This is a genomic window from Amycolatopsis sp. A1MSW2902 (assembly GCF_017312175.1).
Lineage (GTDB): Bacteria > Actinomycetota > Actinomycetes > Mycobacteriales > Pseudonocardiaceae > Amycolatopsis > Amycolatopsis nivea.
The window spans coordinates 9,041,443-9,096,266 of the sequence record NZ_QJPO01000001.1 but is presented as its reverse complement, the minus strand read 5'-3'; the positions used below and the strand labels follow the sequence as shown (position 1 = coordinate 9,096,266).

The window sequence follows — 54,824 nt, the reverse complement described above, 5'->3', positions numbered from 1 at the left end:
GAGCGCGAAACCCAGCACCGCGACGGCGGTGGAGAGCGCGGTGGTGGCTCCGGCCGCGCCGGGCAGCGGGGCCGCCGCCGCGCCGATCAGGAACTGCGCGCCGCCGATCAGGCCGGAGGCCGCGCCGGGGGCGTCTCCGCCGATCGCGAGGATGATCGTCGTCGAAGCGGGCAGCACGATGCCGAATCCGAAGGTCGCGCCGAAAAGGCAGATCCAGGTCGTGGGCACCGTGCTGACGCCGGCGAGAAGCAGCAGCACGAGCGTGCCCGTCGCGAACGCCATCACGAGCACGCCGATCGTGAGCAGGGTGTTCAGCCGCACGCGTCCGGCGAGCCGGGCGAACAGCGCGCCGGCCACGACGGTGCCGGCCGCGTTCGTCGCGAAAACGAGGCTGTAGACGGCGGGCGACAAACCGTAGCCGTCCTGGAAGACGAACGGCGAGCCGCTGATGTAAGCGAACAACGCGCCGATCCCGCAGCCGGCGACGAGGAGATGCCCGACCAGCGCGCGCCGCCGGAGCAGCCGGCCCATCGCGGCGGCTGCCCGCCGGGAGCCGCCGGGCAGCCGCCGGTGCGCCGGCAGCGATTCCGGCACCCAGTAGCCGACCCCGGCCAGGAGCAGCATCCCGGTCACGGCGAGCACCGCGAACACCAGCCGCCAGGAACCCAGCCCGACGACCGCCCCGCCGAGCACCGGGGCCAGCACCGGCGCGGTCGACCCGATCACGCTCAGCGCGGTCAGCCTGCGCGCCGCGCCCGCGCCGGTGAACAGATCGCTGATCACCGCCCGTCCGAGCACGATCCCCGCGCCGCCCGCCACCCCCTGGCACAGCCGGGCGAGGTCGAACACCGCGAGGTTCGGAGCGAGCGCGCACACCACGGAAAAGATCGCGAACAACGCGGCGCCGGCGAGCAGCAGCCGACGGCGGCCGAGCGTGTCGCTGACCGGGCCGAGCACGAGCTGTCCCGCCGCGAATCCGACGAGACACGAGGTGAGCGAAAACTGCACCGCCGCAGTGGTGGTCCCGAACGAGGAGACGATCTGCGGGAATCCCGGTGCGTACATGTCGACCGCGAACGGCGACACCGCGGAAAGACCGCCGAGGACGAGGACAAGCCGTCCGGTTCCGGTACGCGGGGTCGCGGTGTCGATGCCGCCGTTCATGAGCCTCCACTCCGTCCGAGCCACGACGCGGCCAGCGAGCGACCGCTGCCGCTATCGTCGGCGGCTCGGCGCGGTTGTGGTGTGGAGCGCGAGGCTCAGTGCTGTGGAGATCGTTGCGGCGTCAGGTTCGGTCACGCCGGAACCGGGCGGGCGAACTACCGCGGTCCCGGCGGAAGGCGTACCCGAAATTGCTCGCCGACGCGTACCCGACCTCGGACGCGATCCGCGCGACCGGCCAGTCCGTCTCGACCAGCAGGGCCGCCGCCCGGTCGAGACAGCGGCGCCGGTGGTGCTCCATCACCGGAATCCCGTACAGGGACCGGAATCCGGTGGTGAGCCGGCGCACCGACATCGCGGACGCCCTGGCCAGCTGAGCCAGCGTCGGCGGGTCGTGGCGCTGCTGCCACAGCAGGTCGGGGACGCGGCGCAACGCGGCCGCCTCGTGGTCTTCCAGCTCGGGTTCGCCGGTTTCGGCAGCAGGCGTGGCTCCCAGCCCGTCGGCCAATGCGGCGAGCGCGGCCATCAGCCGGGATTCCAGGAACAGCAGGCGGCCCGCCGAACCCCGGCGATGCGCGAAGATCTCCCGCAGCGGATCGGCGGCGGGCAGCAACGCCGTCGAGCGGCCCAGATACCGCTCGCGGGCGAGGTGTTCCGGCCCGATCGCGGGCAGCGAGTACGCGCCGAGGTCCTGGAGGTAGGACTCCAGCCCGGTCCAGGTCCCGGTCACCGAGACCGCGCGATAACGCTCCCCCGCCTCGTATTCGATCACTCCTTCGAGAGCGCTGCGGGAACTCAGCGACACCGCGCTGGCGCGCATCTCGCCGGTGCCGGTTCCGGACTCGCGGATGCGCATTCGCCCGCCGAGGCAGTGCTCCAGCTCGAAATGGTCGCCGGGGAACCGGTATTCGACCCGGTGCGTCCCGGAGAACTCGACGTCGTACCGGACGAGCGACAGCCCGCGGCGCAGCGTCGTGACCTCGATCGCGCCGTCGCCGAACTCCGGCCGCAGCCGGTGCCGGACCGTCCCGTCGGGCCCTGGTTCGGCGCACGCGATCGACGACAGGTAGGCCGCGTGGCTGTCCTCGGCCGCGGCGGAGCCGGTCGGACCGCAGATCTGGTGAGACTGGATCACGACAAGCAAGGGTAGCCTTACTCGCTGGCTCGTGTCGCTTTCCCGTTCACCATCGCCGGTTCGGCCGCCGCCGCGCCCGGGCCTCCCAGCAGGGCCGATGCCAATGCCTGCGATCCGCGACGCCGCCGGTCTCGTCGGCGGGCCACACGACCAGGTGCGGGACGCCCGGGCGGATCTCGTGGTCGCAACCGGGACACCGGTAGGTCTTCGCGGCCTGCGAGCCGGGGACCGTGCGCACCAGCCAGTCGCCGTCGGGGGCGGATTCGCTTCGGGCCCAGCCGCTGACCGCGCCGGCGTCCGGCCGCTCGACGGGACCGGGACGGCCTCGGCCGGGTCGATTGCGTCTGGGCACGCAGCCACGGTAACCGGACGTCGGGACGGTTCGGCCACACACCCCGAACCGCACCCGCCGACGCCGCGGAACGTGCGTGAACTCCGGCAGGGGGTCAGCCTCGAGCGATCGCCAGTGGGACGAGTTGCTCTGCCGACGTCAGCGAGCCGTGCTGGCCGACCAGGTTCGACTCCACGGCCTCGGCGAGTTCGCGAACCATGCCGAAGGTTCCCGTCGCCGCGGCGACGACGTCGCCGATCCGCGGGCGCACCCGATCGCTCACCGCGGCGCCGAACCAGCCTGCCGCGATCGCCTCCTCGCGCGGCAAAACCCAGGCCCGTTGACCGAGGACCTCACGCCACGCGGCCACCACATCCGCCGTCGCGCCAGGTTCGGTGTAGACGTGCCGCGCGCGGACCTCGCCGCCGAACGCGCGGACGCCTGCCAGCAGTTCCGGAGTGTCTTCCAGGTTCAGTTTCTCCTCGACGGTCACCATTCCGTGGTCCGCCACCACCGCCAGCACGGCACCGGCGGGCAGTCCGTCCACAATGGACTCCACCAGCCGGTCGACGTGCCGGAGCTGCATCCGCCACGCGGTCGAGCCGGGGCCGTAAAGGTGGCCTAGCAGGTCCAATTCGCTGTGGTAGGCATAGCAAAACGCGCGCGACGAGAGGATGTCCAGGGTTCGCGCGGCCAGATCGCCCAGCGCGTGTACGCCTGCGTATCGGGCACCGCTTTGCGTTGCTTGCGTCAGGGCCGTATTGGCGAAATGTGCCGAGGACACCACCGCGGCCTCGATCCCCGCGGCGGCGGCGCGTTCGAAGGTCGTCGGGAGGGGTTGGACTTCGCGGGGCGGCAGGGCGCCTCGGAGGTCGCTGCCGTCGTCGTGGGAGCGCCAGCGCAGGGCGTTCAGGACGCCGGTTCCGGGGATCTCGAAGGTGTAACCGACCATGCCGTGCTCGCCCGACGCCAGACCGGTGCCGATCGCGGCGACGCCGGCGGCGGTGGTCGACGGGAAGCCGACTCGCAGGGGGCTGCTGGCGAGTTCGGTGAGGACGGGGGCGTCGGCGGCGTGCTGGGCGAGCAGTTCCCAGCCGAGGCCGTCGATGAGGAGCACGCACGCGCTGCGGGCTTCGGGCAGCGCCAGGCCGCCGTCCTCGCCGGGCACGCCCAGCGCGCCGAGCAGGGCGGGAACGACCTGGCCGAGGTGCGGAACATCCGCGTACTGGGGCACATCCACCCGGACAGCTTCCCACCAACGCGGCCCGCCAGCGATAATCAACGCATGCCCACCTACGCCTACCGTTGCCGCGACTGCACCGAGACGTTCGAACTCCAGCGCCCGATGGCCGAGTCCAGCGCGCCCGCCCCGTGCCCGGAGGGGCATACGGACACGGTCAAGCTCCTCACGACGGTCGCGCTCACCGGTTCGGCCTCCGCGCCCGCACCGGCTGGCGGAGGGTGTTGCGGAGGAGGTTGCTGCAGCTGACCGGCTCACAGCGCGGCTGGGACGCCCGGCTGGCGAAGGGCTCGGCGCCGAAACTGGTCGGCAAAGCTTCCCGCCTAGCTCGGCACGGTTACCGCAGCCGATCAGCGCACCTCCCGACCGGGCCAACCGGTTGCCGAGGGGCTCGGTGCCGAAGCTGGTCGGCGGAACTTCCAACCCAGCCCCGTGCTCACCGGTCCGGCGAACTCTTAGGCCCCGGCATCCACCGCCAACCCCGGCGGTGGATGCCGCGAGCACGTCCGATCAGCAGGACTTCAGCGCCTGATCCAAGTCAAGCCACAAGTCCTCGACATCCTCCAGCCCCGCCGAAAGCCGCAGCAGGCCGTGGGTGATGCCTGAACCGGTGCGGTCGTCCTCGGCGACGATGCGGTGCGTCAGCGAGGCCGGGTGCTGGATCAGCGTGTCGACGCTGCCCAGGCTCACCGCGGGCGTGATCAGCCGGACCGCGCCGATGACCGCGTGGGGGTCGCCGGTTACCTCGAAGGCCACCAGCGGGCCGCCCAGTTTGGGGTAGTGCACGGCGCTCACCGACGGGTGCGAAGCCAGGCGCGAAGCCAACACGGCGGCGGTTTCCGAAGCAGCCTTCACTCGCAGCGGGAGTGTCGAGAGGCCGCGCAGCAGCAGGTATCCGGCGAGGGGGTGCAGCACGCCGCCGGTCGCGAAGCGCAGGGAACGCAGGCGCGCGGCTTCCTCGGCGTCGCAGGCCACGATGCCGCCCATGACGTCGCCGTGGCCGCCCAGGAACTTGGTCGCGCTGTGCAGCACCATTCGGGCGCCCAGCCGGCCGGGGCGCTGCAGGACTGGCGTCGCGAAGGTGTTGTCGACCAGGACCGGGACGTCGCCGCAGGCCTCGGTCAGGGTGGCGATGTCCAGTTCGCTCAAGGTCGGGTTCGCGGGCGTCTCCACGAAGACCAGGCCGGTGTCGGGGCGCAGAGCCTCCGCGACATCCTCGGGCGCGGTCCAGGTGACCTCGGTGCCCAGGAGGCCGGTGGTCAGCAGGTGGTCCGTGCAGCCGTACAGCGGCCGGACGCCGACGATGTGCCGTTTTCCTTGCGATACCGCGGAAAGCAGGCACGCGGAGACCGCCGCCATGCCGCTCGCGAAGGCCACGGCGTGGTCGAAGCCTTCGAGTTCCGCCAGCGCCTGCTCGAACCGTTCGACGGTCGGGTTGCCGATCCGGCCGTAGATGCCGGTGACGTTCCCGCCCGCGGCGAACTCGTCGATCCGGCGGGCCTCCTCGGCACTGTCGCGCGCGGGGTAGGTCGTGGAGAAGTCGAGCGGGGCGGCGTGCAGGCCGAGGTCGGCGAGATCGTCGCGACCGGCGTGGACGGCTCGGGTGCGCAAGGCGGAAGTCATGGCAGTCACGTTCGGACACGACACGGCTGCAACGCAACGATCTCGGATAAGATTCAGCGATGAGCGAGACCGTCGAACTGAGTCCGGTTGATCTTGAGATTCTGCGGGTGTTGCAGAACGATGCCCGGACGTCGAACAAGGAGCTCGCGGCCGCGGTCGGGCTCGCGCCGTCGACCTGTCTGGACCGGGTGGCGCGGCTGCGCGAGACCGGCGTGATCACCGGACAGCACGCCAAGGTCGACGCGGCGAAGGTCGGGCGTCCGCTGGAAGCGTTCCTGTTCGTGCAGGTCCGGCCGCATCGACGGCCGCTGGTCGAGCAGTTCGTGGAACATCTCCTGGCGCTGCCGGAGATCCGCGCGGTCTACCACCTGACCGGGCCGGACGACTTCCTCGCGCACGTCGCCACCACTTCGGCCGCCGAGTTGCAGCGGCTGGTGCTGGACGAGCTCACCTCCCGCGACGAGGTCGCCCGCGTGCACACCAACCTCGTGTTCCAGCAGTGGCAAGGCGGCCCGCTGCTGCCGCCGGACGGCGAACCCGCGCAGGGCGCGCGCATCCGGCGGCGCGACCGGTGATCGGACCGTTCTCTACCCATAGAAGCGTCAGTAGTCCTTGAAACCCTTGCCGGTCTTGCGGCCCAATCGTCCGGCCGTCACGAGGTGCTCCAGCAACGGTGCCGGCGCGAAGCCTTCTTCGCGGAACTCGTTGAACAGCGTCCGCTCGATCGCCAGCGACACGTCCAGCCCGACCACGTCCAGCAATTCGAACGGTCCCATCGGCAGACTGCAGCCGACCTTCATCGCGGTGTCGATGTCATCCGCCGACGCGTAATGCGCTTCCAGCATTTTCACCGCGTCGTTGAGATACGGGAACAGCAACGCGTTCACGATGAATCCGGCCCGGTCGCCGCAATGCACCGGATGTTTGCCGACCGCCGCGCACACTGCCGTCGCGGTCGCGGTGACGTCGGGAGCGGTGGCGATCGTCGACACCACTTCCACCAGTTTCATCACCGGTGCGGGATTGAAGAAGTGCAGGCCGATCACGTCACCGGGGCGCGAAGTCGCCGCCGCACATTCGATGACCGGCAGTGAGGACGTCGTGGTGGCGAGCACCGCGCCCGACTTGACCACCTCGTCCAACGCCGAAAATACCGCCTGCTTAACGGAAAGCTCCTCAGCCACCGCTTCGACCACCAGGTCGACGTCGGCCAGTTCTTCGAATTCCGTCACCGGACGGATCCGGCCGAGCGCGGCCGCAGCGTCCTCTTCGGACAGTTTTCCCTTCACCACGGCCTTGTCGAGCGACTTCTTCACCTTCGCCACCGACGCTTCGGCCTTCTCCATGCTCCGCGCCCGGAGCACGACGGCAAACCCGCGCTTGGCAAACACTTCCGCGATTCCGGTCGCCATTGTCCCGGTGCCGATCACGCCGACAGACCGCACTTCGCGAGCCACCGAAGAGTCCACTTCGGACGAAGTGACCGAATCCACCACCACCGGCGAATCGGGTGCGTCGTAGGTGTAGAAACCGCGTCCGCTCTTGCGGCCCAGCTGTCCCGCGGTGATCATCTGCTTCAGCAAGGGCGCGGGCGCGTGCAGCCGGTTCCGCGATTGGTGGTACATCGTGTCGAGGATTTCGTACGCGGTGTCCAGCCCGATCAGGTCGAGCAGCGCGAGCGGGCCCATCGGGTAGCCGCAGCCGAAACGCATTGCCGCGTCAAGATCTTCGCGGGTGGCGTAGCGCTGCTCGTACATCCGGACCGCGTGATTGAGATAGCCGAACAGCAGCGCGTTCGCGATGAACCCGGCCCGGTCGCCCATCACCACCGGCGATTTGCCCAGCCGCTGCGCGAATTCCACGACGTCGGACACCACGTCCGGCTCGGTGACCACCGTGCGCACGACCTCGACCAGCTTCAGCACCGGAGCCGGGTTGAAAAAGTGCATCCCGACGACCTTGCCCGGCCGCGCGGTGTGCACGCCGATCTCGGTGATCGACAGCGAGGACGTATTGGACGCGAACACCACGTCCGGCCGGGTCACCTGGTCCAACTGGGTGAACACCTCGGCCTTCGCCGCGAGGTTCTCCGGGATCGCCTCGATCACCAAGTCCACTTCGGACAGTTCGGTCAGCGAGGTCGTGGTGCGGATCCGGCCGAGCAGCGCCTCGCGGCCCGCCTCGTCGAGCTTGCCGCCCGCGAGCGCCCGTTCGGTCGAATGCCGCAGGTGGCCGAGGCCGCGTTCGACCCCGGCCTCGTCGAGTTCCACCGCGACCACGTCGAGCCCGCTGCGGGCGAGCACCTCGGCGATGCCCGCGCCCATCGTGCCAAGACCGACCACACCGACCGTCGAGATTTCCCGTGCCACAGGGCCTCCAGAGGTTACCCGCTGGTAATTGCCGCTCACTGTGCCACGCGAGACCCTCGAAAGCACATCGGAATCGAGTCAGTCCGGGCGAAGTCACCCGGTCGGAAACCGGCGTTACTCCCCGAAGTTCGACTCCACCAGCTCGGCCACCTTCGCGACCGCCTCCGCCGCCTGCAGCCCGCGAGCCCGCACCACGATCCGGTCGCCCTGGCGCGCACCGAGCGACATCAGCGCCAGCACGCTGTGCGCGTCCGCCTCCTGCTCGCCCAGCCGGATCGACACCTCGGCCTCGAATTCCGCCAGGCTGCGCACCACGACCGCGGCCGGGCGCGCGTGCAGGCCGACGTCGTTGGTCAGCGTGAATTCCCTCTCCACCACGCCTTCCTCACCGGCCGCCGACAGCTCCACCGCGGCCAGATCCGGCGCGACACCGGCGCTCGCCGCGGCCTCGCCCACCGCCTTGGCGTTCGCGCCGCCCTGCGCCGCGACGGCCGCCGCCACCGCGCCTTCCACCAGCGGCGCGTCGACCACGACCGCGGCGGACGAGTCAGCGAGCGATTCGACCGCCAGCTCAGCGGTCATCTGCGCGCTGCCGAGGTCGTACAGCAGCACCACGCCGTCGCCGGAATCCGCCCGCTGAGTGGCCGCGACGACCTCGTCGTAGTCGGTGCCGATGCCACCGCCGTCGGGCAGCCCGCCCGCCGGGACGATCCGGACGTCCGGGGCCATCTGGGCCGCCAGGTCGGCAAGGCCCTCGGCCAGTTTCGCGCTGTGCGACACAAGAACGATTCCAACGGTCACCGGGCCGCCTCCGCGAACGCACGCAGCAGCAGCGCCGTCGAACGAGCGCCCGGATCCATGTGCCCGACCGCGCGTTCCCCGAGGTACGAGGCACGCCCCTTGCGCGGGATCAAGTCCACAGTGGACTCCGCACCGCGATCCGCTCCGTCCGCCGCCGCGGTGAGCACGTCCGCGATCGTTCCGTCCGCGGCACCTTCAGCCGCGGAGAGCGCCGGGATCAGCGCATCGACCATCGTCGCGTCGCCGCCCACTGCCTTGCCACGAGCCTGCACGCCTTCCAACGCCGCCCGCAACGCGTCCAGCAGCAACGGCACATCGATCTCCGCCGCGTCGCCGAGCTTCGCCGACGCACGCAGGAAAGCCGTGCCGTAAAGCGGTCCGGCCGCGCCGCCGACCTTGGAAATCAACGTGGTGGCAGCGAGTTTCACGACTCCGGCCGGGGTTTCCGGCACCGCGGTCTCCAGCGCGGAGACGATGGCGGTGAACCCCCGGCTGAGGTTCTCGCCGTGGTCGGCGTCGCCGATCGCGCGGTCCAGGTCCACCAGTTCGGTGCGGTGTTCGGCGATCACTTCGGCGGCGGCGCGCAACGCGGCCGCGACCCCTTCGGCAGTGCAGGCCATCAGATCCCCCACCGCAGCGCGGGCGTGCGCACCGGCGCGTCCCACAACTGCGTAAGCTCGTCGTCCAGTTTCAGCAGGGTCAGGCTGATGCCCTGCATTTCCAGGCTGGTGATGTACGGGCCGACCAGCCTGCGCTCGACCAGGATCCCGCGCTCGGCCAGCAGCCGCTCGGCGATGCCGTGCGCGAGGTACAGCTCCAGCTGCGGCGTGCCGCCCATCGAGTTCGTGAACAGCAGCACCTTGTCGCCGGATTCGAACGGCAGGTCGGACACCACCGCCTCGACCATCCGGGCGACCAGCGCGTCCGCCGGTTCGGCCGGGATTCGCTCGCGGCCGGGTTCGCCGTGGATGCCGATGCCGAACTCGATCTCGTCCGGTCCGAGGTCGAAACTCGGCTCGCCCGCGTGCGGAACGGTCGGCGCGGACAGTGCCACCCCGATGGACCGGACCTGCCCGATCACCTTGCGCGCCAACGCTTCCACGTCATCCAGCGCATCACCGCGCTCGGCCGCCGCGCCGGCGATCTTCTCCAGCAGCACGGTCCCGCCGACGCCGCGCCGCCCGGCGGTGAACGTGGAGTCCTTGACCGCCACGTCGTCGTCGATGACCACGCTGCGCACGTCCAGGTCCTCGGCCGCGGCCAGTTCGGCGGCGGTCTCGAAGTTCAGCACGTCGCCGGTGTAGTTCTTCACGATCAGCAGCGCCCCGGCCGGTCCGGTGGTCGCCGCGATCGCGCCCTGCACCGCGTCCGGGGTCGGCGAGGTGAACACCGGCCCGGGCACCGCGGCGTCGAGCATCCCGGGGCCGACGAACCCGCCGTGCAGCGGTTCGTGCCCCGACCCGCCGCCGGACACCACCGCGACCTTGCCCGCCACCGGCGCGTCCGCGCGCACGACCAGCGCCGGATCGTCGCGCACGCGCAGCAGGTCCGCGTGCGCGACCGCGAGCCCTCTCAGCGATTCGGCGACGACGGCCGCCGGATCGTTGATGATCTTTTTCATGGCGGACCTCCGGCACCTCGGCGTCGTGGACGACCCCAACCTATGAGGTCGCCGGGCGCGCCGCAAAGCGCCCCCTGGTCACGCCGCGGGCAGTTTCCCGGCCAGCTGCTTGGCGAGCCCGACGGTCTTGCCGCACGGGTCGTCCTTGTCCGGCTGCGCGTCGGAGTTCGTGTACTCCAGCTGGACCACCTCGACGCGCTCTTCCTTCCACTGCCGGTGCTGCCATTTGACCTGGCAGCTCGACCCGGAGGTGCCTTGCTTCGAGTACGCCTGGCTGGGCGTGCCGACGTCGGCCTTCAGCCAGCCGTCGCCCTCGCTCGGCGCGACGCCGGGGAACATCGTCACCCGGACGCTCGGGATGAGGCCCCATTCGCACGAGTGCAGTCCGGACGGGCGCGGCTTCCCGCCCTTCACGACCCCGTCCACCGCGGCCGGGTCGAGCACCGTGCACGGGTCGACGGCGAGCAGCGTGCCCGGACCGGGCGTGTACTTCTGCGGGTTGTTGTGCAGCTTCTCGACCGCCGTCGCGACGAGCTTGCGGCCCGCGGCGCAGGCGTCGCCGCCGGTGTAGTCGATCCGGAAGGAGACGCCGATGGCCGGGTTCCGCGCGGTGAGCGCGCTGACCACGCAGCCGGATTCGCCGCCGAGGTCGGGCACCTCGACCTGCGGCAGCCCGCCGACCGCGCCGGTGGTCTTGTCGGAGGCGAACGTCACGAGGCCGCCGACGTCGACGCTCGCCCGGATTTCCTTGCCGCCCGGGTCGGTCGCCTTCGCGACGCAGGAGTCGAACTGCGTGCTCGACGCGGTCGCCTCGCCCTGCATCGTGCCGAGCGGGCTCATCGCGGTCTTGTCGACGAACTGGCACGGCAGCACGTCGCGCAGCACGGCGGGAGCGACCGCGGGATCGGTGATCGGGCCGGACGTCGCGGCGCTGTCCCCGCCGGCGGGGACAGTCGTGCGCGCGAAGTTCTCCTTGCCCAGGTTCGGACCGCCGCACGCGGACATCGCGATCACGCCCGTCGCGACCAAGGCGGACAACTTGAGGAACCGGCCGAACCGGCGATCGTGCACCACGTCCGGCAACCTAGCGGGCGAGGCTGCCGGACGTGGGCGCAACCCGGTTATTCGGCGGGTGAGGTTTCCGTCGTTTCGGTGCTCGGCGGCACGACGAGCGGCCGCAGCACCGCCCACAGCACGAACATCGCGGTCACCACCAGCAGGCCGATGCCCGACCAGAGGTTGATGTTCACGTCGGCGGCCTTCTTGAGGTCGTCGTCGCTGGTGAACCCGGCGCCCATGATCGTGAGGATCACGCCGTAGACGCCGAGCAGCAGCGCGATGATCAGCCGGATGTCGAAGGCGCCCGCCTTGTGCGGCCGCGAGGTTTTCTCGGTCATGCGGGCCTCCTCAGAAGATGATGTTGAGAGCGATCGTGAGCACGAGGACGATGCCGGCCAGCAGGCCCGGCTTGCGGTACCAGCCCGCGTTCTCGCCCGTGTTGTCGTGCTTGAGCGCGTCGCGCGGGGTCAGCGAGTAGACCAGGCCGACCAGCTGCGCGTCCGGCTTCGGCTGAGTGGCCAGGGAAACCCCGACGCTCACCACGATGTCGACGACGAACGCGGTGCCCGCGGCCACGAAGCTGGTGCCCTGCCCGGCGAGCGACAGCACGTCCAGCTGCGACAGCGCCCAGATCGTGATCGCCGACGCGGTACCGGCCACCAGGCCGATCCATCCGGCCGCCGCGGTCATCCGCTTCCAGAACATGCCGAGGATGAAGGTGGCGAACAGTGGCGCGTTGAAGAAGGAGAACAGGTCCTGCAGGTAGGTCAGGATGTTCGCCGACTGCGACGCGACGAACGCGGTGCCGATCGCCAGCACGGTCGCGACGACCGTGGTCTTGCGGCCGAGGCTCAGGTAGTAGCCGTCCGGCTTGTCCTTCTTCACGTACGTCTGCCAGATGTCGTACGTGAAGACGGTGTTGAACGAGCTGAGGTTCGCCGCCATGCCCGCCATGAACGACGCGAGCAGACCGGCGATCGCGATGCCGAGGATGCCGTTGGGCAGCAGGTCGCGCATCAGCAGCAGGAGCGCGTTGTTCGCGGTGACCCCGCTCGGCGCGGTCTTGTCCTGCAGCAGAAGTCCCTTGTCCTGCATGTACTCCGGCACCACGACGCCGGCGATCATGCCGGGGATGATCACGATGAAGGGCACCAGCATCTTCGGGAACGCGCCGATGATCGGCGTCCGCCGCGCGGCCGACATGCTCTTCGACGCCATCGCGCGCTGGACCTCGACGAAGTTCGTCGTCCAGTACCCGAAGGACAGCACGAAGCCGAGACCGAACACGATGCCGAGGACGGACAGGAAGTTGTTGCCGAAGCCGGTCAGGTTGTCGCCCGGCCAGGAGTGCAGCTGCGCGGTGCCGCCGGGGCCGTCGGTGATCTTCTGCACCAGGCCCTGCCAGCCGCCGACCTTGACCAGGCCGACGATGGTGAGCGGCAGCAGCGCCACGACGATCACGAAGAACTGCAGCACCTCGTTGTAGATCGCGGCGGACAGCCCGCCCAGCGCGGTGTACGTGAGCACGATGGCGGCCGCGACGACGATCGACACCCACAGCGGCCAGCCCAGCAGCAGCTTCACGACGCTGGCCAGCAGGAACAGGTTCGCGCCCGCGATGAGGATCTGCGCCGCGGCGAAGCTGATGCCGTTGACGAGGTGTGCCGTCGGACCGAACCGCCGCCGCATGAACTCGGGGACGCTGCGGACCTTGGAGCCGTAGTAGAACGGCATCATCACCAGGCCGAGGAACAGCATCGCCGGGATGGCGCCGATCCAGAAGTAATGGACGGTCGGCAGGCCGTAGAGGACGCCGTTCGCGGACATGCCCATGACCTCGACCGCGCCGAGGTTCGCGGAAATGAACGCCAGACCGGTGACCCACGCCGGCAGCGACCGGCCCGACAGCAGGAAGTCGAGACTGCTCGACACCTGCCTTCGCGCGAGATAGCCGATGCCGAGCACCAGGACGAAATAGAACGCCAACTCGATGTAGTCGATCGGACTCGCGTCGAGCCGCAAGTTCGCGTCGGCGAGGAACGGCACCCTGCCACCTCCGAATCAAACATTCTCACACAGAAAACACCATCGTTCCTGTCAGACCGGCACAGTACTGCATGGATTCCGAAGAGGCACCCCGACACCGCGGTTTTTCACCAACCTGCCGCTGACCTGTGCATTCCGCGTGCCCGGAAGCACCCGTGTTGAGTCCTGTCGCTTCGCTCGCCAACCCCTCACCAACGGGACAGATTCACTCGTTCCGGGGTGCTGCTCGGCGTCGGGCCCATAAGATCCCGGCGATGACCGGCCCCGCGCTGCCCCTCCCCGGACGGCTTCGCGCCGCTTTCGGGCTCGTGGTCCTGCAAGCGCTGCTGAACGGCGCGTTCGGCGTCTTCGCCCATCGGCAAATCGACAAGCAGCGCGCTGGCGGCGAGGAACCGTTTTCGATTCTGTACTCGCTGGAGTACCTGTCGTACGCCTTCACCGCCGGACTGCTGACGGCCGGGATCGTGGTTCTGCTCGGCTACGGCTGGGGCCGATGGGTCCTGCTCGCGGTCGAGGTACCGTCCGCGCTCGGCGGACTGCTCAACCTGGCGGGCGGTGGCGCAGCAGCGGCGGCGGGCCTGGTGCTGGCTGGAGTGGTGGTGACGACGTTATTCCACGCGGAAGTGAAGGCGTGGTTCGCTGCGAAGGCGACTCAGCGCCGAGCCGGGTCGGCGCTCTGACGCATTCCCTCCGGCGTCATCGGCTGGCTTCGTTGAGCCGGGCGAGCCATTCGCGCAGCAGACCGGCTTCGAAGACGCTGAAGCCCGCTTCGGTGACCGGGTCGGCGTCCTTGGTGGGGGTGACGATTCCGAGCAGGGCCTGCGCACGGTCGGCGATCGGGGAACTTTCGGGGGCCGGTTGGTCGATCAGCGCGTCGAGCACCAGGTCGCCCAACGGCCGGATCACCTCGATGTCCCGCGCTTCTTCCGGCTGGGCCAGCAGGAGCAGAACCGCGCCGGTCGTGGACGCCTCGATCGCCACCGCGGCCGCCTCGACCGGCACGCGGAGCCGGCCCTGCGCGTTGGCGCGTTCGAGCATGCCGCACAGGATGGCCCGGTTTTCCGCCGCCGCCACGGGCTGTTTGCCCGGCCGGACGGTTCCGTACATCAGCGCGTAGATCGCGGGATTGGCCAGCCCGAACGCGACGTGCATCTCCCAGCCGTGACGCAGGTCCTCGACCGGATCCTCGCTGGGCTCGAGCGCGTGCTTCTCCGCGAGGTAGCTCTCGAAACCGAAGGTGACCACGGCGTCGAGCAGCCCGTCCTTGTCCGCGAAAAGCCGGTACAGCGTCGGCGTTTGCACTCCGGCCGCCGCCGCGACCGCCCGGGTGGACAGCCCTGACGGGCCGGCCGTCGCCAGCAGTTTCACCGCTTCGCTCAGGATGCGCTCGCGCTGGTCGTCCGATGCCATGTGCCGACGATAACAGATTCCTGTTGACGTTGACACTGACAATGTCATCGGAATAGCGTTATCAACGTCAACAGCGAAAGGAACCTCTGATGTCCTCTGTTCACGTCGCCATCGCTTACTTCTCCGGCTACGGGCACACCCTCGAGATCGCGAAGGCCGTCGCGGCGGGCGCCGAGTCAGTGCCCGGCACCCGCGCCGACCTGGTCGACGTAGCCGAAATGACCGACGCGAAATGGGAAACCCTCGACGCCGGCGACGCGATCATCTTCGGCACGCCGACCTACATGGGTTCGGCGTCCGGCGCGTTCCACGTGTTCGCCGAAGCGACCTCGAAGCGCTGGATGTCCCAGCGCTGGCTGGACAAACTCGCGTCCGGGTTCACCAACTCCGGCTCGATGAGCGGCGACAAACTGCACACGCTGCAGTACCTGGCGCTGCTCGCCGCGCAGCACGGCATGCACTGGGTCAGCCTCGGCCTCATGCCCGGCTGGAACACCACCACCAGCAGCGAACACGACGACAACCGGCTCGGGTTCTACCTCGGCGCGGGCGCGCAGACCTGGAACGACCAGGGTCCGGAAGCCGTCCACGCCGCCGACCTCGCCACGGCACGCCACCTCGGCGCCCGGGTCGCGACGCAGGCCCGGCGCTACCGGCAGCCGCTCGCTGCCTGACCCCGGGCGGTGCTCAGAACAGCCGGAACTCGTCCGAATCCGTGCCGCGCAACGCGTCGTAGTCCAAGACGACGCAGCGGATCCCGCGGTCCTCGGCGAGGACGCGCGCCTGCGGCTTGATCACCTGCGCCGCGAACACGCCCTGCACCGGGGCGAGCAGCGGGTCGCGGTTGAGGAGTTCGAGGTACCGGGTCAACTGCTCGACGCCGTCGATCTCGCCGCGGCGCTTGATCTCCACCGCGACCGAACCGCCGTTGGCGTCGCGGGCCATGATGTCGACCGGGCCGATCGCGGTCGGGTACTCGCGGCGGACCAGTGTGTAGCCGTCGCCGAGGGTTTTGATGTGCTCGGCGAGCAGTTCCTGCAAATGCGCTTCGACGCCGTCCTTCTGCAGGCCCGGGTCGACGCCGAGGTCGTGCTTCAGGTCGTGCATGACCTCGTCGATGGTGATGACGAGTTTCTCGCCCGCCTTGTTCTGGACCGTCCAGACGTCCGGGTCCTCGATCAGCCAGCACGGCGGCGACATCCAGTTCAGCGGCTTGTAGGAGCCGCCGTCGGAGTGCACGAGCACCGAGCCGTCGGCCTTCACCATCAGGACGCGGTTGGCCATCGGGAGATGCGCGGTCAGCCTGCCGACGTAGTCGACCTGGCACCGGGCGACGACGAGCCTCATCGGACCCGCCCCGCACGGAGCGGGCTGGCTTGCTGAGAGGGGAGCACGAGACGCACCCGCCGAGGGTAGGACAGGCTCGGCGATACTGGCGAGGTGGACCCCATTCAGCGTGTCGCGACCCGCGAGGTGTATCGGAACAACTGGATGACGGTGCGCGAGGACGCCATCCGCCGCGCCGACGGCAGCGACGGCATCTACGGCGTCGTCGACAAACCGACCTACGCGCTGGTCATCCCCCTCGACGGCGACCGGCTGCACCTGGTCGAGCAATTCCGGTACCCGCTCGGAATGCGGCGCTGGGAATTCCCGCAGGGCACCGCGCCGGACCTCGCCGAGACCCCGCCCGCCGAACTGGCGCGACGGGAATTGCGGGAGGAGACCGGATTGCGGGCTTCGGCGTTCACCGAGCTGGGGATGCTGGACGTCGCGCCGGGGCTGACCAGCCAGCGCGGGCACGTGTACCTCGCGACCGGTCTCACCGAGGGCGAGCCGGAGCGGGAACCGGAAGAACAGGACATGCGGACGGCGTGGTTCAGCCGGGCCGAGGTCGAGAAGATGATCTCCACCGGGGAGATCTCGGACGCGCAGACGGTGGCGGCTTATACGTTGCTGCTGCTGCACGAACGTCGCTGACTCACGGCAGCCCGCCCCTCCCGCTCACCGCACGACCGAGCGGTCCGTGAAGGGCTCCTTGAGGGAATCTGGTTCCCTCAAGGAGCCCTTCACGGACTTCTCCGGAGCAGAAGAGCCGGGCGTCAGTCCGTCCAGTCGGGTTTGCGCTTCTCCAGGAACGCCGCCATTCCCTCCCGCGCCCCCGGCAGCTGCGAAGCCGAAGCCATCACTTCGACGGCGATCGCGTAGGCGTCCGCTTCCGGGCGGTCCAGCTGCGCGTACAGGGTCTGCTTCCCCATCGCCTTGCTCGCCCGGCTGCCGCGGGTCGCGCGTCCGAGCAGGTCGGCGACCGCCTCGTCGAGGGAATCGTCCGGGACCACGCGGTTGACCAGGCCCCAGTCCAGCGCCGTCGCCGCGTCGATCACGTCGCCGGTCAAGGCCAGTTCCATCAGGCGTTTCCGGCCGATCGCGCGCGCCACCGGCACCGCGGGCGTGTGGCAGAACCAGCCGCCCTTGCCGCCGGGCAGCGCGAATCCCGAGGACTCCGCCGCGACCGCCAGGTCGCACGACGCCACCAGCTGGCATCCGGCGGCCGTCGCCAGGCCGTGCACCCGGGCGATCACCACCTGCGGCACCGATTCCATCGTCCGCATCAGCGTCGTGCACAGGGTGAGCAGCTCACGCACCCCCATGAGGTCGCGGGCGGCGACGTCGCCGAAGTCGTGCCCGGCGGAGAACACCGGCCCCGCGCCGGCCAGCACGATGCCGGTCGCGTCGGACTCGCCCGCCTCGCGGAACGCGGCGAGCAATTCGCCGAGATGGTCGGCGGACAGCGAATTGCGCCGTGCCGCGCGGTTCATCGTGATGGTGACCGTGTCCCCGTCCCGCTTCACGAGGAGGTGCTCGTACTCGCCCATGCCCCGACCGTAACCCCGACCGGCGGGATGCGGAAAGTGCGCCGATACGAATCCGGCCCGACCCCGACCTCCGCCCGCAGCCGTCGGCGCAGGTTCGCGGCGCTGCCGAGCCCCGCCCGCTCGGCCACCCGGGCGACCGGCAGATCCGTGGTCTCCAGCAGCCGCTGCGCGTGCTGCACCCGCTGGACGAGCAGCCACCGGCCGGGCGTGCTCCCCGTCGCGGCAGCGAACTCGCGATGAAAAGTCCGGGGGCTCATCCCGGCGTGCTCGACCAGATCCGGTACCCCGATCTCGTCCGCGAGCCGGGTCAGCGCCCAGTCCATTGTGGACGCAATACCCGGCCGGGAGGCGTTGGCGGGCAACGGAGCTTCCGCGTACTGGCGCTGGCCGCCTTCCCGCACCGGCGGCATCACCAGCCGCCGGGCAAGCCGCGCGGCGACCTCGGCTCCATGATCACGGCGAACCAGATGCAGGCAAAGATCAAGACCGCCGACGACGCCCGCTGAGGTAAGCACGCCGTCCTGTTCGGTGTAGAGCACGTCGCGGCGGAGTTCGGCAGCGGGCGCGGCCGTCGCGAGTGCGTCCAGGTCCCGCCAATGCGTGGTCGCGGGGCGGCCGTCGAGCAATCCGGCAGCAGCGAGGGTGAAAGCTCCGGAGCAAAGCCCAGCCACCGTCGAACCGGCGCGATGGGCCCGGCGAAGCGCGGCGCGAGCGGCGGCGGGTACTTCGGCCAGCGGATCGTCCCGTCCGGGGGCGAGCACCAGATCGCAGTCGGCCAAGCCGGAAAGCCCGTGCGTCGCGACGACTTCGCCGAACGGCGACACCCGCGTCCGCCCTCGCCCCGGCGCGCACACGCGCACCGCGAACGGGCCGATCCCGCTGTCGGTGCGGTCCTGCGCCCACACCTCCGCGATCACCGCGAGGTCGAACATCCGGCTGCCCGGCAGGAGCAGCACCCCGATCGTGCGCATGGCAGAAAAGTATCGCATCGCGCGTCTTGTGCCACTCCCCGCCGCGTGCTCCCCCGGACAGAATCGAGGCCATGACCACCGCATTGCTGCTGATCGACGTCCAGCGAGGATTCGACGACGCCGAGTTCTGGGGACCGCGCAACAACCCCGGCGCGGAAGCGAACATGAAGGCGCTGCTGCATGCCTGGCAGGACCGGCGCGACCCGGTCGTGCTCGTGCACCACGATTCGACCACGCCCGGTTCGCCGCTGCGCCCGGGTCAGCCCGGCAACGATTTCAAACCGGAACTCGACGGCGCCCGCCCGGACCTGCTCTTCGGCAAGAAGGTCAACTCGGCGTTCCTGGGAGACGTCGACCTGGACGCCTGGTTCAAGACCCGCGGCATCACGAGCTTCGTGCTGGCCGGGATCCAGACCAACTTCTGCTGCGAAACCACCGCGCGGATGGGCGGAAACCTGGGCTACGACATCACTTTCGCCCTCGACGCGACCTTCACCTTCGACCTGGAAGGCCCGGACGGCACCGTCCTCACCGCCGACGAGCTGTACCGCGCGACCGCGACGAACCTGCACGGCGACCGTTTCGCGACGGTCAAGTCCACCAAGGAGATTCTCACTCTCGATCGATGACGGCGCGCAGGAATTCCTTCGTTCGTTCGTGTTCCGGCGCGGTGAACAACCGATCCGGCGGCGCGTCCTCCAGCACCTGACCACGGTCGAACATCATCACCCGATCCGACACGTCCCGAGCGAACTGCATCTCGTGCGTCACGCACAGGATCGTGATGTCCGTGGTCGAGGCGATTTCCCGGAGCACCCGCAGCACCTCCGCGACCAGTTCCGGGTCCAACGCCGACGTGACCTCGTCCAGCAGCAGCACTTCCGGCCGCATCGCCAACGCGCGAGCGATCGCGACGCGCTGCTGCTGGCCGCCGGAAAGCTGCGTCGGATGCGCGTCCGCCTTGTCCGCGAGGCCGACCAATTCGAGCAGTTCGGTCGCACGCGCCGTCGCGTCCCGCGCGGACAGGCCGAGGGCGCGGATCGGGGCCTCGGTGATGTTCTGCAGGACCCGCATGTTCGGGAAGAGGTTGAACTGCTGGAACACCATCCCGATCGACCGGCGCATCCCGCGCAGGTATTTTTCGTCCGCTGGAACGAGTTTTCCCCGCCGGGGCATGTGGCTCAGCGGCTTGCCGCCGACCTCGATCCGGCCGCCGTCGACCTTCTCCAGGGTCATCAGCAACCGCAGGATGGTCGTCTTGCCGGAACCGCTCGGCCCGATCAGCGAGACGAATTCCCCTGGCGCGACAGTGAAATCGAGGTCGCGCAGCACGGTGGTGCCGCCGAACTTCTTCACCACCTGGTCGAAGCGGATCATCGGTTCATCTGCTGAGTCCAAAACGACGCTCCAGGAATCGCACGAGCAGGGACGCCGGGTAGCTCAGCACGAGGAAGAGCACGCCCGCCAAGGTGAGAGGTTCGACATAGCGGAAATTCAGCGAGCCGACCTCGAACGCGGCGCCGGCGAGGTCGAGCACGCCGATCGCCAGCAGCAGCGGGGTTTCCTTGAACATCGAGATCGTGTAGTTGCCGAGCGCGGGCAGCACCCGCGGGATCGCCTGCGGCAGGATCACCCGCAGCCAGGTGCGCGCCTTCGGCAGGCTGAGCGCGACCGCGGCCTCCCACTGTCCTTTCGGGACAGCGTCGATCCCGGCGCGGTACACCTCGGACGTGTAAGTCGCGTAATGCAGCCCGAGTCCGAGCACGCCCGCGGTCAGCGGCGAGAGCGTCACCCCGAACTGCGGCAGCACGAAGAACAGGAAGAACAACTGGACCAGCAACGGAGTGCTGCGCACGAACTCCACCACCAGCCAGGTCGCCCAGCTGACCGCGCGGATCCGCGACCGCCGGAGGATCGCGAAAACCAAACCCAGCACGTAGGCGAGCAGTGCGCCGAGAACGGTCGCCTCGAACGTCACCAGGAGCCCCTCCAGCACCGAAGGAAGCACCTTCCACAGATAAGCCCAGTCCCAGCTCATGTGCCCGCCCCGCTCAGCACTGCCCGCCGCCGGGCCGGTGCGCGGCCCACTCGCGCGGCCGTCCGCCGTTCCAGCAGTTTCATGCCGCTGCTGATCAGGATCGACAGGACCAGGTAGAACACCAGCACGATCGTCCAGATCAACGCGGCCTGCCCGGTGTAGCGCGTCACCAGGACCTGGCTCGCCTGATAGGTCATCTCGGGCACGGTGATGAAGGTGAGCAGCGCGGTGCCCTTGAGCAGTTGGATGAACAGATTCGTGAACGGCGGCACCATGTCGACCAGCGCCTGCGGCAGGATCACCCGCCGCATCCGCTGCGCCGGCGTGAAGTTGAGCGCGACGCAGCCTTCCCGCTGCTCACGCGGGACCGCTTGCACCGCGCCACGCACGATCTCCGCGCCGTACGCGCCGAAGTTCAAGCCGAGCACCGCGATGCCGGACCACAACGGCAGGATCTGGAAACCGGTGAGCACAGGCAGCGCGAAGTAGATCCAGAACAGCTGGACGACCTCCGACGTCCCGCGCCACACCTCGACGTAGATCCGCGTGACCGCGCGCAGAACGGCGAACCGCGACAGCATCGCCAGCCCGGCGAGGAACGACAGGACGGTGGCGACCAGGATGCCGCCGACTGTCGCCTCGACCGTCAGCAACAGTCCGTTCGCGACGGTGGAGACGAACAGTCCGAAGTGGTCGAACATCAGCCGTCCACCGCCGTCAGGAACCCGAGCAGAGCTGCTCGGTCGTGACGTCGGCGGGCGGCAGGTTGTCCTTGGTGAAGCCGAACGGCTTGACGATCTCCAGCCATTGGCCGTTCTGGTGCAGCTTCGCCAGTTCGGCGTTGAACGCGTTCACCAGATCGCTGTCGGTCTTGCGGAACACGAAGCCGCCTGCCTGGATCTGTTTCTTGCCCTGCACCTGCGGCACGAACCCGCTCGTGACCTCCAGCGCGGCACCCGGATTCTGCTTGAGCAGCGCCTTCAGCGAAATGTCGGTGAGCGCGCCCGCGTACGCGCGATTCGCCTGCAATGCCTGCAGCATTTGCGGTTGGCCGTCGTAGGTCTGCAGCTGGCTGTCCGGGATCCCGGTCGCCTTCGCCACCTGCTGCTCGACCGTGCCGGACAGCACCGCGAGGTTCACGCCCTTCGCCTTGACGTCCTCGAAATTCAGGACTTGCTTCGGATTCCCTTTCGGCACCAGGAAAGCCGTGGGGGTCACGTAGTCGACCGCGGAGAACGCCGCCTGTTTGCACCGGTCCGGCAGGATCGCCATGCCCGCGGCGACCATGTCGTACTGGCCCGCCGCGAGCGCCGGGATGAGCTGTTTGAATTCGACCTGCGTCGCTTCGACCTTCGCGATGCCGATGTTCTTGAAGACCGCCTTGGCGACCTCAGGCGATTCGCCGGTCACGGTGCCGCCGTCGGTGTAACCGTAGGGGATCTCGCCCGCGATGCCGACCTTGATGGAGCCCGCCTTCTTCGCCCGGTCGAGCGCTCCGCCGCCTTGCCCGCCCGCCTGCGGGGCTTGGGTGCACGCGGCGGCGAACGCGGTTCCGCCCAGCACCACCGCTCCGGACGCCGCCAGCCGGAAGAAGTCCCGTCGCTTCCATTCGTCGTGAACCATGTCGCGGCCCCTTCGCCCTGATCGGGTCACGAACCCGTGACCTGCGATTTCCGGTCACGGCCGGCCAGGGACCCCACCCCGCGAAGCTGGCGGCAGTGACGCCGACAAGGATCGAACGTAGGCACCCGCCGGGGCGCGGTCAAAGATTCTTTTGCGCCCGGTCGGTTCTGTTACCGATTAGAAACGCGCTTCCCGGCACATTTTTCCGGGCGGACGGAAATTGATCATCGAGGATTCCGCCCGGACGCAGCGGCTCCCCGGTAATTCGATCATCCACAGTGGACAAAAATCGGCCGCAGGCCAAGATTGCGCCACTGTAACGGTAATCGATCACCGCGGGGTTTCACGCTGGAGAACCGAACGGCTACGCACCGCTCAATCCGTGCCGTTCGCGAATCAATTCCACGATACCGGCCATGATGTCGGTCAATTCGTAGTCCTTGGGCGTGAACACCCGCGCGATCCCGCGTTCGGTCAGCAGCGCGGCGTCGTCCGGCGGGATGATGCCCCCGACGATCACCGGGATGTCCCCGGCCCCGGCCGCGCGCAGGCCGTCGACCACCAGCGGCACGACCTCCAGATGCGACCCGGACAGCACCGACAGCCCGACGACGTGCACGCCCTCCTGCACCGCGGCCGCGACGATCTGGTCCGGGGTCAGCCGGATGCCCTGGTAGATCACCTCGAACCCGACGTCGCGAGCCCGCACCGCGACCTGCTCGGCACCATTGGAGTGTCCGTCCAGCCCGGGTTTCCCGACGAGAATCCGCAGCCGCTCGCCGAGTTCGGTTTCGGTGCGGCGCACCAGTTCCCGGACGCGCTCCAGTTCCGGATTGCCCTGCCCGGCCGCCGAAGCCGCGGAAACGCCCGTCGGCGCCCGGTATTCCCCGAACACCTCGCGCAGCGCGCCCGACCATTCCCCGGTCGTCACGCCCGCCCGCGCACAGTCCACAGTGGCCTCGAACAGATTGTCCGAAGTGGACGCTTTCGCCTTCAGCGCGGCGAGCGCCTTCGCCACCGCGGCGTTGTCCCGTTCCTCGCGCCACTTTTCCACCGCGGCGACCGCGGCCTTCTCCACCGCCGGGTCGATCGTCTCGATCGCCTTGGCCCCCTCCGCCTGCAACGGCGACGGCTCAGTGGTCTCGAACTTGTTGACCCCCACCAGAATTCGCTCGCCGTTCTCCATCCCCCGCCGGTACTCCGCGAGCGACGAAACCAGCTGCGACTTCATGTAACCGCTCTCGACGGCAGCCACCGCACCGCCAAGGTCCTGCACCCGCGCGATCTCCTCGCGCGCGCCGGAAACGATCTCGTCGACCTTCGCCTGCACCACGTGCGAACCGTCGAAAATGTCCTCGTACTCCAGCAGATCCGTCTCGAACGCGAGCACCTGCTGCATCCGCAGCGCCCATTGCTGATCCCACGGCCGAGGCAGCCCCAGCGCCTCATTCCACGCAGGCAGCTGAATCGCCCGCGCCCGTGAACCCCGCGACAGCGACACGGCCAGCATCTCCAGCACGATCCGCTGGACGTTGTTCTCCGGCTGCGCCTCGGTGAGCCCGAGCGAGTTCACCTGCACGCCGTACCGCAGCCGTCGCGCCTTCGGGTTCTCGACGCCGTAGCGCTCGCGCGTCAGCTCGTCCCACAGCTGCGTGAACGCGCGCATCTTGCACATCTCTTCGACGAACCGGACGCCCGCGTTGACGAAGAACGAGATCCGCGCGACGACCTTCTCCATGTCGGCCTGGTCGACCTGCCCGGAGTCGCGTACCGCGTCGAGCACGGCGATCGCGGTGCACAGCGCGTACGCGACCTCCTGCGTCGGCGTCGCGCCCGCTTCCTGCAGGTGGTAGCTGCAGATGTTGATCGGGTTCCACTTCGGCACGTGGTGCACGGTCCACGCGATCATGTCGGTGATCAGCCGGAGGCTCGGCCCGGGCGGGAAAATGTAGGTGCCGCGGGAGAGGTACTCCTTGATGATGTCGTTCTGCGTGGTGCCGGTGAGCTTGGCCAGCACCTCGTCGACGTCGCGGCCCTCGGCTTCGGCCTGTTCGCGCGCCACCGAGACGTAGAGCGCGAGCAGCCACATCGCGGGCGCGTTGATGGTCATCGAGGTGTTCGCCTCGGCGAGCGGGATGCCGTCGAACAGCTGCCGCATGTCGCCGATGTGCGACACCGGCACGCCGACCTTGCCGACCTCGCCGCGCGCGAGCACGTGGTCCGGGTCGTAGCCGGTCTGCGTCGGCAGGTCGAAGGCGACCGACAGCCCGGTCTGCCCCTTGGCGAGGTTCCGGCGGTACAGCTCGTTGGACGCGGCGGCGGACGAATGACCCGCGTAGGTGCGCATCACCCAGGGCCGGTCGCGCTCGTGGTCGGTGGGGTACGGCACGGTGCACCTCTCTTCGCCGAGACGACCGCCCGAGTGTACCCGCCGGTAACTTAATCGGCGGAGTGGATTCGGCCACTCCCGGGTGAAGCCCCGGGCCGGACGACCACTACCCCGCGGTCGAGGTCGACGGTACCCAGCGGAGGAGCTCCCTGCGCGTCCTCCTCGAGGGTCATCTCCACTGAATCCCGGTGCTCGAGCTCATTGCGCTTGGTGCCGTAGAGGAACGCGGTGACCTCGTCGAGGTACGTCGAGGACAATCGCGCCTTGAGCCGGGACGGTTTCTTCTTCCGCCGCAGCTCCCATCCGCCGACGATCAGCAGCACGATGGTGGCGACCGGCAGCGCGAGACCCAGCAAGGTCAGCAGCATGTTTCACCCAACGACCGGGGCGCGCGAAGCGTTCCGGGCGATCAGCTCCGCGACGTGCTCCGCTTCCTCGATCGCGAGCAGTTCGGGCAGCATCATGGAGGGCGACGACTGCACCCGGTACTGCTGATCGCGCAGAGTGGGCCGGAAGTCGACGGTGCCGGTGCCGTGGTCGAGCACTCGCGGTTCGCGCAGCTCCGGATGCCAGATCCAGCGGAACTCGATGCCGCCCGGACGGTCGGCGACGAAAATGAGCCTGCGATCGGTCACCAGGTAAGTCAGCACCCCGAGCAGCAGCTTCCGCTGCCGGTTCCGCTCGGCGGACAGTCCGGTCAGCATGCCGAAGAAGCCCCGGGACCAGTGCGACCCACCACCGCTACGACGTAGCCGTGATAATCGCGGTAACGCCGCACGAACCGCTGGGGCCGCCCGGACCAGAGCAGCTGTTCGCCTTCGGCCAGTGGGTACATGACGCCCTCCTCGCTCCCGGAGAGAGCACGCCGCCTGGTTCGACTGGGTTGCCCGGCTGGCCGGAGTCAGCTGGATGTTCAGCCCGACGGCTGGAGAGCGCGGAGTGTTCGAGCGATCAGTTCGGCGACGTGCTCCGGCTCCTCGATCGCGATCAGTTCAGGCGTCATTGTCGTCAGCGACGACTGCGCCTGGAACTTCTGGTCGCGCAACCGAACACGCGAGGGCCCCTTGAAGCTGACGGTGCCGGTCCCGTCGCCGTGGTCGCGCACCCGCGGCTCGTCCAGGTCGGGAAGCCACACCCAGCGGAACTCGACGCCGCCCGGACGGTCGGCGACGAAGACGAGCCTGCGATCGGTCACCACGTAAGTCAGCACCCCGAGCAGCAGCTTTCGCTGCCGGTTCCGTTCGGCGGTCTGCGCGACCGCCGCGCCGAAGAAGCCCGGCCACAGCGCAAGGACGGCGGGCTCCATGCCGAGCTTCACGGTGGCGAAAACGCCTAGCGCGCCAAGCGCGGCGAAGCCCACCGTCGCTGCGACGTACCCGTGAAAGTCCGCGTACCGACGCGGGTACCGCTGCGGCCGCCCGGACCAGAGCAGGTGCTCGCCTTCTGCCAGTGGAAACATGTCGCCCCCCTCTTACCGAAGAGAGCACGCCGTCCGGTTCGCCCAGGTTGCCGAACCGGTGTGACGGAAATCCGCGAGACGGCGGCCGGTCCGGGATCTACCGTGGTCAGACGTGACGTGGAGCGGGTACGGCAGTTATCTGGTGATCGTGGTTCTCATCGTGCTCGCGCCGGGGCCGGACACGATGGTGATGCTGAAGAACGCCCTGTCCGGCGGCGCGCGCGGCGGCTTGCTGGCCACAGCGGGCATCTTCGCCGGCAACGCGGTGCAGGGCACGGCCGCGGCGCTCGGGCTCGGCGTCGTGATCGCCCGTTCGCAGCCGGTGTTCCTCACGCTCAAGTGGCTCGGTGCCGCATACCTCCTGTTCCTCGGCTTCCAAGCGCTGCGCGGCGCCTGGCGCGGCAACTACGACGCGGTCGCCGACACCCAGCGCAAGCGCACCAGCGGCTTCCGGCGGTGGCGCGAAGGGTTCCTCTCGAACATCACGAACCCCAAGGTGCTGGTGCTGTACCTGTCGGTGCTACCGCAGTTCCTCGACCCGGTGCGCACGACGACCTGGGACGCACTGGTGCTCGCGTACACGGTCGCCGTGCTGGGCACGATCTGGCTCCTGGTGCTGCTGTTCTTCGTGCACCGGGTCCGCGCGTGGCTCAGCCGCCGCAAGGTCCGCCGCGCGCTGGACGGGGTGACCGGCACCGCGCTGGTCGGGTTCGGCGCGGCGCTGGCCCTCGAATCCTCGTGAGCGTTGGCGGACGAGGGAGTGTCCGCGATGTCCTGAGACATCAGCTGTCGGCGACGTCCTGATACTCAGCAGCCGGTGAGAACCGGCGTCAACACTCACGAGAACTCACAGCACGTCGTCCAGCCAGTCATAGATCCGGCCGCTCGCGAGCCGCATCGCGCCGACGTGGCAGTGTGCGTCCGCGCCCTCCTCCGCGGTGAAGTTCAGCAGCTTCTTCGGGCCGCTGATCCGGTCGTACAGCTGCTGCGGCTGGCCGGTGAAGAACAGGTCCTCCGGGGCGTCGCAGATCAGCGCCGGGCACGTGATGCGCTCGGCAACGCCGTCGTAGAGGTTGTACTCGAGGTACTTCGCCAGGAACTCGCGATCGGTCGCACCGCCCATCACGTAGCGGCCGTGGCCCAGTGCCCACCGGACGGTCGGGTTCTGCTCCTTCGCGCCGGCTAGAAAGGCGTCCAGTTCAGGGTCCTCCGGTGCGTTCGCGCGGCGGACGATCTCGTCGCGGTCCCACGGGAGTTGCTGCACGAAAGCCGCACCGGCGTCGAAGAGCCCGTCCACGGCGACGACGGCCGACAGCCGCGGTTCGAACGCGGCGGCGCGCGGCGCGAGCATCCCGCCGAGGCTCCAGCCGATCAGGGCGACCTTGTCCGGGAGCACGCCGGGGAGAGCGAGGGCGTAGTCGAGCACCTGGCCGACGACGTGCTCCCAGTCCGGGCGGAACAGCATCCCGTCGCGGTGGACGGCGCTCGGCTGGCCGGGACCGTCGAAGGTCAGCACGTGATAGCCGCGTTCCTGGCCCGCGGTCGCGCCCATGAAGTGCAGATCCTCGGCGCTGCCGTCGAAACCGTTGTGCGCCACCAGAAGCGGCTTCGGGCCGTCGCCGGGAGCGCGGTAGAAGTAGCCGCGCAAGACGTGGCCGTCGTAGGGGATTTCGATCCGTTCGACGTGGTCGAGCGTTTCTATCGCGTTCTGGAAGCACTCGACGTTGCGCTCGTAGGCGTAGTTGATCCGCGGGTCTTCCGGGTTGCCGTGCAAGAAAAACTCGGCACGGCGGTAGTACGTCGAGGCCCGCAGGTACGCGTCGCGTGCGCTGACCGGGTGCATGGTTGCGGCCTCGGCGTAAAGCCGCTCGGCGGTGGCGAGCCACGCGTCGTGCCAGCTGTCGTAGTCACCGGACTTGATGTTCGACGCGATCGCGACGATCTCGCCGAAATCCGCTCCCCCGTACGCGATCTCGCCGAACGCGAGCAAGGTCTCGAACCAGAATTGCGGGTCGTCTTCGAACAGCAGCGGCTTCATCGGATCTCTTCCTTCGCGAAAGTGCGGAAATCACGGGCGGGTCGTCCGACGACCCGCTCGACGGTGTCGGTGACGCGGTCCTCGGCGCCGCCGCGAATCGCCTCGTCCAGCAAGGCGAGCATTTCGGCGTACGACTCGGGGAGCCTGTCGCGGACCAGGAATTGCTGGTACTGCGAGGTGGAAACGGGCTCGTGCACGACCGGATGGCCGAGCCGTTTCCCGACGATCTCGGCGGCCTCGGCGTAGCTGAGCGCGCGCGGACCGGTGATGAGGTGATCGGTGTTGTGCGGTTCCGGGTCGAGCAGCGCGCGGACGGCGACCGCGGCGATGTCGCCGGCGTCGACGAAAGCCACCCGGGCGTCACCGGTCGCGGTGACGATCCGGCCCGCGCGGGCGCTGTCGCCGACCAGATGCCCGGCGGTGAAGTTCTGCATGAACCACGACGGCCGCAGCACCGCCCAGCCCGGCTGACGGCGCACGAGGCCGGGCAGCCCGCCCACTACCGGGGTGTGCTCGTCCACCGCGGACGAACTGAGCAACACCACCCGCGCGTCCGGCGCGTGCTTGAGAAACTCTTCGACGAGCGACTGCGGATCGGCTCCGACTGGGGCGATCAGGTAGACCGCCGAGACCCCGTCCAGCGCCGGACCGTACGTCGCGGGCTCGTCCCAGTCGAACCGGATCTGGCCGGGTTCGACGGGATTCCGGGTCGCCGCGCGCGGCCGCACCCCGGCGGCTTCGAGCCCGCGCACGACGCGGCTGCCGGTGGTGCCGGTGGAGCCGAGCACGAGGACGTCAGACACCCGGCACCCCGAGAACGTCGATCACCGCGAGCGGGCTGAAGTAGTCGCGGTACCGGTGGATCTGGCCGTCCCGGACGGTCAGCACCACGACGTAGCCGAGGCGGTACGGCTTCTGCGTGGCGACCGCGATGCCGGCCAGTTCGAACTCCGCGATCGAGACCTCCGGATCGGTGGTCTGGTGCACGGTCTTGGCGGCGACCTCGCGGATGTCGAACAGGTTCGGGTAGTTGCGCAGGTACTCGGCCAGTGCGGCGCGGCCTTCGACCCGCCCGGGCTCACCGGGCGCGGCGAACGGGAACTCGAGCACGGCGTCCTCGGCGAACAACTGCACGAATCCGGCCATGTCGTGCTGGACCAGCAGGTCGAGCGCGTGATCGATGAGCTGCATCGAACCCCCTCCTCAGGAATGGACGAGACGGTACCGTCTCATCCACAACGTACACGGGACGGTACCGTCTCGTCCACACGCTATGCTGATCGCCATGACGACCCGCCGGACGCCGACCGGAGCTGCCGTTCTGCAGCCCGACGTCACCTACGCCATCACCGAAGCCGTGATCGACGAACTGGCCGACCACGGCTTCGGCAGGCTGTCGATGGAAGCGGTCGCGAAACGCGCGGGCGTCGGGAAGAGCGCGCTGTACCGGCGCTGGCCGTCGAAAGACGAAATGATCGGCGCGGTCATCGCGGAATTCAGCGTGGCGCGCGCGGTGGACCCGGACACCGGCAGCCTGCGCGGCGATATCCGGGCCTCGCTGGAAGCGCTCTGCGAATGGATCACGCATCCGCGGTTTTCGCGGATCTTCCCCGGGCTGATCGCGGAAGCCCGCCGGAACCCGGCCATGGCCGAATTCGCCCGCCTGACGATCGGCGGCCCTCGGCGGGCGGTCAACCGGGCGGTGTTCACGAGAGCGATCGAGCGCGGGGAGATCCCGGCGGACACGGATATCGAACTGGCGCTGGATATGGGCGCCGGAATCGTTTACTGGCGGCTGATCGTGCGCGGGGTTCCGGCGGAGGAGGGGTATTTGGACCAGGTGACGGATTTGGTGGTGCGGGCGTTGAGCGCGTAACCGGCGTTACAGCAGGGCTTTCAGTTCCAGCGACACTTCGACCGGAGTGGCGACCTGGAAGGTGCCCTGGTGCGCGCCGGTCGGGACGTACGAGCGGGTGGTCGCGTCGAGTCGGTAGCAGAAGACGGTAAGCCCGCCGACCTCGTCGGTGGTGTTCTCGACCCGCCAGAACTGCGGAATCCCGGCGGCCGCGTACTCAGCGGGTTTGTCGAGCTGATCGACAGTGATCGATCCTGGCGACATCACCTCGACAACGAGGCGGCAGTGCTCCGGGCGCAGCACTGCGTCGGTGGGCAGATCAGCGTCGTAGACGACCAAGTCCGGACGCCGGTTCAGCAACGGGACATCGCGCAGTCGGAGGTCGACGTCGAACTCTACGGCGAGCTCGCTGCCGCAGGCCGATTCGAGTTCGTAAGACAGCCTCCGAATGATTCTCTGATGCCTTCGCGACCGCATCGGCCGAGCACGGATTACCCCGTCGACGACCTCGACGTCGCGGCAGCTTTCTTCGTCCCGCTCCGCGTAGTCGCCTGCGGAGCACCCGTCGCTCAAGCCCGCTCCGGCTCCCCCGTCACCCGCTCGATCCGGGCGCCCAGCCGGTTCAGGTTTTCCACGAAATGCGGGTACCCGCGGTCGATGTGGAACACGTCCCACACCTCGGTCACGCCGTCCGCGCACAGTCCGGCCAGCACCAGCCCGGCCCCGGCGCGGATGTCCGACGCCCACACCGGCGCGCTCGACAGCTTCTCCACGCCCCGGACCACCGCGTGGTGGCCGTCCGTGCGGGCGTCGCCGGACAGCCGGATCATCTCTTCGATGAACCGGAACCGGGCCTCGTACACGTTCTCGGTGATCATCGACGTGCCCTCGGACACCGCCGACAGCGCGACCGCGAACGGCTGCAGGTCGGTGGCGAAACCGGGGTACGGCAGCGTCACCCAGTCGACCGCCTTCGGGCGTTCCGGCTGGACGACGCGGAAGCCCTTGTCGTCGTAGGTGGTCACCTCCGCGCCGGCCAGGCGCAGTTTGTCCAGGACCAGGTCGAGGTGGTGCGGGTTCACGCCGCGCACGGTCAGGTCGCCGCGGGTCATCGCGGCGGCGAACGCCCAGGTCGCGCCGACGATGCGGTCGCCGATCACGCGGTGTTCGGTCGGGTGCAGCGTCTCGACGCCGTGGACGGTGAGCGTCGAGGTGCCCGCGCCCTCGATCTTCGCGCCCATCTCGGTCAGCATCGTGCAGATGTCGGCGATTTCCGGCTCGCGGGCGGCGTTGTCGATCACCGTCGTGCCCTCGGCCAGCACGGCCGCCATCAGGATGTTCTCGGTCGCGCCGACGCTCGGGAAGTCCAGCCAGATCTGGGTGCCCACCAGCGTCTCGGCCTTCGCGACGACGCAGCCGTGCTCGATGGTGCTCGTCGCGCCGAGCTTGCGGAGACCGTTCTGGTGCATGTCGAGGGGACGCTGGCCGATCGCGTCGCCGCCGGGCAGCGCGACGACCGCCTGCTTCAGCCTGCCGACCAGCGGGCCCAGCACGCACACCGAGGCGCGCAGCTTGCCCATCGCCGCCGAATCGGCGCGGTGCGACAGCTCCGCGGGCGTCGTGATGCGCGCCGTGTCGCCCTCGATCTCCACCTCGCAGCCGACGCTGCGCAGGACGTCGCCCATCAGCGGGACGTCCAGGATCTGCGGGCAGTTCGTGATGGTCGTGGTGCCTTCGGCCAGCAGTGCCGCGGCCATCAGTTTCAGCACGCTGTTCTTCGCGCCGACCACGTCGACCTCGCCGACCAGCCGGGCTCCGCCATGCACGTCGAAGTGCTCGCTCATGGCCGCCAATCATGCCCTCTCGCCCAGTTTTGCCCGAACCCGGGCCGGTAGAGTCGAACGTATGGTGGTTCGTATCAACCGGGTCTACACGAAGGTCGGCGACAGCGGCACGACCGCGCTCGGCGACGGTTCCCGGGTGCCCAAGACTTCGGCCCGGCTGTCCGCCTACGCCGACACCGACGAGGCCAATTCCGTGCTCGGCCTGGCGATCGCGCTCGGCGGGCTCACCGACGAGATCGCCGCCGTGCTGCGCCGGATCCAGAACGACCTCTTCGACGTCGGCGCGGACCTGTGCCTGCCGATCCAGGAAGACCCGCCGTACGAGCCGCTGCGCATCACCGAGGCGTATCTGGAACGGCTCGAAGGCTGGTGCGACGAGTTCAACGAGCGGCTGCCGAAGCTCACGTCGTTCATCCTCCCGGGCGGCACCCCGGGCGCGGCGTTCCTGCACCAGGCGCGCACGGTCTCCCGCCGCGCGGAACGGTCCGCGTGGGCGCTGATGGACGCCGAGCCGGACACGTCCAACCCGATCGCGGCCAAGTACCTCAACCGGCTCTCGGACCTGCTGTTCATCCTCGCCCGCCTGGCCAACCCCGAAGGCGACGTGCTGTGGCAGCCGGGCGGCTGATCGCGGCAGGCACCTCCGTCCTGGCGACGGCAGGCCTCGCCGCGGGAGGCTGGGCCGCGCGGAACCGCAAGACGTACGACTGGGCGCTGGCCCGCACCCGGCGAGCCGGATTCACCGAGCACGACGTGGTGGTCAACGGCTCGAAACTGCACTACGCCCAAGGCCCGGCGGGCGACAAGCCGCCGCTGCTGCTGATCCACGGCCAGGCCGTCGACTGGCAGAGCTACGCGCGCGTGCTGCCAGACCTGGCGCGGGACTTCACGGTCTACGCGGTCGACGTCCACGGGCACGGCCAGTCCGCGCGGACGCCGGAGAAGTACACGGCGACCGCGGTCGGCACCGATCTGGGGCGGTTCGTCGAGGAGGTCATCGGCACGCGGGTCGTCGTGTCCGGGCATTCGTCGGGCGGCCAGTTGGCGGCCTGGCTAGCCGGGAACCGGCCGGACCTGGTGAGGGCGGTCGTGCTGGAGGACCCCCCGCTGTTCACCACCCTGCTGCCGCGGGCGGAGAAGACCTGGAACTGGGTCGACCTCGCCACGGCCTGCCACACGTACCTGCAGTCCGGCGAATCCGACTGGGGCGCCTACCTCTTCGCGCACCAGAAGCTCTGGGACTTCTTCGGCGACGGCGCGGAACGCATCATCCGCTCCGGGCTCAAGCGGCGGGAAAAGCATCCGGAGCGGCCAATCACGGTGTTCTTCATGCCGCCGAGCTGGAACGACATGCAGCGCGCGATCGAGCTCTACGACCCGCGGTTCGGGGACGCGTTCTACACCGGTGCCTGGGACGAGGGCTTCGACCACGAGGCGACGCTGCGCAAGATCGAAGCGCCGACGATCTTGATCCACGCGAACTGGAAGTACGGCGAGGACGGCGTCCTTCAGGGGGCGATCGACGCGGAGGACGCGCAGCGGATCGCCTCGCTGATCAACGACGTCGAGATCGTGCGGGTGGACAGCGGACACAACGTGCACGGCGAGAAACCGGCACGGTTCGCGGGAATCGTCCGCTCCGTGCTCTGACTACCGGGCCCAGTTAGCTTCCTGAGCAGCCCAGTAGCGCTCGTAATCGACGTCCCAGGTCGAATCGCGGCCTGGCTCGACAGCCTGGGCCACCGTCAACTCCTCGAGCCGCACCGGCTTAGGCAAGGTCTGCCACCGGCGCGCGCGGTCTTCCCGTTCTCGGGCGTCCATGTTCCCAGCGTAGCGCCGGTCGACCCGGCGCACGAGAAGCAAACGGCCCGCCATCGTGGAGACACGATGGCGGGCCGGCAAAATCACGAAGCCCGCGGCAGCCTTCGACCAGGCGGGGCCGATTCGAGCCACGACAGGAACCCGGTCAGCGCGCCCGGTCCCATCGCGATCTCGATCGCTTCCTGGTCCGAGGACTCGCACCGCAGCACCGTCGAGCCCTCAGGCACCGCGTACGCCTCCGAACCCGACGGGTCCCGCCGGTCGGCGATCTGCATGCTTTCCCGCTGGAACACGCGGTCCGGGCCGGTGCGCAGGCTCCACACGCGGTACCAGACGAACTTCTCGCCCTCGTACCGGCCGAGGCCGAGATGCCAGCTCGACCGCGGGCTGTCCGGACGCCACCGCAGCGCCACGCTGACGCCGCCGCCGCGGCGCATCCGGATCCACCGCTGGCCGTACCAGCCGACCACGACGACGAGCACGATCAGGAGCACTAGCACCACCACAGCGATCTGCACGGCCCGGCTCCTGCCCGTCTAGTCCGCTCAGACCGATTGTCCAGCCGCGCGGAGCTGGGCCGAGGCCCTCGTCCGCTCGGCCTCGTCGCCGGTGCTGAGGGCTGCCTTCGCGGCGGCCACGTCGATTTCGTCGGACAGTTCCGCGCTCTCCGCGAGCACGCTCACCCCGGTCGCGGTCACGGACAGGAACCCGCCGTGCACCGCCGCGGTCAGCACATCGCCGTCCGTCGTGGTCACCTTCACCACGCCACCCTCGACGAGCTGGCCCAGCACCGGCTCGTGTCCGGGCATGATGCCGATCTCGCCCTCGGTGGTCTGCGCCACCACGAAGGCGGCGGTACCCGACCAGAGCCGGCGCTCGACGGCAACCAGCTCCACGGACATCTCAGCCACGTAGCACTCCTTCGCTCGGGGTGTCACCACCGAGTGTAATAGGTCTTGCTTCGGTTACGAGAACGGCGGGGGCCGATGTCCACAATGGACAGTGCCCCCGCCGGTCTCACGCACTCACTTGCCGGTGATCTCGTGGTACTTCTTCTCGAGGTCCTCGAGCCCGCCGATGCCCAGGAACGCCTGCTCCGGGTAGTGGTCGAAGTCGCCCTTGGTGATGCGGTCGAACGACTCGATCGTCTCGGCCAGCGGCACGGTGGAGCCCGGGATCTGCGTGAAGGCCTCGGCCACCAGCATGTTCTGGGACAGGAACCGCTCGATCCGGCGCGCCCGCTGCACGGTCAGCTTGTCCTCTTCGGAAAGCTCGTCCATGCCGAGGATCGCGATGATGTCCTGCAGCTCCTTGTACTTCTGCAGGATCCGGATGACCTCGGACGCGACGCGGTAGTGGTCCTCGCCGACGATCGCCGGGTCGAGGATCGTCGACGTCGACGCCAGCGGGTCCACCGCCGGGAAGATGCCCTTCTGGAACACCGACCGGGAAAGCTCGGTGGTGGCGTCCAGGTGGGCGAACGTCGTCGCCGGGGCCGGGTCGGTGTAGTCGTCCGCGGGCACGTAGATCGCCTGCATCGAGGTGATCGAACGGCCTCGGGTCGAGGTGATCCGCTCCTGCAGCTGGCCCATCTCGTCCGCCAGCGTCGGCTGGTAGCCCACGGCCGAAGGCATGCGGCCCAGCAGGGTCGACACCTCGGAACCGGCCTGGGTGAACCGGAAGATGTTGTCGATGAACAGCAGCACGTCCTGGTTCTGGACGTCGCGGAAGTACTCCGCCATGGTCAGCGCGGACAGCGCGACGCGCATACGCGTGCCCGGCGGCTCGTCCATCTGGCCGAACACGAGGGCGGTGTCGTTGATGACGCCGTCCTCGGACATCTCCAGGAAGAGGTCGTTGCCCTCACGGGTGCGCTCGCCGACGCCGGCGAACACCGACGTACCGCCGAAGTTCCGGGCGACACGGGTGATCATTTCCTTGATCAGCACCGTCTTGCCCACGCCCGCGCCGCCGAACAGGCCGATCTTGCCGCCCTGCACGTACGGGGTCAGCAGGTCGACGACCTTCAGGCCGGTCTCCAGCATCTCCGTCTTGCCCTCGAGCTGGTCGAAGGGCGGCGGGTTGCGGTGGATGCCCCACCGCTCGAGGTCCTCGCCGTAGCCGGGCTCGTCGAGGCACTCGCCGAGCGCGTTGTAGACGTGGCCCTTGACCTTGTCGCCCACCGGGACGGTGATCGGGCCGCCGGTGTCGGTGACCTCCGCACCGCGGACGAGGCCGTCCTGCGGCTGCAGCGAAATCGTGCGCACCAGGTTGTCGCCGAGGTGCGCGGCGACCTCGAGGGTCACCGTCTTGCGCAGCTGCTCGAACTCGATGTCGACCTTGAGCGCGTTGAACTGGTCGGGAACGGAACCGCGCGGGAACTCGACGTCGACGACCGGCCCGGTCACCGAGACGATGCGCCCCTTGGCGCGCGGGGCTTCAGTACTGGTCATCAGTCATCACTTCCTGCTGCGGTGAGCGCGTTCGCGCCACCGACGATTTCGGAGATCTCCTGGGTGATCTGCGCCTGCCGGGCCTGGTTCGCCTCCCGCGTCAGCGTGTTCACCAGTTCGTTCGCGTTGTCCGACGCGGCCTTCATCGCCGTGCGGCGGGCGGCCAGTTCGGACGCCGCGGACTCGAGCAGCGCGGAGTACAGCCGGGTGTTGATGTACTTCGGCAGCAGCGCGGAGAGCAGCTTGTCGGCGCTGGGCTCGAACTCGTAGCTCGGCAGCAGGCCGGCAGGCTTCTCGTCCTCGCCGTCGGAGTACTCGACTTCCAGCGGCGCGACGCGCTTGGCGACCGGGCGCTGCGTCAGCATCGAGACGAACTCGGTGTAGACGACGTGGATCTCGTCCACGCCGGTGATGCCGTCCGCGTTGCCCGAGGCGTCGTCGACCCCGGCGTTGAAGGACTGCACCAGCGTCTCGGCCGCGGTGACCGCGTCCGGGTAGGCAGGCTGGTCGGAGAAGCCCGTCCAGCTGCCCGCCACCGCGCGGTTGCGGAACCGGTAGTAGTTCAGGCCCTTGCTGCCGGTGGTGTAGACGTCGACCTCCTTGCCTTCCTTCTTCAGGAGGGCAAGCAGCTCTTCGGTCGCCTTCAGCACGTTCGAGTTGTAACCGCCGCACTGGCCCTTGTCACTGGTGACGACCAGGACGGCGGCGCGCTTCGGGTTCGGGCGCTCGACCAGGAGAGGGTGGTCGAGGTTGGCCGCCGCGCCGGCCAGCGCCGAGAGCACCTTGGTGATCTCGTCCGCGTACGGCCGGGAAGCGGCGACCTTCGCGCGCGCCTTGGTGATGCGCGCGGTGGCGATGAGTTCCATCGCCTTGGTGATCTTGCCGATCGACTTCGTCGCCTTGATGCGCGAGCGAAGCTCCCGGAGTTGTGCGGCCATGGGCTACCAGCTCACTTCTTCGGGGCGGGCTTGTTGACCTTGACGGTCTCCTGCCCGACCTTCTCGGCGGCCATCGCGTCGGCGTTCGACTCGAGCGGCTTGCCCTCGGAGGTGGTGAACTCCTTCTTGAACTCGTTCACCGCCGCGATCAGCGCGTCGCGGGTGTCGTCCTCGAACTTGCCGGTGTCGCGGATCGCGCCCAGCACCTCGGCGTGCTTGCGCTTCGCCGAGTCGAGGAACTCGAGGTTGAAGCGGCGCACGTCCTCGGTCGGGACCGAGTCGAAGTAGCCGTTCGTGCCCAGGTACACCGTGGCGACCTGCTCCTCGACCGGGACCGGCGAGTACTGCGGCTGCTTGAGCACCTCGTACAGCCGGGCGCCGCGCTCCAGCTGCGCCTTCGACGCGTCGTCCAGGTCCGAGGCGAAGGCGGCGAACGCCTCCAGCTCGCGGTACTGGGACAGGTCGATGCGCAGCGAGCCCGCGACGTTCTTCATCGCCTTGACCTGCGCGGCGCCACCCACGCGGGACACCGAGATGCCCACGTCGATGGCCGGGCGCTGGCCGGCGTTGAAGAGGTCCGACTGGAAGAAGCACTGGCCGTCGGTGATCGAGATGACGTTCGTCGGGATGTAGGCCGACACGTCGTTGGCCTTGGTCTCGATGATCGGCAGACCGGTCAGCGAGCCCGCGCCCAGCTCGTCCGAGAGCTTCGCGCACCGCTCGAGGAGACGGGAGTGCAAGTAGAAGACGTCGCCGGGGAACGCCTCGCGGCCCGGCGGGCGGCGCAGCAGCAGCGAGATCGCGCGGTAGGCGTCGGCCTGCTTGGTCAGGTCGTCGAACACGATCAGGACGTGCTTGCCCTCGTACATCCAGTGCTGGCCGATGGCCGAGCCGGTGTAGGGAGCGATCCACTTGAAGCCCGCCGAGTCCGAGGCCGGGGCCGCGACGATGGTGGTGTACTCCATCGCGCCCGCGTCCTCGAGCGCCGACTTCACCGAGGCGATCGTGGAGCCCTTCTGGCCGACCGCGACGTAGATGCAGCGAACCTGCTTCTTCGGGTCGCCGGTCTCCCAGTTGGCCTTCTGGTTGATGATCGTGTCCACCGCGACCGCGGTCTTGCCGGTCTTGCGGTCGCCGATGATCAGCTGGCGCTGGCCGCGGCCGATCGGGGTCATCGCGTCGATCGCGGTGATGCCCGTCTGCAGCGGCTCGGACACCGGCTGGCGCTCGACCACCGAGGCGGCCTTGAGCTCCAGCGCGCGGCGGCCGGTGGTCTCGATCTCGCCGAGGCCGTCGATGGCCTGGCCGAGCGGGTTGACGACCCGGCCGAGGTAGCCGTCGCCGACCGGCACCGAGAGGACCTGGCCGGTCCGCTTGACCTGCTGGCCTTCTTCGATGCTCTCGAAGTCGCCGAGGATCGCCGCGCCGATGGAGCGCGCGTCCAGGTTCAGCGCCACGCCAAGGACGCCGCCCGGGAACTCGAGCAGCTCGTTGGCCATGGCCGAGGGCAGCCCTTCGACGTGGGCGATGCCGTCACCGGCGTCGGCGACGACGCCGACCTCTTCCCGCTCCACCGAAGGGGCGTAACTCGAGACGTAATTCTCGATCGCGTGGGCGATCTCGTCCGAGGAGATCGTCAGCTCCGCCATTTCGTTCCCGCTCTCGCTTCTGTTCTGTCCAGTGTGCAAAGTCTGTTGTGCCGCTCAGGCCCGGCTCAGCGTGCGGCGCACCGCCGCCAGCTGCCCGGAGGTGCTGCCGTCGATGACCTCGTCCCCGACGCGGACGACGAGGCCGCCGCCGAGTGCCGGGTCGATCTCGACGTGCAGCGCGATCGGCCGCCCGTAGATGCCGTCGAGCTTGGTCCCGAGAAGGGCCCGCTGCTCGTCGGTGAGCGCGTTCGCCGAGGTCACGTACGCGACCGAGCGTTCGCGCCGCTCCGCGGCCAGCGCGACCAGCTTGTCGAGCCCGTTGCCGATGCCGCGCCCCTTGGCGCGTTGCACGGCCTGCTCGACCAGGGTCTCGACGACCGCGTCGACCTTGCCCGCGAACAGCCCGCGGACCAGGGTCCGCTTCGCGTCGGCGGGAGCGCTCAGGTCGGACAGCGCCGCCTCGAGTTCCGGGGCGCCCGCGACGATCCGCGCGACCTGGAACAGCTGAGACTCGACGGTTTCGATGTTCCCGGCCTTTTCGGCGGCGGTGAGCAGCGCCGAACGGCCGACCGACTCGAGCCCGTCCACCAGCTCGCGGGGACTGGACCAGCGGCTGCCCGCCACGGTGTCGAGCACCTTCAGGGCCTGCTCGCTCAGCTTTCCGTCGAACAGGCGGCGGACCAGGCCCTGGCGGCTCTCCGGAGCGACCGAAGAATCGCCGACCGCGCGGCGCAGGCCGATTTCGCGGTCAAGGAGGTCGACGACCGAGAGCAGCTCGTCCCCGACCTTCGCGGGGTCAGCGCCCGCTCCGGCCAGCACCTCGCCGAGCGAGCGCTCGGCGAGGTCGAGCGCTTCACGGCTCGCAGCATGCAGCGTCATCTCTGGTTACTTCCCCGCTCCGTTGGTGGCACCGGCGGTGTCCAGCTCCGCGAGGAACCGGTCGACGGTGCCGCGACGGCGCGCCTCGTCCTCGAGCGACTCGCCGACGATCCGGCCGGCCAGCTCGACCGCGTTGCGGCCCATTTCGGCCCGCAGCTCGGCGACGATCTGCGCCTTCTGCGCCTGCAGCTGGGCGTGGCCCTGCGCCACGATCCGCTGGGATTCGGCCTCGGCCTGCTCCCGCAGCTCCGCCTTGATCTGCTCGGCTTCGAGCCGGGCGTCGTCGCGGATCTTCGCGGCCTCGGAACGGGCGTCCGCCAGCTGCGCCTTGTACTCCGACAGCGCCTTCTCGGCCTCTGCCTGAGCCTTCTCGGCCTTCTCGATCCCGCCTTCGATCTTCTGCGCCCGCTCCTCGTACGTCTTCTCGAAACGAGGGACGACGTACTTCTTGAGGATGAACAGCAGGATCAGGAAGGCGACGATGCCGAGGATCAGTTCCGAGGGCTCCGGAACGATCGGGTTGTGGGCTTCTGCCGCTAGCACCACTTCGGTCTTCAGCACAACGTCTCCTTACGCGAGAGCGGACGACTCAGGCGGAGGCGATGAAGTAGATGACGATACCGATCAGGGCCAGCACCTCGGTGAGCACGAAGGTGGCGTAACCGATGCCCTGCAGCTTGCTCTGGGCCTCCGGCTGGCGCGCGGTGCCGTTGATCACCGCAGCGAAGATCAGGCCCACACCGATGCCGGGGCCGATCGCGCCCAGGCCGTAGCCGATCGCGGCGAGGCCCTTGTTGATGCTGACGGCTTCGGCGGCCTGCTGGGCCAGAACGATGTTGCTCACGTGCGTTTCCCTTCACTTCGGTCCGCGCACTCACGCGGATCGGGGTCTTTAGGTGTTCTCAGTGCTCCGACGCCAGCGCGGCGCCGATGTACCCCGCGGACAGCAGGGCGAAGATGTACGCCTGGAGGCACTGGATGAACGCCTCCAGGAACGTCAGGCCGATGGCGAAGATCCACGCCACCAGCGACACCGGCTTCAGCGCGATGCTCGAGGTCTCGGTCAGCAGGAAGGTGCCGCCGAGGGTGAAGACCGCCAGGATCAGGTGACCCGCGAACATGGCGGCGAAAACACGGATGGCGAGCGTGAGCGGGTTGAGGAAGAACTTTTCCGCGAACTCGATCACCGCGAACAGCGGAAGCACCGGACCGGGGACCCCGGCGGGCGCGAGCTCCTTCTTGAAGTACGCGCGGACGCCGTGCTTCTTGATCCCGGCGTAGTGGTACATCGGGTAGACCACGAGCACCGACAACGCGATCGGGAACCCGAACCGCGCCATGGTGGGGAACTGCAGCAACGGGATGACCCCGTAGAGGTTGTTCAGCAGGATGAAGGTGAACAACGCGAAGATGACCGGCACGAAGCGCTGGAAGTCTTTCGAGCCGATCTGCTCGCGGGCGATGTTGTTGCGCGCGAAGTCGTAGATGCCTTCGGCCACGAACTGGCCTTTGGTCGGAACGACCTTCAGCTTGCGCGTCGCCAGCAGGAAGTACCCCGCGATGATGATCACCGAGAGCACCACCAGGAGCATCGGCTTCGTGACGAAGCCGAACAACGGCGGCAGCTCAAAGCTTTCGGCGCCAGGGGGCGCGAAGGTCGCACCCTCGGTCAGTACCAGCGCGGCCACTGGGCTCCTCCCGGTTCTCCCGGCCGGCGTTCACTCCGCCGGGGGAATCGTCACGATCTGGACTTAACGTACCCGATACGCATCGGGACGCCGGAGGCGGCGGTACCCACCGTGCGCGGAGCCAAACACCGGTCTGCGCTCGAGGGATGTCTCGCGTGAACACTGCCCTGCGGTCTACTTCGGACCAGCCGGTGAGAGAGGCGGAACCATCCGGTCGCCACACTGCTGATCGCGGTTCGTCGTCGGGAGTGCGCGGCCGAGGCCGCCACCCATGACGCGGACCATACCAGCAGGTCAATCACTGCCGTACAGGCGTACTCCTTACCAGCCGAACGGTCCAGGACCTAAGTCCCGGATCCGGCTGGGACCCTTGTCCCGAATCCGTCAATTCGAGGCGGGAATGATGGTCGGGATACGCGCTTTGCGGAAAGTCGCGAACTCCACAGCGGCCGCCACGAGAATGGCGACGATCATCGTGATCCCGAGGGAAAGCGGGTGCAGCACGGTGACGCCCTTGAGCAGAGTGAGCGCGAGGAACAGGAGGATGACCTTCGCCGCGTAGCCGCCGAGAGCGATGAGCATCACCAGCGAGGGGTCCTGTCCGGCGGATACCTTCATCATGCCCAGCGTCGACAGCGAGGCGACCATCGCCAGCACGCCGCCGACCAGGGCGCCGAGGAAGCCGTGCAGTCCGTTGAGGACGGTGAAAAGCACAATGCAGACCAGGATGAACGGCGGCGTGAACAGCAGCGAGGCGCGCGTCATCGAGCGCGCGAGCTGGCGCACCGGAGCGGCGTGCGGGTTCTCCGCGGAGGACGCAGCTTTGGCCTGAGCCGTGGCCTGGGACGTCTCGGGCGTCGTCTCCGGCGTCTCGGTGTCGCTCACTGCAATCGCTCCTCGTTCGGTTCGACCCGCCAGTATAGACCGCCCGCGGGCTCAGACCCCGTGGCGGTGCCGGGAACGCAGTCGCGGCACGAGAGAAACGAGCACCGCGACCACCAGTGCGGCGGCAATCGCCCAGAACACGACCGGGCTGTCGAAAATCGTGATGGAGACCGCTCCGAAAGAGAGAATTCCGGCCCACAAATAGATCAGCAGCACCGCGCGCCGTTGCGAATGGCCGATTTCCAGCAGCCGGTGGTGCAGATGCATTTTGTCGGCGGCGAACGGGCTCTGCCCGCGCCGCGTGCGCCGGACGACGGCCATCACGAGGTCGAGCACCGGCACGAAAAGCACGGCCACGACGACCACCAGCGGGGACAGCAGGGCGAGCGCGTCCGAGGCGGAGAACCGGGTGTAGTTGACCCGTCCGCTCGCCGACGTGGTGGCCCCGGCGAGCATCAGCCCGATCATCATCGATCCGGAGTCGCCCATGAAAATTTTGGCCGGCTGGAAGTTGTACGGAAGGAAACCGAGACAGGCCCCGGCGAGCGCGGCGGCGATGAGCGCGGGCGGGTACGCGCCGAAGTCGCCGCCCGCGTTGTCGAGCAGGCCGATCGAGAACGCGCAGGTGGCCGCCGCGGCGATGAAGCCGAGCCCGCCGGCCAGCCCGTCGAGGCCGTCGACGAAGTTCATCGCGTTGACCATCACCACGACCATCACGACGGTCAGCAGCGCGCCCTGGTTCTTGTCCAGCACCAGCACCGAGCCGATGGAATCGCCGTTGCCGCCCCAGGGCACCCAGAACGACACCCACTGCACGCCGAAAATGACGAGGATCCCGGCGCACATCACCTGTCCGGCGAGCTTCGTCCACGCGTCGAGTTCGAACCGGTCGTCCAGGATGCCGATGAGCGAGATGACGCCCGCCGCGAGCAGCACGCCGACCGCGTCGTAGGAGACGTCGAAACCGTGGCTGAGCGCGGGAAGCTGGTGCGCGAGGCCCATCGCGGCGGCGATCCCGAGGTAGATGCCGACGCCGCCCATCCGCGGGATCGGCTTGACGTGCACGTCGCGCGCGCGGGGGTTGGCGATCGCGCCGATCCGGATGGCCACGCGCCGCACGACGCCGGTCAGCAGATAAGTCACCGCGGTCGCGGTCAGCGCGACGAGCAAGTACTCCCGGATCGGGAGAAGTCCTTGGACTACAGGCATGACCGCGTCACGCCCGCCGGGAGGTCGGAGTCACCGCGCCACGCTACCGCGCCCGCGTGCGGCCACGGTGAACGGCAGTCACTTCCGCGGCTCAGTCCAGCGTCTCCTCGGCGACGCCGATCACCTCGGCGATGGCCGCCTTCGTGACCGCGCCCTCGCGCAGCACCAGCGGCTTGTCGCCGGTCAGGTCCACGATGGACGAAGCCACCGTTTCCCCGCTCGACCCGCCGTCGAGGTACACCGACACCGAATCGCCGAGCTGCTCCTGCGCGTCTTCGACGGTCGAAGCGGGCGAACGCCCGGAGACGTTCGCGCTCGACACCGCCATCGGACCGACGTCGCGCAGCAGCTCGAGCGCGACCGGATGCAGCGGCATCCGCAGCATCACCGTGCCGCGCGAGTTGCCGAGATTCCACTGCAGACTCGGCGCGTGCGGCAGCACGATCGACAGGTCGCCCGGCCAGAACGCCTCGATGAGCGCCCGCGCCTGCGGCGGAACGCCGAGCACCAGACCGTCCACAGTGGACCAGGAGCCGACGAGGACGCCGACCGGCATGTCCGGGCCGCGGTTCTTCGCCCGCAGCAACGCCTGGACGGCGCCGGAGTCGAACGCGTCCGCACCGATGCCGTACACCGTGTCCGTCGGCAGGACGACCAGCCGGCTCGACCGCACCGCGGCGGCCGCCGCGGACAGGCCTTCGGCTCGGGATTCGCGCTTGCCGCAGTCGTAGACCGCACTCATGCCGCGAAGCCTATCCCCCGCCGCCCCGGGCAGGCGCTGCCGAGGTACGTGAGGGGAACCCTGAAGGAATCAGAGTCAATGAGGGTTCCCCTCACGGACAGTCAGCGGTCAGGCGCCGTAACTGGCCTGCTTCACCGCGAACACGTTGCGGTTTCCCGCGCCCTCCTGCAGCGACCACAGGAGATCCGCGTCCTTCGGGTCCTCCCAGTACGAAATGCTCTCCCCGCTGCTCACCCAGGAGTGCGTGGCCGGGCCGGCGGTCGGGGTCCAGTAGTAGAGCTGCTTCGCGGCGGAGGAGTTGAACCACCAGCGGCCGTTGTGCGAGGCGACGCCGTTGAGGTTGTACCAGGGCAGCTTCAGCGCCTGGCTCGCCGTCGTGGAGGCGGCGAACGTCGTCGCGCCCGAGGCGAACGGGAAGCGCACCGCGCGCGGGGCGCGGTTCGGGTAGTCGGTGCAGTCGGCCTTGCAGGTGTACTCGGTCATCACGATCGACTTGCTGACCCGGTCCAGCGAGATGCTCGACCAGACCAGGTTCGTGCCGGACGTCGTGTGCGCGGCGACCGTGCCCACCTGCGGCAGCACGTAGCGGTAGTTGTGCGCGTAGTACTGGCCGCCGGACAGGCCGATCTGGTCCGCCGTGCCGCCCGAGTTGACCTCGAGGATCTTGCGCATGTCGAAGACGCGCATGCCGCCGCCGGTGTCGGCGACGTACAGGTAGTCGCCGTACCAGGAGACGCCGCCGGCATGGATTGGGATGTCCTTGTAGTTCGGCGAAGCGTTGGTGCCGGTCGGTTCGACGAGCAGGATCTTGCGGTACTTGTTCGGGTACGTCGCGTCCCAGTCGGCGAGCGTGATCCGGCTGCGGACCTGTTTGCCGCCGCATTTGTCGCGCGTGTACCAGCTGACCGCGACGAGCTGGTGCCCGTCGTAGTTGCCGCCGTTGTCGCCGCCGACCGCGTCGCGGCTGGTGGTGATGCCCTGCGGGTAGTTGGTGCAGTCGCTGTTGTCGCCGTCGTCGAACCGAAAACCGCCGGTGAGCCCGGCCGGTTTGAAGGTGGACGGCAGCGCTTGGCGGTCGTGGTTCGCGTTGTCCATGACGGTGTGCACCGGCACGGTGTGCAGCTTCCCCGCGAGGCCGGAGTAGACCGCGTCGTATTTGTGGTAGTCCGAGGTCAGCGTGTATTCGCTGGCCGGGAGGGTGGTCGGTCCGGCGGCGGCGGACGCGCTGGTGGCGCTCGCGGTGAGCGCGCTGGCGGCGATGAGCGCCGCTCCGCAGCCGGCGGTGATGCGATGACGCAAGAACATGGACTCCCCCAGAAGTCTGATTGTTCGGCCGCCTCAAGGTAGGGGGTCGCTCGATAGAGGGCAACCCGGTCGAAAGGCGCCATCCGCCGTTCGGACGGATGGCGCCTTTCGTGGCTCAGAACCCGATCGCGGTGCAGGCGGTCGTCGTGGTCTTCGCCGGGTCGGCGATCGACGTCGCGGTCAGCCGTACACGCGCGGTGTGCGGTGCGCCCGCCGAGCGTTTCGCGTACGCCTGGATTTGCGTCGAGCCGCCGAACTTGGCGGTGGCCAGCGCGTTCGGGAGCCGGACTTCCCAGCCGCGGGTGTCGGTGGACGCGGTCAGCCGGTAGGTGTCCTGGTCGTACGGGGCTGTCGCGCCGCGTGCCGAACCCTGGTTCGACAGGCGGAAGTCGCAGGTAGCGAGGCCACCGCGGGCGAACGCGGGCAGTGCGGGCCACAACCACGCGCCGCGCGCCTGCGGTCCGGCTCCGTCGAGCGACGCGACGGTGACCGTGTACGACAGCACGCCGCGGCTGTCGCGGTCGAGGTCGGTGACGAGGAACCGCAACCGGTTGGCCTCGTCGGTGTACTCGTAACCGCTGGACGCGCCGGTGCCCGCCTTGAACGTGGCGTCGTTGAGCTGCCGGTAGTCGCCGACGGTGATCTTGACCGGGGTGCCGTCCGGGCGGACGTAGTCGGTCAGGCCGATGTCCTGCGGGTTGGCGTCCACGATCCATTCAAACGGCGCGGCGTCGCGGCTCTTGGTCTTGGCCAGCAGGACACCGGAGTCCGGGGCGAACGAGTCCGAGCCCATCCGGTCGACGACCTCCACGCTGTAGTGGTCATATCCGCCGCCGTCGCACTTCGGGTCCTTCGTCGGATCGCACTTGGGCGAACGGTCCCCGCCGGTGAGCGCGATCGTGATGCCCGCGTACGCGCCTTGCTCCGGCACCGCCTCCCGGGCGGTCACGCGGGCGGTGACCGGACCGGTCGTGGCGAGCTGGTTCCGGTCGAGGTTCAGGACGGACTTCGGATCGACGATGCCGAGCTTGAGTTTGTTGCGCAGCATGTGGTGCGCGCCCATCGAACCGCCCTCGGTCGCCGGGATCTGCCAGCGCGTGTGCGGGCCGCCGGGACCGTTGAAACTGCCGCGCGAAAACATTTCCCACGGTCCGGTGTAGGACCGGCGGGGCGGATCGCCGAACGGGTTGTTGTAGTTGTCGCCGATGCCGAGGATGTGGCTGAACTCGTGCGCGAACACGCCCTGGCCGGAGCTTTCCGCCTGCGTCGAGGATCCGTTGGCCGCGTTGGGCCAGATGGTCGACGCCGACGCCCACGACGTCCATGGCACGTATCGCGTGTGCGCCCAGTTCTGGTCGCCCGGTTTGCTGCCCGGCGGGCCGAATTCGGCGGGCACGTTCTCCTTCGAGCCGAATTTCATCTCGCCGAATTCCTGCCACGTCGAGCTTTCGTCCTGGCCCGCGGAAAGGAAGAAGACGAAGTCGAACTGGTCGGCGACCGGACCGACGTCGGCGCGCCACGCGTCGCCCGCGTCCTTGCGCAGGTCCCGGGTGCAGTCGGCGTCCGCCGGACAGTCCTGCGGCTGCATTTCCATGCCGTACTCGAAGGATTTGCCCGGCATCCGGTAGGGGCCGAACGCGGTGAGGTCGACGCCGAACCGGCCGCCGGAGTCCTCCATCCAGTACTCGTTGATGGTGTGGCCGTGGTTGAGGGTTTCGGGTTTGTTGAGGAAATCCTGGTAATGCTGCGCGACTTTCTCGCGCGGCAGATTGCTGGCAGACGGAGACGGATTGCCGAAGACGGTCGAATGCGGCGGCTTCGTGACGACGAAATCCGCGTCCGGGTAGTCGGCGAGCACGACGGCGCCCTTGAACTTGCGCACGGTCGGCTTGAGCGACGGGTCGGCCCAGTTGGCGCCCGGGACGTGGCGGTAGTCCTGCCAGGTCATGCTCGCCTGGTCGGCCCAGTGCGCGGAGTCCAGCGGCGCGGGCCAGCCCTGCGCGATCGGATCAGCCGCGGCGGTCCCGGCGAGCAACGCGGGAGCCAGCGCCGCGACCGCCACGACGACGGCGACCCGGCCGCGCCTCGTGCGAGTGCGGTGATTCCGGCGGGGTAAGGGGGATCTCATCGTCGCTCCTCACTTCTCCGCCGGTCCGCCCGGCGGTCCCGAGGCCCGACGCTAACGGTGATCGTTAGGCGAGCGAACGAAATCCACCCCGCTGCCGCACGACGAAAGTCGGGCAAGACGAAGGCAAAGGTGCGAATGGCCCAGCGCGGGGGGTGGGCAGCAACGCGGGAAGTCTGTGAGGGGCTCCTTCACGGACGTCCGGGCAGGGCGAGGTTCGTGAGGGCCACCCTCACTGACGCTGATTCCTGCAGGGTTCCCCTCACGAACGCCTGCGGGCCGTGAAGGGCTCCCTCACGGACGTAGATTCCCTCAAGGAGCCCTTCACGGACATCCAGACACGGCAAAGTCCGTGAGGGCCACCCTCACGAACGCAGATTCCCCCAGTGCCCCCTCACGACCCGCAACCGTCCGTGAAGGAGTCCTTCACGGACGTTGGGCGAAGCGGGACTCAGCCCAGTCGGCGAGCGGTGACGAACCGTGCGCGCCCGCTGTAGTCGGGATGGTCCTCCACCCCGGTCAGCACCCGGCGCGCCCGGACCAGTGCGGGCACCGCTGAGCCATGCGTGTCGTCGTGTTCGATCGCCAGGCCGCCGCCCGGGCGCAGCAGCCGCGCACCGGCCGCGATCGCGTGCCGGATCACTGCCAGACCGCTTTCCTCCGCGAAGACCGCGCGGGCCGGGTCGTGTTCGCCTACCTCCGGCGGGACCGGGGTGCCTTCCGGGACGTACGGCGGGTTGCAGAGCACCAGGTCCACGAGACCGTCGAGTTCGGCGAACATCGTCGGATCCGCGATGTCGCCGGAGTAGAGCCGGATCGGGGTGTTGCCCGCCGCGGTGTGCACGTCGGCGTTGTGCCGGGCCCAGGCGAGCGCCTGCGGGTCGACGTCGACCGCGTAGACCACCGCGTCCGGGCGTTCGTGCGCGAGCGCCAGCGCCAGCGCGCCGGACCCGGTGCACAGGTCGACCACCACCGGGTATTCGCGGCCCTGGAGGAACTTCACGCCCCATTCGAGGAGCAGTTCGGTTTCCGGGCGCGGGACGAACACACCCGCGCCGACGTTGACCGTGATGTTGCCGAGCGCGGCCCAGCCGGTGAGGTACTGGAGCGGGATCCGCTTGGCGCGCTGCGCGACGAGCTGGCCGATCGCGTCGATCACCGGCGGGTCGACCAGCGGCACCATCGGCAGCCTGCCCCGTTCGACGCCGAGCACGTGCGCGGCGATGAGATCCGCGTCCGACCGCGGCGATTCCACGCCCGCCTCGGTGAGGATCCGGGTGGCCTCCATGATGGCCAGGCGCAGCGGCTGCCGATTCACTGGTCGTCCTTCACTCGTCGAAACTGCCCCCGGAGGGGGTGCTGCCCAGCGTATCGACCCCCGGCCGCGCGGGGGTCACGCCTGGCCGAGATATCCGGACAGGACTTCGCGCCGCTGGGCGAGATCCCCGATCCGGCGGTCCACCTCGGCCAGTTCCCCGCGCAGCCTGCGCACCAGTTCCGGGCACAGGTCGAGGTGCGCGGCGGGTCCGCTCGCGCAGTCGAGCATCCCGGAGATCATCTCCGTGGTCAGGCCCGCGGCCAGCAGTTTCCGGATCTGGCACACCCGGACGACGGCCTCCTCGTCGTACACCCGGTACCCGCTCGTGTTGCGCGCCGAGGCCAGCAGGCCCTGCTCGCCGTAGTACCGCAGCAGCCGCGGCGCGACGCCGGTGCGCTGCGCGAGTTCGCCGATCAGCATCCGATTTTCTCCTGCTTCTGGCCTTCACACTGGTGTCAATCCTTAACGTCGCGAACATGACAGAACATTTCGCGCCCCTCGTCGCCGGACAGGGCCCCGGCCTGCTGCTCGCCCACGGCGCGGGCGGCGGCGTGACCGCCAATTTCGGTCCGCTGCTGGACGATCTCGCCCGCACGCACACCGTGGTCGGGGCCGATTACCCGGTCGCGGGCGGCACACTCGACGAACTGGCCGACGGACTGGTCGCGACCGCCGTCGACGCCGGGGTCGAGAAGTTCGCCGTGCTCGGCTACTCGCTCGGCACGGCCGTCGCGGTCCGCGTGGCCACCCGGCATCCCGAGCGCGTGACCGGCCTCATCCTCACCGCGGGCTTCGCCCGGCCGGACGCGCGGATGGAACTGGCGCTGGATGTGTGGGCAGAGTTGCTGAAAGGCGACCGTACTCTGCTCGCTAAGTATCTGATGCTGACCGCGGTCAGCGAGCCGTTCCTCGCCGCGCTGACGCCGGAGCAGGTCGCTGAGGCGGTCGCCGGGTTGGCCGCGTCGGTGCCCGCGGGGACGGCGAAGCAGGTCGAACTGGTCCGGAAGGTCGACACCCGGGCGGAATTGGCGTCGATCGCGGTCCCGACGCTGGTGATCGCCACGACGCTGGACTCCCTCGTGCCGCCAAAGCACTCGCACGAGCTGGCGGACGGGATTCCCGGCGCGGAGCTGGTCGAAATCGCATCCGGGCACGGCATCGGCGAGGAAGCGCCGGAAGCCTGGCTCACCGCGATCCGGAAGGTGCTGCGATGAGCCGCCAGGTGGTCCTGCCGAACGAGTCGCCCGACCTGACCCCGCGCCGCCTCGCCGACCTCGCCCGGCTGGCTGAGGAGCTGGGGTACGAATCCGTCTGGCTGCCGGACCACGTGCTGCCGCCGGAGCCGTTCGGCGAGGTCTTCGGCGGCGTGTACGAACCGCTGGCGACGCTCGCCTATCTCGCCGCGGCGACCGAACGCGTGCAGCTGGGCACGTCCGTGGTGATCGTGCCGCAGCGCGAACCGCATTTGCTGGCCAAACAGGCCGCGACGATCGACCGGCTGTCCGGGCACCGGCTGGTGCTGGGCGTCGGCGCGGGGTGGAACGAGCCGGAGTTCGCGGAGATCGGCGCGGATTTCCCCCGCCGCGGCGCGACGCTGGACGAGACGCTTTCGTTGCTGGATCAGCTGTTCACCACCGGACGAGGCCGATCCGGTGGGTATTTCGAACCGCGGCCGGAGGGCCGGATCCCGATTCTGGTCGGCGGGAATTCGACGGTCGCGCTGCGCCGGGCGGTCCGGGCCGGGGACCAGTGGCTCAGCGCGGGCCTCTCACCGGAGGCTTTCGCGGAACGGGTCGCGAAGCTGTCCCAGCTCGACCCGGAGCGGCGCGTGCGGCGGATCGCCCGGCAGCAGTACGACGAAGAAACAGCCGTCGAGACCTACCGCGCGTACCGGGACGCCGGGGCGGACGCGGTGGCCGTGCATTTCGGGGATGACAAGGGATACGAGGAACGGATGACGGCGTTCGCCGCGGCGACCTCGTGAGTGCCTGACCCGAGGAGAACCGCGGCCGCCGATTCCATTGTGGACGGACAGCACGCCGCTCGGATTGCTTGGCCTGGCACCGATTTCGGTGCTGGTCAGCCCGACTGAGCGGCGAGCCGTTCCTCCCGGTCGGCCGACGCCAGCGCGTCCAGCACCCCGTCCAGTTCCCCGTCGAGGACCTGGTCCAGGTTGTACGCCTTGTAGTTCACCCGGTGGTCCGAGATCCGGTTCTCCGGGAAGTTGTACGTGCGCACCCGCTCCGAGCGGTCGACCGTCCGGACCTGCGAACGGCGCGCGTCCGACGCCTTCGCCGCGGCCTCTTCCTCGGCGACCTGCTGCAGCCGGGCCTGCAGCACCTGCAGCGCCCGCGCGCGGTTCTGGATCTGCGACTTCTCGTTCTGGCACGACACGACGATCCCGGTCGGCAGGTGGGTGATCCGCACCGCCGAGTCGGTGGTGTTGACGCTCTGCCCGCCGGGACCCGACGAGCGGAACACGTCGATGCGCAGGTCGTTCGGGTCGATTTCGACCTCGACCTCTTCCGGTTCCGGATAAATCAGCACGCCGGACGCGGACGTGTGGATGCGGCCCTGCGATTCCGTCGCGGGCACGCGCTGCACCCGGTGCACGCCGCCCTCGAACTTCAGCCTCGCCCAGACGCCTTCGACGTCCGCGGTCTTGCTCTTGAGCGACAGCGTGACGTCCTTGTAGCCGCCGAGGTCCGACTCCGTCGAGTCGAGCACCTCGGCCTTCCAGTTGTGCCGCTCGGCGTAGCGCAGGTACATCCGCAGCAGGTCGCCGGCGAACAGCGCGGATTCCTCGCCGCCCTCGCCGGACTTGATCTCCATGACCACGTCGGAGCCGTCGTACGGGTCGCGCGGCAGCAGCAGTTCGGTGAGTTTCGCTTCGAGCTGCGGGATTTTCGCCGACAGCTCCTCGGCCTCGGCGGCGAACGCCGCGTCCTCGGCCGCCAGTTCCTTCGCCGCGGACAGGTCGTCGCGGGTCTGGTCCAGCTCGCGCACCGCGCGCACGACCGGGCTCAGCTCGGCGTAGCGGCGGCCCAGTTTGCGGGCCCTGGCCTGGTCGGCATGCACCGCGGGGTCGGCGAGCTGCTGTTCCAGCTGTGCGTGCTCGTCGAGCAGCCCCTTGAGCGAACTCGAATCCACTTCGCCGTCTCCCTCTCGCGAACAGGCCCGGACAGAACAACGGCGCCCACCCGGGCGTGCGGGTGGGCGCCGTTGGACAAGCTACTTGGCGTCGGTCTTCTGCTGACGCTTGCCGTAGCGCTTCTCGAACCGGGCAACCCGGCCACCGGTGTCCATGATCTTCTGCTTGCCGGTGTAGAAGGGGTGGCAGTTCGAGCAGATCTCGACGTGGATCTGACCCGACTCCTTCGTGCTGCGGGTGACGAAGGTGTTCCCGCAGTTGCACGTGACGGTCGTGGTCACGTATTCGGGGTGAATACCGCTCTTCATGGTGTCCTCTCTCGTTGGCCCCGGGTCCCCAGTACGGGGTGAACCGGTGCCGGACTTCAGCGGGTCATTCTGCCAGACGTGCCGGCAAGGGCTTCAACACACCCCGGTGACCAGGTATTCCGCCGCCGGTCGCGACCGTGGGTAGTGAAGGACATTCGCATTGTACGGATTTTGTACCCGCTGGCGTGAAGCTGGCCGAGTTCGTGAATCGCTCACTTACTGGAGGTCCGGACATGCGCACGACCGACCTGCTCACCCGGCTCGCGAAGCCGGCCGCGGCGCTCGCCCTCGCCGCTTCCGCCGCGGTCTTCGCGCCTGCCGCGAATGCTTCCGGCGGCATCACCGCGGCGGACGTGAACCCCGCCGCCGGAACGTTCTCGGAGCTTTCCGAGGCGAACCTGACCGGGGCGGGCGACGGCACCCCGGCCGGTGCGGTCGCCTGGTACAAGGCGCACGCCGGAAGCACCGGGTGGGAGCACTACTGCGAGAAGGCCGCGGAGAATTCCTACGGCGTCACCGGGGTGTGGGCGTCGGCCAACGCACATTGGAACGGCGCCAGCCCGAAGCACACCAGCGGCAAACCGCCCGCCGGTTCGTTCGTGTACTGGAACATCAGCGCCTACGGCCACGTCGGCATCGCGGACGGCAACGGCGGGTTCTACGCCACCAGCGTCGGCGGCAAGATCGGCCACGGCAGCTCCACGAGCTACTTCAACAACTACCGCGGCTGGACCCCGGCCGCCGTCCCCCGCCACTGAGCTTTCTCCCCGCGCCACCTCCCCGGTGCGGGGAGAAACGTCCGTGAAGGACTCCTTGGGGGAATCTGATTCCCCCAAGGAGTCCTTCACGGACCTCCACACGCACCACGGCCCGCCCCCGGAAGCGATGGGGGCGGGCCGTGGTGCGTGAAGCGGGAACTCAGTCGTCGTCTCCGCCGCCGAGGGCGGTCTTCGAGACCTGCATCAGGAATTCGATGTTGGTCTTCGTCTTGCGCAGCCGCGAGATCAGCAGGTCGATGGCCTGCTGCGAGTCCAGCGCGTGCAGCACGCGGTGCAGCTTGTGCGTGACGGCCAGCTCGTCCGGCGAGAGCAGCAGCTCTTCCTTGCGGGTGCCGGACGGGTTGACGTCCACCGCCGGGAACACGCGGCGCTCGGAGATCTTGCGGTCGAGCTTGAGCTCCGCGTTGCCGGTGCCCTTGAACTCCTCGAAGATCACCGTGTCCATCGTGGACCCGGTCTCCACCATCGCGGTCGCGAAGATGGTGAGCGAGCCGCCGTTCTCGATGTTGCGCGCGGCGCCGAGGAAACGCTTCGGCGGGTACAGCGCGGTCGAGTCGACACCACCGGACAGGATCCGGCCGGACGCGGGCGCGGCCAGGTTGTACGCGCGGCCGAGACGGGTGATCGAGTCGAGCAGGACGACCACGTCGTGGCCCATTTCGACCAGGCGCTTGGCCCGTTCGATGGACAGCTCGGCGACCGAGGTGTGGTCGGACGGCGGGCGGTCGAAGGTGGAGGCGATGACCTCGCCCTTCACCGACCGCTGCATGTCGGTGACCTCTTCCGGACGCTCGTCGACCAGCACGACCATGAGGTGGGCCTCAGGGTTGTTGGTCGTGATCGCGTTCGCGATGTCCTGCATGATCGTGGTCTTGCCGGCCTTCGGCGGGGACACGATCAGCGCACGCTGGCCCTTGCCGACCGGCATGATCAGGTCGATCACGCGGGTCGTGAGCTTGTGCGGCTCGGTCTCGAGGCGCAGCCGCTCGTTCGGGTACAGCGGGGTCAGCTTGGTGAAGTCGGGACGGCGCTTGGCCTCGTCCGGCTCCAGGCCGTTGATCGAGTCGACGCGCACCAGCGGGTTGAACTTCTGCCGCTGCTGCTCGCCCTCGCGCGGCTGGCGCACGACACCGGTGATCGCGTCGCCGCGGCGCAGGCCGAACTTGCGGACCAGCGACAGCGACACGTACACGTCGTTCGGCCCGGCCAGGTAGCCCGAGGTGCGCACGAACGCGTAGTTGTCGAGCACGTCCAGGATGCCGGCGACCGGCAGCAGGACGTCGTCCTCGCGGATTTCGGTGTCGGGAGCGCCGCCCTCGCGCTGGCCGCCCCCGCTGCCCCGGCGGCGGCGGTCGCGGAAGCGGCGCCCGCGGCGGCCGCCTTCCTCGTCGTCGTCCTGCGGGCCGTTGTTCCGGTTGTCGCGGTTGTCCTGCTGGTTCCGCTGCCGGTTGTCCTGGCGGTCCTGACGGTTGTCCTGGCCGCCGCGGTTGTCCCGGTTGCCGTCGCGGTTGTTGTCGCGGTTGTCGCGGCCGTTGTCCCGGTTGTCGCGGTTGTCGCGGTTGTTGTCGCGGTTGCCGCCCTGGCGGTCGCCGCGCTGGTCGCGCTGGCCGTCGCCCCGGTTCGCGCCGCCGCGGCGGCGGCGGTTGCGGCCGCCTTCCTCGGACTGGCCGTCGGACTGGCCCTCG

The 54,824-nt window shown here is 69.0% G+C and carries 62 protein-coding genes (2 of these 62 only partly in view); 13 read left to right on the top strand and 49 right to left on the bottom strand.

What is annotated here, in order from left to right; all coding sequences use genetic code 11:
* From DMP23_RS42675 to DMP23_RS42660, 4 genes are all read right to left on the bottom strand, one after another.
* On the bottom strand, positions 1 to 1,164 hold the 5' portion of the coding sequence (locus DMP23_RS42675; RefSeq protein ID WP_337824326.1) for a multidrug effflux MFS transporter. 69 nt of this gene lie to the left of the window's left edge; the window shows 1,164 of its 1,233 coding nt (coding positions 1-1,164); the start codon lies at positions 1,162 to 1,164; the stop codon falls past the left edge of the window.
* A 121-nt stretch (positions 1,165 to 1,285) separates the two neighbouring features.
* On the bottom strand, positions 1,286 to 2,296 hold the full coding sequence (locus DMP23_RS42670) for a helix-turn-helix transcriptional regulator (protein WP_337824325.1): 1,011 nt from the start codon (positions 2,294 to 2,296) through the stop codon (positions 1,286 to 1,288).
* Positions 2,297 to 2,342: 46 nt separating this feature from the next.
* A complete protein-coding gene (locus tag DMP23_RS42665; protein WP_037815309.1) occupies positions 2,343 to 2,648 on the bottom strand; it encodes a hypothetical protein in 306 nt (101 codons plus the stop codon).
* Positions 2,649 to 2,742: 94 nt separating this feature from the next.
* Positions 2,743 to 3,867, bottom strand: coding sequence for an alkaline phosphatase family protein (locus DMP23_RS42660; RefSeq protein WP_337824324.1), 1,125 nt, complete (start codon positions 3,865 to 3,867; stop codon positions 2,743 to 2,745).
* A 45-nt stretch (positions 3,868 to 3,912) separates the two neighbouring features.
* On the opposite strand from DMP23_RS42660, the gene DMP23_RS42655 reads away from it, so the two are divergent.
* Positions 3,913 to 4,116 carry an FmdB family zinc ribbon protein gene (locus DMP23_RS42655; protein WP_078870550.1) on the top strand — a complete coding sequence of 68 codons (204 nt, stop codon included), beginning with the start codon at positions 3,913 to 3,915 and terminating at the stop codon, positions 4,114 to 4,116.
* 261 nt (positions 4,117 to 4,377) lie between these two features.
* On the opposite strand, the gene DMP23_RS42650 is transcribed toward DMP23_RS42655, so the two are convergent.
* Positions 4,378 to 5,490 carry a trans-sulfuration enzyme family protein gene (locus DMP23_RS42650; protein WP_037815313.1) on the bottom strand — a complete coding sequence of 371 codons (1,113 nt, stop codon included), beginning with the start codon at positions 5,488 to 5,490 and terminating at the stop codon, positions 4,378 to 4,380.
* Between the two features lie 59 nt (positions 5,491 to 5,549).
* Between DMP23_RS42650 and DMP23_RS42645 the strand changes: the two genes are divergently transcribed.
* Complete coding sequence (locus DMP23_RS42645; RefSeq protein WP_037815315.1) at positions 5,550 to 6,065, top strand: Lrp/AsnC family transcriptional regulator; 516 nt, start codon at positions 5,550 to 5,552, stop codon at positions 6,063 to 6,065.
* A gap of 27 nt (positions 6,066 to 6,092) precedes the next feature.
* Here the strand turns inward: DMP23_RS42645 and DMP23_RS42640 are convergent, their stop codons facing one another.
* The 7 genes from DMP23_RS42640 to DMP23_RS42610 form a co-directional block, all read right to left on the bottom strand.
* Positions 6,093 to 7,859, bottom strand: a complete 1,767-nt coding sequence (locus DMP23_RS42640; RefSeq protein WP_337824323.1) for a 3-hydroxyacyl-CoA dehydrogenase family protein — start codon at positions 7,857 to 7,859, stop codon at positions 6,093 to 6,095.
* A 114-nt stretch (positions 7,860 to 7,973) separates the two neighbouring features.
* Positions 7,974 to 8,660 carry a dihydroxyacetone kinase phosphoryl donor subunit DhaM gene (dhaM, locus tag DMP23_RS42635; RefSeq protein WP_337824322.1) on the bottom strand — a complete coding sequence of 229 codons (687 nt, stop codon included), beginning with the start codon at positions 8,658 to 8,660 and terminating at the stop codon, positions 7,974 to 7,976.
* Complete coding sequence (gene dhaL / locus DMP23_RS42630) at positions 8,657 to 9,280, bottom strand: dihydroxyacetone kinase subunit DhaL (protein ID WP_037815424.1); 624 nt, start codon at positions 9,278 to 9,280, stop codon at positions 8,657 to 8,659. Before dhaL ends, dhaM begins: the two co-directional genes overlap by 4 nt.
* Positions 9,280 to 10,281: a dihydroxyacetone kinase subunit DhaK gene (gene dhaK / locus DMP23_RS42625; RefSeq protein ID WP_337824321.1), complete on the bottom strand. Its 1,002-nt coding sequence runs from the start codon at positions 10,279 to 10,281 to the stop codon at positions 9,280 to 9,282. Before dhaK ends, dhaL begins: the two co-directional genes overlap by 1 nt.
* A 78-nt stretch (positions 10,282 to 10,359) precedes the next feature.
* A complete protein-coding gene (locus DMP23_RS42620; protein ID WP_337824320.1) occupies positions 10,360 to 11,355 on the bottom strand; it encodes a hypothetical protein in 996 nt (331 codons plus the stop codon).
* Positions 11,356 to 11,402: 47 nt separating this feature from the next.
* Positions 11,403 to 11,678: a hypothetical protein gene (locus DMP23_RS42615; RefSeq protein ID WP_037815322.1), complete on the bottom strand. Its 276-nt coding sequence runs from the start codon at positions 11,676 to 11,678 to the stop codon at positions 11,403 to 11,405.
* Between the two features lie 10 nt (positions 11,679 to 11,688).
* On the bottom strand, positions 11,689 to 13,386 hold the full coding sequence (locus DMP23_RS42610) for a sodium:solute symporter family protein (protein WP_043832136.1): 1,698 nt from the start codon (positions 13,384 to 13,386) through the stop codon (positions 11,689 to 11,691).
* A gap of 254 nt (positions 13,387 to 13,640) precedes the next feature.
* Here DMP23_RS42610 and DMP23_RS42605 point away from each other — a divergent pair, with 254 nt between their 5' ends.
* On the top strand, positions 13,641 to 14,066 hold the full coding sequence (locus DMP23_RS42605; RefSeq protein ID WP_337824319.1) for a hypothetical protein: 426 nt from the start codon (positions 13,641 to 13,643) through the stop codon (positions 14,064 to 14,066).
* A gap of 16 nt (positions 14,067 to 14,082) precedes the next feature.
* Here the strand turns inward: DMP23_RS42605 and DMP23_RS42600 are convergent, their stop codons facing one another.
* Positions 14,083 to 14,796 (bottom strand): TetR/AcrR family transcriptional regulator, encoded by a 714-nt coding sequence (locus tag DMP23_RS42600; protein WP_337824318.1) that lies wholly within the window; start codon positions 14,794 to 14,796, stop codon positions 14,083 to 14,085.
* 89 nt (positions 14,797 to 14,885) lie between these two features.
* Here DMP23_RS42600 and DMP23_RS42595 point away from each other — a divergent pair, with 89 nt between their 5' ends.
* Positions 14,886 to 15,470, top strand: coding sequence for a flavodoxin domain-containing protein (locus DMP23_RS42595; RefSeq protein ID WP_037815326.1), 585 nt, complete (start codon positions 14,886 to 14,888; stop codon positions 15,468 to 15,470).
* A 13-nt stretch (positions 15,471 to 15,483) separates the two neighbouring features.
* Here the strand turns inward: DMP23_RS42595 and nucS are convergent, their stop codons facing one another.
* Positions 15,484 to 16,143, bottom strand: coding sequence for an endonuclease NucS (gene nucS, locus DMP23_RS42590; protein WP_037815327.1), 660 nt, complete (start codon positions 16,141 to 16,143; stop codon positions 15,484 to 15,486).
* A 93-nt stretch (positions 16,144 to 16,236) separates the two neighbouring features.
* Between nucS and DMP23_RS42585 the strand changes: the two genes are divergently transcribed.
* A complete protein-coding gene (locus tag DMP23_RS42585; RefSeq protein WP_337824317.1) occupies positions 16,237 to 16,776 on the top strand; it encodes an NUDIX hydrolase in 540 nt (179 codons plus the stop codon).
* A 122-nt stretch (positions 16,777 to 16,898) separates the two neighbouring features.
* Here DMP23_RS42585 and DMP23_RS42580 read toward each other — a convergent pair whose 3' ends face one another.
* Together DMP23_RS42580 and DMP23_RS42575 are read right to left on the bottom strand one after the other, a co-directional pair.
* On the bottom strand, positions 16,899 to 17,672 hold the full coding sequence (locus tag DMP23_RS42580) for an enoyl-CoA hydratase-related protein (protein WP_134667337.1): 774 nt from the start codon (positions 17,670 to 17,672) through the stop codon (positions 16,899 to 16,901).
* Positions 17,645 to 18,643, bottom strand: coding sequence for a GlxA family transcriptional regulator (locus DMP23_RS42575; protein ID WP_238604485.1), 999 nt, complete (start codon positions 18,641 to 18,643; stop codon positions 17,645 to 17,647). The genes DMP23_RS42580 and DMP23_RS42575 overlap by 28 nt, the downstream gene beginning before the upstream one ends.
* 71 nt (positions 18,644 to 18,714) lie before the next feature.
* On the opposite strand from DMP23_RS42575, the gene DMP23_RS42570 reads away from it, so the two are divergent.
* Positions 18,715 to 19,272 carry a cysteine hydrolase family protein gene (locus tag DMP23_RS42570; RefSeq protein WP_275292990.1) on the top strand — a complete coding sequence of 186 codons (558 nt, stop codon included), beginning with the start codon at positions 18,715 to 18,717 and terminating at the stop codon, positions 19,270 to 19,272.
* On the opposite strand, the gene ehuA is transcribed toward DMP23_RS42570, so the two are convergent.
* The 8 genes from ehuA to DMP23_RS42530 form a co-directional block, all read right to left on the bottom strand.
* Positions 19,256 to 20,020 carry an ectoine/hydroxyectoine ABC transporter ATP-binding protein EhuA gene (gene ehuA, locus DMP23_RS42565; protein WP_037815335.1) on the bottom strand — a complete coding sequence of 255 codons (765 nt, stop codon included), beginning with the start codon at positions 20,018 to 20,020 and terminating at the stop codon, positions 19,256 to 19,258. The genes DMP23_RS42570 and ehuA overlap by 17 nt on opposite strands.
* A 4-nt stretch (positions 20,021 to 20,024) precedes the next feature.
* Positions 20,025 to 20,681 carry an ectoine/hydroxyectoine ABC transporter permease subunit EhuD gene (gene ehuD / locus DMP23_RS42560; RefSeq protein WP_037815337.1) on the bottom strand — a complete coding sequence of 219 codons (657 nt, stop codon included), beginning with the start codon at positions 20,679 to 20,681 and terminating at the stop codon, positions 20,025 to 20,027.
* Entirely contained in the window at positions 20,678 to 21,382 is a 705-nt protein-coding gene (ehuC, locus tag DMP23_RS42555) for an ectoine/hydroxyectoine ABC transporter permease subunit EhuC (RefSeq protein ID WP_037815339.1), read from the bottom strand. Before ehuC ends, ehuD begins: the two co-directional genes overlap by 4 nt.
* 16 nt (positions 21,383 to 21,398) lie before the next feature.
* The gene (ehuB, locus tag DMP23_RS42550) at positions 21,399 to 22,304 is read right to left on the bottom strand and encodes an ectoine/hydroxyectoine ABC transporter substrate-binding protein EhuB (protein ID WP_337824316.1); all 906 of its coding nucleotides are present in this window, start codon (positions 22,302 to 22,304) and stop codon (positions 21,399 to 21,401) included.
* A 364-nt stretch (positions 22,305 to 22,668) separates the two neighbouring features.
* Positions 22,669 to 24,693 carry a protein meaA gene (locus DMP23_RS42545; protein ID WP_308196526.1) on the bottom strand — a complete coding sequence of 675 codons (2,025 nt, stop codon included), beginning with the start codon at positions 24,691 to 24,693 and terminating at the stop codon, positions 22,669 to 22,671.
* A gap of 50 nt (positions 24,694 to 24,743) precedes the next feature.
* Positions 24,744 to 25,061, bottom strand: coding sequence for a DUF6191 domain-containing protein (locus tag DMP23_RS42540; RefSeq protein WP_308196525.1), 318 nt, complete (start codon positions 25,059 to 25,061; stop codon positions 24,744 to 24,746).
* Between the two features lie 3 nt (positions 25,062 to 25,064).
* The gene (locus DMP23_RS42535; protein ID WP_337824315.1) at positions 25,065 to 25,397 is read right to left on the bottom strand and encodes a hypothetical protein; all 333 of its coding nucleotides are present in this window, start codon (positions 25,395 to 25,397) and stop codon (positions 25,065 to 25,067) included.
* 209 nt (positions 25,398 to 25,606) lie between these two features.
* Complete coding sequence (locus DMP23_RS42530) at positions 25,607 to 26,152, bottom strand: hypothetical protein (protein WP_337824314.1); 546 nt, start codon at positions 26,150 to 26,152, stop codon at positions 25,607 to 25,609.
* Between the two features lie 112 nt (positions 26,153 to 26,264).
* On the opposite strand from DMP23_RS42530, the gene DMP23_RS42525 reads away from it, so the two are divergent.
* Positions 26,265 to 26,894 (top strand): LysE family translocator, encoded by a 630-nt coding sequence (locus DMP23_RS42525; protein ID WP_337824313.1) that lies wholly within the window; start codon positions 26,265 to 26,267, stop codon positions 26,892 to 26,894.
* A 105-nt stretch (positions 26,895 to 26,999) separates the two neighbouring features.
* Here DMP23_RS42525 and DMP23_RS42520 read toward each other — a convergent pair whose 3' ends face one another.
* The 3 genes from DMP23_RS42520 to DMP23_RS42510 are packed head-to-tail and all read right to left on the bottom strand — an operon-like array spanning position 27,000 to position 29,381.
* Positions 27,000 to 28,190 (bottom strand): alpha/beta hydrolase family protein, encoded by a 1,191-nt coding sequence (locus DMP23_RS42520; protein ID WP_337824312.1) that lies wholly within the window; start codon positions 28,188 to 28,190, stop codon positions 27,000 to 27,002.
* Positions 28,187 to 28,993 (bottom strand): NmrA family NAD(P)-binding protein, encoded by an 807-nt coding sequence (locus DMP23_RS42515; protein WP_337824311.1) that lies wholly within the window; start codon positions 28,991 to 28,993, stop codon positions 28,187 to 28,189. Before DMP23_RS42515 ends, DMP23_RS42520 begins: the two co-directional genes overlap by 4 nt.
* A complete protein-coding gene (locus tag DMP23_RS42510) occupies positions 28,986 to 29,381 on the bottom strand; it encodes a nuclear transport factor 2 family protein (protein ID WP_037815350.1) in 396 nt (131 codons plus the stop codon). The genes DMP23_RS42515 and DMP23_RS42510 overlap by 8 nt, the downstream gene beginning before the upstream one ends.
* A 94-nt stretch (positions 29,382 to 29,475) precedes the next feature.
* Between DMP23_RS42510 and DMP23_RS42505 the strand changes: the two genes are divergently transcribed.
* Positions 29,476 to 30,066, top strand: coding sequence for a TetR/AcrR family transcriptional regulator (locus tag DMP23_RS42505; protein WP_037815429.1), 591 nt, complete (start codon positions 29,476 to 29,478; stop codon positions 30,064 to 30,066).
* 6 nt (positions 30,067 to 30,072) lie between these two features.
* Here DMP23_RS42505 and DMP23_RS42500 read toward each other — a convergent pair whose 3' ends face one another.
* Both DMP23_RS42500 and murA read right to left on the bottom strand, forming a co-directional pair.
* Positions 30,073 to 30,618: a Uma2 family endonuclease gene (locus tag DMP23_RS42500; protein WP_337824310.1), complete on the bottom strand. Its 546-nt coding sequence runs from the start codon at positions 30,616 to 30,618 to the stop codon at positions 30,073 to 30,075.
* Positions 30,615 to 31,889 (bottom strand): UDP-N-acetylglucosamine 1-carboxyvinyltransferase, encoded by a 1,275-nt coding sequence (gene murA / locus DMP23_RS42495; RefSeq protein ID WP_134733901.1) that lies wholly within the window; start codon positions 31,887 to 31,889, stop codon positions 30,615 to 30,617. The genes DMP23_RS42500 and murA overlap by 4 nt, the downstream gene beginning before the upstream one ends.
* A 61-nt stretch (positions 31,890 to 31,950) precedes the next feature.
* Here murA and DMP23_RS42490 point away from each other — a divergent pair, with 61 nt between their 5' ends.
* On the top strand, positions 31,951 to 32,517 hold the full coding sequence (locus DMP23_RS42490; RefSeq protein ID WP_337824309.1) for a cob(I)yrinic acid a,c-diamide adenosyltransferase: 567 nt from the start codon (positions 31,951 to 31,953) through the stop codon (positions 32,515 to 32,517).
* Entirely contained in the window at positions 32,499 to 33,539 is a 1,041-nt protein-coding gene (locus tag DMP23_RS42485; protein WP_337824308.1) for an alpha/beta fold hydrolase, read from the top strand. Before DMP23_RS42490 ends, DMP23_RS42485 begins: the two co-directional genes overlap by 19 nt.
* Here DMP23_RS42485 and DMP23_RS42480 read toward each other — a convergent pair whose 3' ends face one another.
* The 17 genes from DMP23_RS42480 to DMP23_RS42400 form a co-directional block, all read right to left on the bottom strand.
* Positions 33,540 to 33,710 (bottom strand): hypothetical protein, encoded by a 171-nt coding sequence (locus tag DMP23_RS42480; RefSeq protein WP_167756599.1) that lies wholly within the window; start codon positions 33,708 to 33,710, stop codon positions 33,540 to 33,542. It lies immediately after the preceding gene.
* Between the two features lie 83 nt (positions 33,711 to 33,793).
* Positions 33,794 to 34,228 (bottom strand): DUF2550 domain-containing protein, encoded by a 435-nt coding sequence (locus DMP23_RS42475; RefSeq protein ID WP_037815359.1) that lies wholly within the window; start codon positions 34,226 to 34,228, stop codon positions 33,794 to 33,796.
* A 27-nt stretch (positions 34,229 to 34,255) separates the two neighbouring features.
* Positions 34,256 to 34,621, bottom strand: coding sequence for a F0F1 ATP synthase subunit epsilon (locus DMP23_RS42470; RefSeq protein WP_037815362.1), 366 nt, complete (start codon positions 34,619 to 34,621; stop codon positions 34,256 to 34,258).
* A gap of 114 nt (positions 34,622 to 34,735) precedes the next feature.
* The gene (gene atpD / locus DMP23_RS42465) at positions 34,736 to 36,163 is read right to left on the bottom strand and encodes a F0F1 ATP synthase subunit beta (RefSeq protein WP_037715400.1); all 1,428 of its coding nucleotides are present in this window, start codon (positions 36,161 to 36,163) and stop codon (positions 34,736 to 34,738) included.
* Positions 36,163 to 37,101: a F0F1 ATP synthase subunit gamma gene (locus DMP23_RS42460; RefSeq protein WP_037815364.1), complete on the bottom strand. Its 939-nt coding sequence runs from the start codon at positions 37,099 to 37,101 to the stop codon at positions 36,163 to 36,165. The genes atpD and DMP23_RS42460 overlap by 1 nt, the downstream gene beginning before the upstream one ends.
* Positions 37,102 to 37,112: 11 nt before the next feature.
* Entirely contained in the window at positions 37,113 to 38,750 is a 1,638-nt protein-coding gene (gene atpA, locus DMP23_RS42455) for a F0F1 ATP synthase subunit alpha (RefSeq protein ID WP_043832102.1), read from the bottom strand.
* Between the two features lie 54 nt (positions 38,751 to 38,804).
* Positions 38,805 to 39,629, bottom strand: coding sequence for a F0F1 ATP synthase subunit delta (locus tag DMP23_RS42450; protein ID WP_037815368.1), 825 nt, complete (start codon positions 39,627 to 39,629; stop codon positions 38,805 to 38,807).
* A 6-nt stretch (positions 39,630 to 39,635) separates the two neighbouring features.
* A complete protein-coding gene (locus DMP23_RS42445) occupies positions 39,636 to 40,190 on the bottom strand; it encodes a F0F1 ATP synthase subunit B (protein ID WP_037815370.1) in 555 nt (184 codons plus the stop codon).
* Between the two features lie 28 nt (positions 40,191 to 40,218).
* Positions 40,219 to 40,473, bottom strand: coding sequence for an ATP F0F1 synthase subunit C (locus tag DMP23_RS42440; protein WP_037815373.1), 255 nt, complete (start codon positions 40,471 to 40,473; stop codon positions 40,219 to 40,221).
* 58 nt (positions 40,474 to 40,531) lie between these two features.
* Positions 40,532 to 41,317: a F0F1 ATP synthase subunit A gene (gene atpB, locus DMP23_RS42435; RefSeq protein ID WP_037815375.1), complete on the bottom strand. Its 786-nt coding sequence runs from the start codon at positions 41,315 to 41,317 to the stop codon at positions 40,532 to 40,534.
* A gap of 384 nt (positions 41,318 to 41,701) precedes the next feature.
* Positions 41,702 to 42,202: a hypothetical protein gene (locus DMP23_RS42430; RefSeq protein WP_037815377.1), complete on the bottom strand. Its 501-nt coding sequence runs from the start codon at positions 42,200 to 42,202 to the stop codon at positions 41,702 to 41,704.
* Positions 42,203 to 42,253: 51 nt separating this feature from the next.
* Positions 42,254 to 43,411: a glycosyltransferase family 4 protein gene (locus DMP23_RS42425; protein WP_037815379.1), complete on the bottom strand. Its 1,158-nt coding sequence runs from the start codon at positions 43,409 to 43,411 to the stop codon at positions 42,254 to 42,256.
* 91 nt (positions 43,412 to 43,502) lie between these two features.
* Positions 43,503 to 44,153 carry an L-threonylcarbamoyladenylate synthase gene (locus DMP23_RS42420; protein WP_037815380.1) on the bottom strand — a complete coding sequence of 217 codons (651 nt, stop codon included), beginning with the start codon at positions 44,151 to 44,153 and terminating at the stop codon, positions 43,503 to 43,505.
* A 108-nt stretch (positions 44,154 to 44,261) separates the two neighbouring features.
* Positions 44,262 to 45,458, bottom strand: coding sequence for a hypothetical protein (locus DMP23_RS42415; protein ID WP_037815381.1), 1,197 nt, complete (start codon positions 45,456 to 45,458; stop codon positions 44,262 to 44,264).
* Between the two features lie 115 nt (positions 45,459 to 45,573).
* Entirely contained in the window at positions 45,574 to 47,586 is a 2,013-nt protein-coding gene (locus DMP23_RS42410) for a M6 family metalloprotease domain-containing protein (RefSeq protein ID WP_337824307.1), read from the bottom strand.
* Between the two features lie 448 nt (positions 47,587 to 48,034).
* Entirely contained in the window at positions 48,035 to 48,901 is an 867-nt protein-coding gene (gene prmC / locus DMP23_RS42405; RefSeq protein WP_037815384.1) for a peptide chain release factor N(5)-glutamine methyltransferase, read from the bottom strand.
* Positions 48,902 to 48,976: 75 nt separating this feature from the next.
* Positions 48,977 to 49,321: a MerR family transcriptional regulator gene (locus DMP23_RS42400; protein WP_337824306.1), complete on the bottom strand. Its 345-nt coding sequence runs from the start codon at positions 49,319 to 49,321 to the stop codon at positions 48,977 to 48,979.
* 56 nt (positions 49,322 to 49,377) lie between these two features.
* On the opposite strand from DMP23_RS42400, the gene DMP23_RS42395 reads away from it, so the two are divergent.
* The gene (locus DMP23_RS42395; RefSeq protein WP_337824305.1) at positions 49,378 to 50,115 is read left to right on the top strand and encodes an alpha/beta fold hydrolase; all 738 of its coding nucleotides are present in this window, start codon (positions 49,378 to 49,380) and stop codon (positions 50,113 to 50,115) included.
* On the top strand, positions 50,112 to 50,885 hold the full coding sequence (locus DMP23_RS42390) for a TIGR03619 family F420-dependent LLM class oxidoreductase (protein ID WP_337824304.1): 774 nt from the start codon (positions 50,112 to 50,114) through the stop codon (positions 50,883 to 50,885). Before DMP23_RS42395 ends, DMP23_RS42390 begins: the two co-directional genes overlap by 4 nt.
* Positions 50,886 to 50,980: 95 nt before the next feature.
* On the opposite strand, the gene prfA is transcribed toward DMP23_RS42390, so the two are convergent.
* Positions 50,981 to 52,051, bottom strand: coding sequence for a peptide chain release factor 1 (gene prfA / locus DMP23_RS42385; protein ID WP_043832088.1), 1,071 nt, complete (start codon positions 52,049 to 52,051; stop codon positions 50,981 to 50,983).
* 81 nt (positions 52,052 to 52,132) lie between these two features.
* Positions 52,133 to 52,360, bottom strand: coding sequence for a 50S ribosomal protein L31 (gene rpmE / locus DMP23_RS42380; protein ID WP_037817406.1), 228 nt, complete (start codon positions 52,358 to 52,360; stop codon positions 52,133 to 52,135).
* 233 nt (positions 52,361 to 52,593) lie between these two features.
* Here rpmE and DMP23_RS42375 point away from each other — a divergent pair, with 233 nt between their 5' ends.
* Positions 52,594 to 53,118 (top strand): hypothetical protein, encoded by a 525-nt coding sequence (locus tag DMP23_RS42375; RefSeq protein ID WP_037817404.1) that lies wholly within the window; start codon positions 52,594 to 52,596, stop codon positions 53,116 to 53,118.
* Between the two features lie 160 nt (positions 53,119 to 53,278).
* Here DMP23_RS42375 and rho read toward each other — a convergent pair whose 3' ends face one another.
* A protein-coding gene (gene rho / locus DMP23_RS42370) for a transcription termination factor Rho (protein WP_337824303.1) crosses the window boundary here: on the bottom strand, positions 53,279 to 54,824 show its 3' portion. The gene runs 470 nt beyond the window's last position; 1,546 of the gene's 2,016 nt are visible here — the last part of the coding sequence; the start codon falls outside the window, past its right edge; its stop codon occupies positions 53,279 to 53,281.

Coding starts and splice junctions, on each gene's coding strand:
- ehuA (WP_037815335.1), bottom strand. CDS start 20,020: ATGATCCGCTTCGACCAGGTGGTGAAGAAGTTCGGCGGCACCACCGTG.
- DMP23_RS42655 (WP_078870550.1), top strand. CDS start 3,913: ATGCCCACCTACGCCTACCGTTGCCGCGACTGCACCGAGACGTTCGAA.
- DMP23_RS42600 (WP_337824318.1), bottom strand. CDS start 14,796: ATGGCATCGGACGACCAGCGCGAGCGCATCCTGAGCGAAGCGGTGAAA.
- DMP23_RS42595 (WP_037815326.1), top strand. CDS start 14,886: ATGTCCTCTGTTCACGTCGCCATCGCTTACTTCTCCGGCTACGGGCAC.
- DMP23_RS42425 (WP_037815379.1), bottom strand. CDS start 43,411: ATGCCTGTAGTCCAAGGACTTCTCCCGATCCGGGAGTACTTGCTCGTC.
- murA (WP_134733901.1), bottom strand. CDS start 31,889: ATGAGCGAGCACTTCGACGTGCATGGCGGAGCCCGGCTGGTCGGCGAG.
- DMP23_RS42410 (WP_337824307.1), bottom strand. CDS start 47,586: ATGAGATCCCCCTTACCCCGCCGGAATCACCGCACTCGCACGAGGCGC.
- DMP23_RS42480 (WP_167756599.1), bottom strand. CDS start 33,710: ATGGACGCCCGAGAACGGGAAGACCGCGCGCGCCGGTGGCAGACCTTG.
- rpmE (WP_037817406.1), bottom strand. CDS start 52,360: ATGAAGAGCGGTATTCACCCCGAATACGTGACCACGACCGTCACGTGC.
- DMP23_RS42510 (WP_037815350.1), bottom strand. CDS start 29,381: ATGCAGCTCATCGATCACGCGCTCGACCTGCTGGTCCAGCACGACATG.
- atpA (WP_043832102.1), bottom strand. CDS start 38,750: ATGGCGGAGCTGACGATCTCCTCGGACGAGATCGCCCACGCGATCGAG.
- DMP23_RS42415 (WP_037815381.1), bottom strand. CDS start 45,458: ATGTTCTTGCGTCATCGCATCACCGCCGGCTGCGGAGCGGCGCTCATC.
- DMP23_RS42605 (WP_337824319.1), top strand. CDS start 13,641: ATGACCGGCCCCGCGCTGCCCCTCCCCGGACGGCTTCGCGCCGCTTTC.
- dhaL (WP_037815424.1), bottom strand. CDS start 9,280: ATGGCCTGCACTGCCGAAGGGGTCGCGGCCGCGTTGCGCGCCGCCGCC.
- DMP23_RS42490 (WP_337824309.1), top strand. CDS start 31,951: ATGGTGGTTCGTATCAACCGGGTCTACACGAAGGTCGGCGACAGCGGC.
- atpD (WP_037715400.1), bottom strand. CDS start 36,163: ATGACCAGTACTGAAGCCCCGCGCGCCAAGGGGCGCATCGTCTCGGTG.
- DMP23_RS42575 (WP_238604485.1), bottom strand. CDS start 18,643: ATGCGCACGATCGGGGTGCTGCTCCTGCCGGGCAGCCGGATGTTCGAC.
- DMP23_RS42520 (WP_337824312.1), bottom strand. CDS start 28,190: ATGAAGCCGCTGCTGTTCGAAGACGACCCGCAATTCTGGTTCGAGACC.
- DMP23_RS42540 (WP_308196525.1), bottom strand. CDS start 25,061: ATGCTGCTGACCTTGCTGGGTCTCGCGCTGCCGGTCGCCACCATCGTG.
- DMP23_RS42375 (WP_037817404.1), top strand. CDS start 52,594: ATGCGCACGACCGACCTGCTCACCCGGCTCGCGAAGCCGGCCGCGGCG.
- DMP23_RS42505 (WP_037815429.1), top strand. CDS start 29,476: ATGACGACCCGCCGGACGCCGACCGGAGCTGCCGTTCTGCAGCCCGAC.
- DMP23_RS42645 (WP_037815315.1), top strand. CDS start 5,550: ATGAGCGAGACCGTCGAACTGAGTCCGGTTGATCTTGAGATTCTGCGG.
- DMP23_RS42530 (WP_337824314.1), bottom strand. CDS start 26,152: ATGTTTCCACTGGCAGAAGGCGAGCACCTGCTCTGGTCCGGGCGGCCG.
- dhaK (WP_337824321.1), bottom strand. CDS start 10,281: ATGAAAAAGATCATCAACGATCCGGCGGCCGTCGTCGCCGAATCGCTG.
- DMP23_RS42650 (WP_037815313.1), bottom strand. CDS start 5,490: ATGACTTCCGCCTTGCGCACCCGAGCCGTCCACGCCGGTCGCGACGAT.
- DMP23_RS42400 (WP_337824306.1), bottom strand. CDS start 49,321: ATGCTGATCGGCGAACTCGCGCAGCGCACCGGCGTCGCGCCGCGGCTG.
- DMP23_RS42390 (WP_337824304.1), top strand. CDS start 50,112: ATGAGCCGCCAGGTGGTCCTGCCGAACGAGTCGCCCGACCTGACCCCG.
- DMP23_RS42395 (WP_337824305.1), top strand. CDS start 49,378: ATGACAGAACATTTCGCGCCCCTCGTCGCCGGACAGGGCCCCGGCCTG.
- ehuC (WP_037815339.1), bottom strand. CDS start 21,382: ATGTTCGACCACTTCGGACTGTTCGTCTCCACCGTCGCGAACGGACTG.
- DMP23_RS42460 (WP_037815364.1), bottom strand. CDS start 37,101: ATGGCCGCACAACTCCGGGAGCTTCGCTCGCGCATCAAGGCGACGAAG.
- DMP23_RS42580 (WP_134667337.1), bottom strand. CDS start 17,672: ATGGGCGAGTACGAGCACCTCCTCGTGAAGCGGGACGGGGACACGGTC.
- DMP23_RS42615 (WP_037815322.1), bottom strand. CDS start 11,678: ATGACCGAGAAAACCTCGCGGCCGCACAAGGCGGGCGCCTTCGACATC.
- ehuD (WP_037815337.1), bottom strand. CDS start 20,681: ATGAGCTGGGACTGGGCTTATCTGTGGAAGGTGCTTCCTTCGGTGCTG.
- DMP23_RS42450 (WP_037815368.1), bottom strand. CDS start 39,629: ATGACGCTGCATGCTGCGAGCCGTGAAGCGCTCGACCTCGCCGAGCGC.
- DMP23_RS42420 (WP_037815380.1), bottom strand. CDS start 44,153: ATGAGTGCGGTCTACGACTGCGGCAAGCGCGAATCCCGAGCCGAAGGC.
- DMP23_RS42570 (WP_275292990.1), top strand. CDS start 18,715: ATGACCACCGCATTGCTGCTGATCGACGTCCAGCGAGGATTCGACGAC.
- ehuB (WP_337824316.1), bottom strand. CDS start 22,304: ATGGTTCACGACGAATGGAAGCGACGGGACTTCTTCCGGCTGGCGGCG.
- nucS (WP_037815327.1), bottom strand. CDS start 16,143: ATGAGGCTCGTCGTCGCCCGGTGCCAGGTCGACTACGTCGGCAGGCTG.
- DMP23_RS42535 (WP_337824315.1), bottom strand. CDS start 25,397: ATGCTGACCGGACTGTCCGCCGAGCGGAACCGGCAGCGGAAGCTGCTG.